This is a genomic window from Streptomyces sp. NPDC107517, assembly GCF_055582645.1.
Window position 1 is genome coordinate 713,439 of sequence record NZ_JBVJPM010000002.1, and the last position, 56,151, is coordinate 769,589.

The window sequence follows — 56,151 nt, forward strand, 5'->3', positions numbered from 1 at the left end:
TCTTCTATGTGGTCATCTACACGATGATCCTGAAGCGCCGCACCTCGCAGAACATCGTCTGGGGCGGCATCGCCGGCTGCCTGCCGGTCCTCATCGGCTGGTCCGCGGTCACGAACTCGATGTCGTGGGCCCCGGTCATCCTCTTCCTCGTCATGTTCTTCTGGACGCCGCCGCACTACTGGCCGCTGTCCATGAAGGTCAAGGACGACTACGCGCGCGTGGGCGTGCCGATGCTGCCCGTCGTCGCCTCGAACAAGGTGGTCGCGAAGCAGATCGTCATCTACAGCTGGGTGATGGTCGCCGTCTCCCTGCTCCTGACGCCGCTCGGCTACACCGGCTGGTTCTACACCGCGGTCGCCCTGCTGGCCGGCGGGTTCTGGCTGTGGGAGGCGCACGGGCTGCAGAACCGCGCCAACGCCGAGGTGTCGGGCGCGAAGCTCAAGGAGATGCGCCTCTTCCACTGGTCGATCACCTACGTCTCGATCCTCTTCGTGGCGGTCGCGGTGGACCCCTTCCTGCGCTGACCCACCCAGGAACTTCCCGACGTGCGGGGGGAGTGGCCAAGGCCACGCCCCCTGCACGTCGCCAGTTGATCTACCTGTCAGTAGCATCCTGTCCATGGCAGACACTCAAGCGGTTGACGACCCGAAGCAGGCGGCGAAGGACGAGCGCAGGGCCGCCCGGCTCGCCCGGGAGATCGGGACGTTCGCCAAGCAGCACGGCGGCGCCGAGGGACAACTCGCGTACCTCGGGGAGCGCGGCACCCGCATCGCGCTCGTCGGCGAGGACGGCGGCTGGGGCAACCTCGTGGCGCCTTCGGACGCCATCGCGCGCAAGGCCGTCGAGAAGGCCGGGATCACGATCCGCGAGGACTTCGACGGTGAGATGGCCGCCAAGGTGAAGACCGGACCGTACGAATGGACCCGCATGGCGGGCATCCAGGTCGGCGGCCCGAGCAACAAGTAGCCGGCCGTCCAATGCGTCAGGTGTACGAGACCAACACCTGACGCAGGTTTCACCCGTTAGGACCGTAGAAGCATGGTCCATCTACGGGAGCCCGGATGATCGATACGCCATCCCTCGTGGACCAGTACTGCCACGGGGTACTGCGGACGGAACTCGGCCTCGGCACGTTCGAGGCCCATCTCGGCCGGGGCGACCGACCGCCCGCCCCCGGCACGACCTTCTTCGACACCCAGACCGGCTTCGCCGTACGCCGCTGGTGTCCGCCGCTCCTCGGCCTCGAACCGCACTGCCCGCCCGCCCGCTACCTCGCGAGGCGCCGCGAACTGGGCGTCGTGGAGTCGGGCCGCAGACTGCTGCGGGGCAGCGGCATCACGACGTACCTGGTCGACACGGGACTGCCGGGCGACCTGACCGGGCCGCGCGAGATGGCCTCCGCCGGCGACGCGGACGCGCACGAGATCGTCCGCCTCGAACTCCTCGCCGAGCAGGTCGCCGACACCTCGGGCACCGTCGAGTCCCTGCTCGCCAACCTCGCCGAGTCCGTGCACGCCGCCGCCGCGAACGCCGTCGCGTTCACCTCGGTGGCGGGCGTGCGGCACGGCCTCGCGCTCGCGCCCGAGCCGCCCGGACCCGGCGAGGTGCGCGGAGCCGCGGGACGCTGGCTCGCCGCGCGCCGCGTCGGCGGAGCCCTCACCGACCCCGTGCTTCTGCGTCATCTCCTGTGGATCGCGGTGGCCTCGGGCCGGCCGCTGCAACTCCACGCGGGACTCGGCGAACCCGGCCTGCGCCTCGACCGCACCGACCCGGTCCTGCTCACCGACTTCGCCCGTGCCACGGCCGGACTCGGCACCGACCTGATCCTGCTGCACGGCTACCCGTACCACCGGCACGCGGCGCACCTCGCCGGCATGTTCCCGCATGTCTACGCCGACCTCGGTCCGGCGCTCGCCCGTACCGGGGCGCGCGCGGCGGCCGTGCTTGCGGAGATCCTGGAACTCGCCCCGTTCGGCAAGCTGCTGTTCTCCAGCGGCGCGCACGGCCTGCCGGAGCTGCATGTGGTGGGCGCGCGGCTGTTCCGCGAGGCGCTCGGGCGGGTGCTCGGCGGCTGGGTCTCGGAGGGCGCGTGGTCCCTGGCGGACGCGCAGCGGGTCGCCGGGATGATCGGGTCGGTGACGGCCCAGCGGGTCTACGGCCTCAGCGGCGCGGGCGCCGCGCGGGGCGGCTGACCCGGGCCGCGGGCCGTTCGGTTCAGACGGCGGAGAGGGCCGGGTCCGTCTGGGCCGGGACCTCGGCCGTGCCCAGCGGGCGCTCCCGCAGTGACAGCAGGACCCGCAGGACCGCGATCCACACCAGGGCCGAGCCCAGCATGTGCAGGCCGACGAGGGCCTCGGGCAGGTCGGTGAAGTACTGGACGTAGCCGATGACACCCTGCGCGAGCAGCACGAGGAACAGGTCGCGGGTGCGGTGCAGGGGGCCCTTGGGAGCGTCGACCGCCTTGAGGACGAACCACAGGGCGAACGTCAGCGTCACCACGATCCAGGCCAGAACCGCGTGCGCCTTGCTGATGGTCTCCCAGTCGAGCGGCATGCGCTCCACGTCGCTGGAGTCGCCGGCGTGCGGGCCCGAGCCCGTCACCACCGTGCCGACCATGATCAGCGCCACGGTGGCCGCCGTCAGGATCCAGACGAGCTGCCGCACGGCCTTGCCGACGAGGGGGCGCGGCGCGGCGTCACCCTCACGAGTGCGCTGCCACATCAGCGTGGCGACCGCGATCAGTGCGGTGGACAGCAGGAAGTGGGCCGCGACCGTGTACGGGTTGAGGCCGACGAGGACGACGATGCCGCCGAGGACGGCGTTACCCATGACGAGCCAGAACTGGGCCCAGCCGAGCCGGGTCAGGCCGCGCCGCCACGGCTTCTGCGAGCGGGCGGCGATGATCGCCCAGCCGACCGCGGCGCACAGGACGTACGTCAGCATGCGGTTGCCGAACTCGATGGCTCCGTGGAAGCCCATCGCGCTCGTCGCGGTGAGGGACTCGTCGGTGCACTTGGGCCACGTCGGGCAGCCGAGGCCCGAGCCCGTCAGGCGCACCGCGCCGCCGGTGACCACGATGACCACCGTCATGACGACGGCGGAGAGCGCGGCTCGCCGGACGGTCCGCTGCGCGGGGGTCCAGCGTTCGGCGATGAAGGCGAGCGGGTTGCGCGCGGCTCGGGCGGCGTCGGCGGGGGTCACGTTTGGCACGGCCCCATCGTAGGGCGCCGCTTGTGCATGTCTTCACGAGGGGGCCGATCCGGGACGATCGTGACGCCCCGCACGTGCCGCGCGGCCTACTCCCAGCGGAAGAAGCGCGCCGCGGCGCCCAGGCCGAGGACCGCCCAGACCGCGAGGATCCCGAGGTCGCCCCACGGCATCGCCGCGCCGTGCTGCAGGACGTCCCGCAGCCCGTCGGAGAGCGCCGAGATCGGCAGCAGCCCGAGGACGGACTGCGCCGCGTCCGGGAACTTGTCGAGTGGCACGATGACGCCGCCGCCGACGAGCAGGAGCAGGAAGACCAGGTTCGCGGCGGCCAGCGTCGCCTCCGCCTTGAGCGTGCCCGCCATGAGCAGGCCGAGCCCGGAGAACGCGGCCGTCCCGAGGACGAGCAGGAGCAGGACGGCGAGCGGGTTGCCGTGCGGGGACCAGCCGAGGGCGAACGCGATGACCGTGAGGAGGACCACCTGGAGGACCTCGGTGACCAGCACGGACAGCGTCTTCGCCGTCATCAGCGCCCAGCGCGGCAGCGGCGAGGCGGCGAGCCGCTTGAGGACGCCGTAGCGCCGCTCGAAGCCGGTCGCGATGGCCTGGCCCGTGAACGCCGTGGACATGACGGCCAGCGCGAGGATGCCGGGGGCGAGGAAGTCGACGGCCTCGCCCCTGCCCGTGTCGATGATGTCGACCGACGAGAACAGGACCAGGAGGAGGGTGGGGATGACCACGGTGAGGAGAAGCTGCTCGCCGTTGCGGAGCAGCATCTTCGTCTCGAACCCCGCCTGTGCCGCGATCATGCGCGTCAGCGGGGCGGCGCCCGGGCTCGGTGCGTACGTGCCGGCGGCCGTCCGCGTGATTTCCTGCTGGGCCGTGCTCATCCGCGCAGCTCCCGTCCGGTCGGTTCCAGGCTGTGTCATTCCGGCGGCGACCCCCGGACCCCCGGCCGGCGGGGTCGCATCGGTCCTGCTCATCCGCGCAGCTCCCGCCCGGTCAATTCCAGGAATACGTCTTCGAGGGTGTGGCGCTCGACGGAGATGCGGTCCGGCATCACGCCGTGCTGGGCGCACCAGGAGGTGACCGTCGCCAGGAGCTGGGGGTCGATCTTGCCGCTCACCCGGTACGAGCCCGGGGTGAGCTCGGCCGCGGCGGAGTCGGCGGGCAGCGCCTTGAGGAGGGAGGCCACGTCGAGGCCGGGGCGGCCGGAGAAGCGGAGCGTGTTCTCCGCGCCGCCGCGGCACAGCGCCTCCGGGGAGCCCTGCGCGATGACCCGGCCCGCGTCGACGATCGCCACGTCGTCGGCGAGCTGCTCCGCCTCGTCCATGTGGTGCGTGGTGAGGATCACGGAGACACCGTCCGCCCGCAGATCCCCGACCAGGTCCCAGGTGGCGCGGCGGGCCTGCGGGTCGAGGCCCGCGGTCGGCTCGTCGAGGAAGACCAGTTCGGGGCGGCCGACCACGGCCATGGCCAGCGCGAGGCGCTGCTGCTGGCCGCCGGACAGGCGCCGGTAGCCGGTGCGGCCGCAGCTGCCCAGGCCGAGGCGTTCGATCAGGGCGTCGACGTCCAGCGGGCGGGCGTGCAGCTTCGCGATGTGGCGGAGCATCTCGTCGGCGCGGGCGCCGGAGTAGACGCCGCCGGACTGCAGCATCACGCCGAGGCGTGGCCGCAGCCGCGCGGCCTGCTTGACCGGGTCGAGGCCGAGGACGCGGGCGGTGCCGGAGTCCGGCCTGCGGTAGCCCTCGCAGATCTCGACGGTGGTCGTCTTGCCGGCGCCGTTGGGGCCGAGGACGGCCGTGATGCCGGGGGCTGCCGTGAGGTCGAGGCCGTCGACCGCGGTCTTGGTTCCGTACCGCTTCACCAGACCGGTGAGGTGGACGACGGGCTCGCTTGTCATGGTGCGCAAGTCTAGGGACCGTCCGGCGGTGGCGGCCGGGCGGGGCGGAACGGGGCGGAAGGGGTGGCGAGGTTACGACATGGCGTGCTGTCGCCACGGGGCGGCGGGACGCTCGCGGCGTGGGGCCGCCGGACCCGGCCGGGCCAGTGCCGACGGGCCGAAACCGGTCCGGGGCGCGGGCCCGGCGGGGTGGTCGTGGCAAAAGCGGGCGGCCCGGAGACGCCGGGGATGGGTGAGACTGCCGCCCATGCCCGAGCTTCGACCACCGGTACCGGCCGCCGAGGAGGCCGACCACGTGTTCCCGTCCGCCCGCACGCCCGACGGAGAGGACTCCGAGGAGCGGCTGCGCGCGGTGTTCCGGCGGCTGGCGGATGACGTACGGCACGCCGAGTCGGCGGTGGCCCGGCTGGTGCGCGCGCGGTCCGGGGAGGCCGGTGCGGTCGGCGTCGAGATCGTCGACGGCCGCGCGGCACAGGGGCAGCGGATCCTGGAGGTGGAGAGCGGCGCGTGCCGCACCTTCCAGGCGTTCCTCACGGGCTTCAACGCGGTCACTCCGGTGCCGGACACCCTGACGTCGTCGGCCCCGGCGGGCGGCGACGGGGGAGTGCCGCGGTCCGCGAGCCGTCCGGCCGTCGCCTACCAGGTCCTGGTCGACCGCGACTTCCTGGCCGAGCCCGCGGCGGTGACCGCCCTCGACGAGCGGGTGAGCGCCGGGGAGCAGGTGCGGGTCGTGGACAGTCCGCTGATCAAGCTGGCCGTCGCCGACGGGAACCTCGCGATGGTCCAGGTGAGTCCGGAGCGTGCGCTGCTGCTGCGGTCTCCGCTGGTGATGCTCGCGGTCGAACTGTTCGACATGGCGTGGCGGCACTCGCGCCCGTATCTGCGTAAGGGCGGTGACCTCAGCCCCGAGGACCGGCGGATCCTGCAGTTGATGCTGTCGGGCCTGACCGACGCGGCGACCGCCAAACAGCTCGGCACGTCGCCGCGGACCGTGCAACGGCGGCTGCGCGCCCTCATGGACGTCGCGTCGGTGACCTCGCGGCTTCAGCTCGGCTGGTACGCGATGCGCAACAACTGGGTCTGACCGCAAGGCGGTTGGCCGCAGCCCCCGCAGCGTGGCGAAACCGCGTCAGCGGCGCCGCTGACGCACACTCGCCATCCGGATTCCTTGTACCGGAGAGCGGACATGGGTCAGGATCCGTCCGATCCCGCCCGCCTCCCCCGCCTCCCCCGCCTCTTCCGGTGCCGACGAGGAGTTCGCGTGTCCAGATCCAGACGGTCCCCTGTGCCGCTGCCGGCCGCCGCACTCACCTCAGGTCCGAGCCGGGGCCTACCGGTGATCATCTCGTACGTGGCCGGGTCCGTAGCCGTAGCCGTAGCCGAGTCCGGTCCGGGGACGGGGCGAAGCCCTGACGAGACGGCTCCCCGGCGCGCGGACCGCCCCACGGGATGTCGCCTGCCGGGGGCCTGCGTGGCGAGCGGTCGACATGTCGCCAACTCGCCATTCCGAGGCGCTTGTTGCGCTTGAAGTCGGCCGGATACTTCAGCGGTCGGCCCCGTTGTGCGAAGGAGCGTGTGCGTGGTGCGGCGAGTCCTGCCGAGACCGAATGCCGCCCCACGGCGGAGGAGATCCCTCGCCGCCGTGGTCTCCGGTGTCATGAGCCTGCCACTACGGGGCCTCGGTCGCGCCCCCGTCGTCGAGATTCCGGTGAGGTTCGCCGAGACCACCGAGACCGCGCCGGGCAGCGGCTGTTCGCCGGGCCGGCGGAGGGCGACGTGAAGCTGTCCGGCGTCGGCATCGCGGCCGGCACCTTCCGCGCCCTCGGCGAGCACCTCACCGTCCACGTCACCCACGGGCAGCTCACCCCGCGGTTCGCGAGCCCTGCCGGCAAGGCCTCGTCAACACCCTTGTCACGCACCGGTCCGACCTGACCTGAGTCCTCCCGCCCCACGCGCCTCCCCCCACCGCCCGAGTCCCGTGCCCCTCTTTTCGAAGGAGAGTTCTACGTGAGACCGTCCCAACCGCGGCGTCGGAGAGGCCTGTTCGCCGCCGCGCTCACCGTGGCGATGGGGGTGCCGCTGCTGCAGGCGGTGCCGGCCGCCGCAGGCCCGGCACCGTCCGCGGAGTCCGTACTGGAGTCCAAGGCCGAGACCAAGGTCGTCCAGCAGCTCGACAAGCTCGACAAGGACGACACCAGCACCTTCTGGGTCCGGCTCGACTCGGAGGCCGACACCTCGGCCGCCAGGAAGGCCAGGAAGAAGAACGACAAGGACCGGGCCGTCCTCAAGGCCAAGACCGAGCACGCCGACAAGGCCCAGGCGGGCCTCAAGGCGCTGCTGAAGAAGTCCGGCGCGCACTACGAGTCGTTCTGGATCAGCAACACGATCAAGGTGACGGGTGACAAGGCGCTCGCCCAGCAGATAGCCGCCCGGCCCGAGGTCGCCTCGATCGACGCCGACAAGGTCCTGAAGCTGCCCGCCACCCTCAAGGGCACCAAGGAGGCGCAGGTCGACGGCGTCGAGTGGAGCCTCGACGCCATCAACGTGCCCAAGGTCTGGAACGACCTGGGCGTGCGAGGCGAGGGCATCGTCATCGGCAGCATCGACACCGGTGTCGACTACCTGCACCCGACTCTGATGAGCAAGTACCGGGGCCTGAAGTCCGACGGCACGTACGACCACGACTACAACTGGTTCGACGCCACGGCGAGTTGCACCGGCGACGTGCCCTGCGACGACCACGGGCACGGCACCCACACCATGGGCACCATGGTCGGCGACGACGGCGACGGCGACCAGATCGGCGTCGCTCCCGGCGCCACGTGGATGGCCGCGAAGGCCTGTACGCCCGCCGGCTGCCCCGAGGAGGCACTGCTCGCCGCGGGCCAGTGGATCCTCGCACCCACCGACCACCTCGGCCAGAACCCGCGCCCCGAACTCGCCCCCGACGTGGTGAACAACTCGTGGGGCGCCGACGTCATCGACACCTGGTACAAGTCGATGGTCCAGGCGTGGCAGGACGCGGGCATCTTCCCGGCGTTCTCCAACGGCAACGCGGGCCCCAACTGCGCCACCGCCGGCTCGCCCGGCGCGTACACGAACTCCTACGCCTCCGGCGCCTTCGACAGCTCCGGCAAGATCGCGTACTTCTCCTCGCGCGGCTCCGGTGAGAACGGCGTGGTCAAGCCGGACATCGCGGCGCCCGGCGTCGACATCCGCTCGGCCGCGCCCGGCGGCGGCTACGCCGTCATGTCCGGTACGTCGATGGCCTCGCCGCACACCGCGGCCACCGTCGCCCTGATGTGGTCGGTGTCCCCGGCGATCCGCGGCGACGTCGCGGCCACCGAACGGCTCCTGGACGAGACGGCGATCGACACCGACGACCGGACCTGCGGTGGCACCGCGGGCAACAACAACGTCTGGGGCGAGGGCAGGCTCGACGCGTACGCGGCGGTCTCCGCCACCCCGCGCGGCCCGCTCGGCGGCCTGACCGGCACCGTCACGACCGGCGGCGACCCGCTGGCCGGCGCCACCGTCGAACTCCGTGGCCCGATGTTCGCCACCGCCACCACCGGTGACGACGGCACGTACAAGCTGCCGAAGCTGATGGTCGGCGACTACCAGGTGAAGGTCTCCAAGTACGGCTACACGCCCGGCTCCTCGACCGCCACCGTCACCGAGGGCGCGACCGCGACCCGCGACCTCTCCATCGACGTCGCGCCGACCGCCACCCTCAGCGGCACCCTGCGCACCGCGGACGACCGGGAGGCCGGGGCGAAGATCGAGGTGTCCGGGTCCCCGGTCACCGCGACCTCCGGCGCCGACGGCAGCTACTCGCTCGAACTTCCGGCGGGCAGCTACCAGTTGACGATCACGCCGGTCTCGCCGTGCGCCGACGTCGCCGCGTTCGCCGTCGAGCTCACGGGGGGTGCCAACACCAAGGACCTCACGCTGCCCAGTCGCAGCGACCACTTCGGTACGACCTGCCGTACGACGAAGGACACCGCCTTCCCGACCGGTGACACCAAGCTCAGCATGAGCAGCCCGTACCAGGGCAGCGCCACCGTCAAGTTCCCGTTCCCCGTAGCGCTGTACGGCAAGACGTACCGCTCGGCCCAGGCGGACGTCGAGGGCTATCTCTCCTTCGAGCAGAACGTCGGTGTCTCCGCGAACCGATCGCTGCCCTACACCGGACTCCCCAACGGCTCGCTGTACCCCTTCTGGGACGACCTCCAGCTCGCAACGACCGGCGGGGCCGTCTACTGGTCGACCCGCGGCACCGCCCCGCACCGCGAGGTCGTCGTGGAGTGGCGCAACGCGGTGACGAGCACCGCCCGCACCCAGAAGCTCGACTTCTCCGCCGTCATCGGTGAGGACGGCACGTACTCCTTCCACTACAAGAACCTGACGGGCCACACCTACGCGCGCGGCCTCGGCGCCACCATCGGCGCGGAGAACGCGGACGGCTCCGACGCCTTCCAGTACTCCCTCAACAAGGCCGCCGTCACCGACGGCATGGCCATCGAGTTCCGGCCCGGGCGCAGCGCCGCCCTCACCGGCACCGTGACCGACGCCAACGACAAGAAGGCCGTCGAGGGCGCCGCCGTCACCGTCACCCGCGACGGCGAGCAGGTCGCCACCGGCACCACCGGCGCCGACGGCAGCTATCTGGTCCAGGTCCCGGCCACGGAGAAGGCCAACTCCTCCGACTGCACCGTCGCGGTGTCCGCCGCGCACTACACGGCCGACACCCGCACCGTCACCCTCGCCGCCGGTGCCGCCGAGCGCGCGGACGCCGCACTCGCCACCGGTCTGGTCGCGGTCACCCCCAAGTCGGCGATGACGCTGGTCGTTCCGGCCGACCAGACGCGGCAGCGCACCGTCACCCTCGCCAACACCGGTGCGGCGGCCGACTACACGGTCGAGGAGGCGGGCGGCGCGGGCTGGTTCGGCGCCGACCCGGCCGCCGGGAACCTCGCCAAGAACGGCCAGCAGCAGGTGAAGCTGACCTTCGACACGGCGGGCGTCGCGCCCGGCACCGTCCTCAAGGGCAGTGTCGTCGTGGCGTCCGAGAGCGGCCGGGCCCCGGAGATCAAGGTGCCGGTGACCGTGATCGTGCCCACCTACCAGGCGGCGCTCGACACGGGCGCGGCCAAGGCGTTCGTCGACCACGACGGCGACACCTGGGGCCCCGACCTGAAGTACGTGGCCGGTTCGTACGGGTACGTCGGCCAGTCGGCGAAGCTGTCGACGACCAACGCCATCGAGAACACCGCCGACCAGAAGCTGTACCGCACCGCCCGCGAGGGTGCAGTCGAGTACCGCTTCGACGGCGTGCCGGACGGTGTCTACCAGGTCGACCTGGACCTCGCCGAACTCGGCAAGGTGGCGGCCGGCCAGCGGGTCGTCGACGTGATGGCCGAGGGCGCCGTGAAGCTGCCCGACGTCGACATCGTCAAGGAGACCGGCGGCAGCTACCGGGCCCTGGCGAAGACGTTCACGGTCCAGGTCACCGACGGGCAGCTGAACCTGCGCCTGGTCGCCGTCGGCGCCGAGAAGACGCTCGTGGGCGCCCTGCGCGTCACCCAGCGGCCGGATCTGAGCAGCTGACACCCCTGCACCGCCCGTCACCCATCTGCTTTCGCGCGCCGCGGCGCGCACCCGGGCGGCCGGTCACGGCCGCCCGGCGAGAAGAGGAGCTCGAAGTGATCCGACGCAGACCCCGATGGCGAGGTGTGCTCGCCACCGCGCTGGCCACCGCCGTCGGCGTGCCCTTCCTGGGCGCGCTGCCGGCCGCCGCGGCCGACCCCGCGCCGACCGCCGCCCTGCACAGCAAGGCGGACAGCGCCCTGCTCAAGGACTTCGCCCACGACGACCGTGTCTCGTTCTGGGTGCAGCTCGACTCGGAGGCCGACACCTCCGCGGCGAAGAAGGCCACCGGCAAGACCGCCAGGGACCGCGCCGTCCTCAAGGCGAAGACCGCACACGCCAAGAGCGCCCAGGCGGGCCTCAAGACGCTGCTGAAGCAGGCCGACGCGTCCTACGAGTCGTTCTGGATCAGCAACACCGTCAAGGTCACCGGCAGCAAGGCCCTCGCCGAGAAGATCGCCGCCCGTTCCGACGTCGCGTCGATCCAGTCCGACGACCCGATCAAGCTGCCGGAGCCGCTCAACGGCACCCAGGAGGCGAAGGTCGACGGCGTCGAATGGAACGTCGACCGGATCGGCGCCCCCAAGGTCTGGGACGAGTACGGGGTGCGCGGCGAGGGCGTCGTCATCGGCAGCATCGACACCGGCGTCGACTACCGGCACCCGGCGCTCGCCGCGAGCTACCGGGGCCTGAAGGCCGACGGCGCGTACGACCACGCCTACAACTGGTTCGACGCCACGGGGAGTTGCACCGGCAGCGCACCCTGCGACGACCAGGGACACGGCACCCACACCATGGGCACGATGGTCGGTGACGACGGCAGCGGCAACCGGATCGGCGTCGCGCCCGGGGCCACATGGATAGCGGCCAAGGCCTGCACCACCGAGAACTGCCCGCGCGACGCGCTGCTCGCCGCCGGTCAGTGGATGCTCGCCCCGACCGACGCCGACGGTGACAACCCGCGCCCCGATCTCGCGCCCGACGTCATCAACAACTCGTGGGGCTCCGACTCCCTCGACACCTGGTACCAGACGATGGTGCAGGCGTGGAGGGACGCGGGCATCTTCCCGGCGTTCTCCAACGGCAACAGCGGCCCGACCTGCGACACCGCGGGCTCGCCCGGCGCGTACACCAACACGTACGCCTCGGGTGCCTTCGACAGCAACGACAAGATCGCTGACTTCTCCTCGCGCGGCCCCGGCGTGAACGGCACCGTCAAGCCGAACATCTCCGCGCCCGGCGTGAACGTCCGCTCAGCGGCGCCCGGCGGCGGCTACGCGGCCAAGTCCGGTACGTCGATGGCCTCGCCGCACACCGCGGCCACCGTGGCCCTCGTGTGGTCGGCCGCGCCGTCGCTGCGCGGTGACGTCGCCGCCACCGAGGACCTCCTGAACAAGTCGGCGATCGATGTCGACGCCACCTCCTGCGGCGGTACCGCGGCGTTCAACAACATCTACGGCGAGGGCCGGCTCGACGCGTACGCCGCGGTCGGCGCCGCACCGCGCCAGAACGTCGGCACGCTCACCGGCACCGTCACCACCGACGGCGCCCCGGCCGCCGACGTCCAGGTCTCCGTCGACGGGCCCATGCACGCGTCGCTGACCACGAAGAAGGACGGCACGTACGCCTTCCCGCGCCTGGTCGCGGGCGACTACAAGGTGTCCGTCAGCAAGTTCGGGTACGTCGGTGACGAGGCGAGCGTCACGATCACCGACGGCGGCACCGCCACCCACGACGCCGCGCTCACCACCGCCCCCACCGGCACCCTCAGCGGCACCGTGAGCAGCGCCTCCGGCGCCGAGGCCGACGTCGCGATCAAGGTGATGGGCACTCCGGTCCGCGCCACCACCGGTGCCGGCGGCGGCTACACGCTGAGCCTGCCGGTCGGCAGCTACCAGCTCGACCTGACCCCGCTCAACCACTGCGCGGCCGCGGTCGGTGTGACCGTCGTCGTGGCCGAGGGATCCGCCACCAAGAACGTCAGCCTCACCAGCCGCCGGGACGCCTTCGGCACGACGTGCCGGCAGACCGGGGACGCGTTCCCGACCGGCGACACCAAGCTCGGCATCGGCGGACCGACCAGCGCGTACTCCGCCGTCACCCTGCCGTTCCCGGTCGCCCTGTACGGCCGTACGTACGACAAGGGCTGGGTCTCCCGCGACGGTGAGCTGATCTTCAGCACGCTCTGGCTCGGAGACAACGGCGCACTGCCGAGCACGGGCGCAGCCAACGGCGCGCTCTACCCGTTCTGGGACCAGCTCGCGATGGACGCCTCCTCCGGCGTGTACACCGCGGTGCGCGGCACGGCCCCGCACCGCGCGTACGTCGTGGAATGGCGCGACATGCTGCTCGCCCGGGACACTTCGCGGCGCGTCAGCTTCGCCGCCACCCTCAACGAGGATGGCACGTACTCGTTCCACTACAAGGGCCTGGAGGCGGGCGGCGACCGGGACTACGAGCTGGGCACCGGCGCCACCATCGGCGCCGAGAACCACGACGGCACCGACGCCCTGCTGTACTCCTTCAACGAGCGCTCACTGCGCGACGGCATGTCGCTGGAGTTCCGGCCCGAGGGCCACGCCGTCGTCTCCGGCACCGTGACCGACGCCAACGACACCCAGCCGGTGGCCGGCGCCACCGTCACCGTCGCCCGCGGCACCACGACCCTGGCCACCGTCACCACCCGGACCGACGGCGCGTACCTGACACAGATTCCGGTGGCCGCCGCGGCGAACCACACGGTCAAGGTCACGGCGCCGCACTACACGGCCGCCAGCCGCACCGCCGAGCTGGACAGTCTCACCGCACTGCGCACCGAGACGGCGCTGCGCACCGGAGCCGTCTCGGCCGACAACAGCGTCGGCTGGCAGCTCGTGCTGCCGGTGGGGGAGCAGCGCGAACGCACCCTCACCCTGACGAACACCGGGGCCCCGACCGCGTACACGGTCGCCGAGAAGAACGGTGCGTCCTGGCTGAAGGCCACCCCGGCCTCGGGCAGCCTCGGCACCGGCGGCCGGCAGCAGGTCACGCTGACGTTCGACACCGCGCAGGCCAAGCCCGGCACAGTGCTCACCGGCACGCTCGTGATCACGAGCGAGAGCGCCCGTACGCCGACGATCTCGCTGCCGCTGAAGGTGATCGTCCCGGCCTACCGGACCGGGGTCGACGTCGGCGCCGACACGACCTCCGTCGACGCCCTGGGCGACACCTGGTCCCAGGACCTGCCCTACGCGGCCGGCTCGTACGGCTACGTAGGTGACGGCACCGCCCTCACCTACACGCGCAAGGACATCGCGGGCTCCAGCACCTTCCAGGAGCAGCAGCTGCTGCGCTCGGGCCGCCAGGGCGCGGGCGAGTACCGCTTCGACGCCGTCCCGAACGGCACCTACCAGGTGGAGCTGGGCTTCGCCGAGCCCGCCGCGATGAAGCCGGGCCACCGGGTCTTCGACGTGACGGCGGAGGGCGCCGAGAAGGTCTCCGACGTGGACATCGCCCTGGAGTCGGGCGGTGTCCGCACGGCCCTGTCCAAGACCTTCACGGTCAAGGTGACCGACGGCCAGCTGAACGTGGGCCTGTCGTCGGTCACCGGCACCAGCCTGCTCAACTCGATCCGGGTGACCCAGCGGCCCGACCTGCCCTGATCATCCGCAGCTCACCACGGGCCCGCCCCGGCCGGGGGCGGGCCCGTCCGCGTTCACCCGGGCGGAGGCAGGCGGCGCGGCCGGTGAGGGTGACAGACGGGCCGGTGGGAGGGGGTGCGGGCAGGTCCGCGTTTTCCCTGGCCGGGCGTGGTGGTGCCCGCCGAACTGATCGATCAAAGATCGTTTCCGCAGGTCATCTTAGGTATGCCTAAGTGATGTAGGGCACCGGAGATCATCCAGGACCCCGCTTGTCAGGCCTTGACGAATTACGCAACAATGGCGTTGTGAAATACGTCGGCGAGGCTCAGGAGGCTCCCCAGGGGGCCCCGCAGGAGGAGATCGCGACCGGTGAGCGTTCGACGCGCAACCGGGTCGCCCGCTCCATCCTGGACCACGGCCCGTCCACCGTCGCCGATCTGGCCGGCCGCCTCGGTCTCACCCAGGCCGCCGTGCGCCGCCATCTCGACGCGCTGGCCGCCGACGAGGTCGTCGAAGCACGTGAACAGAAGATCTACGGAGCCCGTACGCGTGGCCGTCCCGCCAAGGTGTTCGCCCTGACGGACTGCGGCCGGGACGCCTTCGACCAGTCGTACGACAAGCTCGCCGCGGACGCCCTGCGCTGGATCGCGCAGCGCGAGGGCGGCGAGGACGCCGTCGTCGCCTTCGCCCGGGCCAGGATCGCCGAGCAGGCCGGCGCCTACCGGGCGGCCGTCGAGTCCGCAGCCCCCGAGGAGCGCACGGAAGCCCTTGCCAAGGCCCTGAGCGCCGACGGGTACGCTGCTACGGCGCGAAGCGCACCGGTCGGCGAGCAGCTGTGTCAGCACCACTGCCCGGTCGCACACGTCGCCGAGCAGTTTCCCCAGCTGTGCGAGGCGGAGACCGAGATCTTCTCCCAGCTGCTCGGCACACATGTGCAGCGGCTGGCCACCATCGCCCACGGCGACGGGGTGTGCACGACCTTCATCCCGAAGATCGCACCCAAGACCACCGCCCCAAAAAACGACACAAACGCATCTGCAAGCACCGCCGGGAGGAACCCCGCATGACGCTCCCTATCGAGGAGACTGCCCACCCCGAGCTCGAGGGTCTGGGCAAGTACGAATACGGCTGGGCCGACTCCGACGCCGCCGGTGCCTCTGCCAAGCGCGGCATCAACGAGGACGTCGTCCGCGACATCTCGGCCAAGAAGTCCGAGCCGGAGTGGATGACCAAGCTGCGCCTCAAGGGCCTGCGCCTCTTCGACAAGAAGCCCATGCCGAACTGGGGCTCGGACCTGTCGGGCATCGACTTCGACAACATCAAGTACTTCGTGCGGTCCACCGAGAAGCAGGCCCAGTCCTGGGAGGACCTGCCCGAGGACATCAAGAACACGTACGACAAGCTCGGCATCCCCGAGGCGGAGAAGCAGCGCCTCGTCGCCGGTGTCGCGGCGCAGTACGAGTCCGAGGTCGTCTACCACCAGATCCGTGAGGACCTGGAGGAGCAGGGCGTCATCTTCCTGGACACCGACACGGCCCTGAAGGAGCACCCGGAGCTCTTCAAGGAGTACTTCGGCACGGTCATCCCGGTCGGTGACAACAAGTTCGCGTCGCTGAACACGGCCGTCTGGTCCGGCGGATCCTTCATCTACGTCCCCAAGGGCGTGCACGTCGAGATCCCGCTCCAGGCCTACTTCCGTATCAACACGGAGAACATGGGCCAGTTCGAGCGGACGCTGATCATCGTCGACGAGGACGCCTACGTCCACTACGTCGAGGGCTGCACGGCGCCGATCTACCAGTCGGACTCCCTGCACTCCGCGGTGGTCGAGATCATCGTGAAGAAGGGCGCCCGCTGCCGTTACACGACCATCCAGAACTGGTCGAACAACGTCTACAACCTGGTCACCAAGCGCGCCGTGGCGTACGAGGGCGCGACCATGGAGTGGATCGACGGCAACATCGGCTCCAAGGTCACCATGAAGTACCCGGCCGTCTACCTGATGGGCGAGCACGCCAAGGGCGAGACCCTGTCCATCGCCTTCGCCGGCGAGGGGCAGCACCAGGACGCCGGCTCCAAGATGGTCCACATGGCGCCCAACACCTCCTCCAACATCGTGTCGAAGTCGGTGGCCCGTGGCGGCGGCCGTACCTCGTACCGCGGTCTGGTCGAGATCGGTGAGGGTGCCGCCGGCTCCAAGTCGAACGTGCTGTGCGACGCGCTGCTCGTCGACACGATCTCCCGCTCCGACACGTACCCGTACGTCGACGTCCGCGAGGACGACGTGTCCATGGGCCACGAGGCGACGGTCTCCAAGGTCTCCGACGACCAGCTCTTCTACCTGATGAGCCGCGGTATGACGGAGTTCGAGGCGATGGCGATGATCGTGCGCGGCTTCGTCGAGCCGATCGCCAAGGAGCTGCCGATGGAGTACGCCCTCGAGCTCAACCGGCTGATCGAGCTGCAGATGGAAGGCGCCGTCGGCTAACGCCGACAGCCCGTCCGTCAGCACACGTCTTGAACTGAGAAAGAGAGCACTACGACAGCCATGGCTGAGGCTCAGAACATCCCGGCGGCGGGATCCACGACCGCCGGCTCGATCGCGGTGGCCGCAGAGTCGACCGTCGCCACGCGCATGAGCGCGCCCCCGTCCTACGACGTCGCGGACTTCCCGGTCCCGCACGGCCGTGAGGAGGAGTGGCGGTTCACGCCGCTCGAGCGGCTGCGCGGCCTGCACGACGGGACGGCGGTCGCCCAGGGCGGTCTGCGCGTCGAGGTGAGCGCCCCCGCGGGCGTCACCCAGGAGACCGTCGGGCGCGAAGACGCCCGCGTCGGCAAGGCCGGCAAGCCGGTGGACCGGATCGCCGCCCAGGCGTTCTCGTCCTTCGAGAAGGCCTCGGTCGTGTCCGTCCCCAAGGAGATGGTGCTCGCCGAGCCCATCCGCATCGCCGTGCACGGCGAGGGCGGCACCGCCTTCGCGCACCAGGTGATCGAGCTCGGCGCGTTCGCCGAGGCCGTCGTGGTCATCGACCACACCGGTGACGCGGTGCTCGCCGCCAACGTCGACTACATCCTGGGCGACGGCGCCAAGCTGACCGTCGTCTCCGTCCAGGACTGGGACGAGAAGGCCGTCCACGTCGCGCAGCACAACGCGCTCATCGGCCGCGACGCCTCCTTCAAGTCCGTCGTCGTCACCTTCGGCGGTGACGTCGTCCGCCTGCACCCGCGCGTCAACTACGCGGGCACCGGCGGCGAGGCCGAGCTCCTCGGCCTGTACTTCACCGACAAGGGCCAGCACCAGGAGCACCGCCTCCTCGTCGACCACGACGCCCCGCACTGCAAGTCGAACGTGGTCTACAAGGGCGCGCTCCAGGGCCAGGACGCCCACGCCGTGTGGATCGGCGACGTCCTCATCGAGGCCACCGCCGAGGGCACCGACACGTACGAGATGAACCGCAACCTGGTTCTGACGGACGGCGCCCGCGTGGACTCGGTCCCGAACCTGGAGATCGAGACCGGCGAGATCGTCGGCGCGGGTCACGCCTCGGCGACCGGCCGCTTCGACGACGAGCAGCTCTTCTACCTGCGCTCGCGCGGTATCCCGGCCGACGAGGCCCGCCGCCTCGTGGTCCGCGGCTTCTTCGCCGAGCTCGTCCAGCAGATCGGTCTGCCGGACGTCCAGGAGCGCCTGCTCGCCAAGATCGAGGCCGAGCTGGAGGCTTCCGTCTGATGGCCTTCGACCGTGCCCGGTTCACCCGGGCCTGCGGATTGAGCGAGCTGGAGGAGGACACCCCGAAGCGGGTGGAACTCGACGGCACGCCGGTCTCGGTCGTCTACACCGAGGGCGAGGTGTTCGCGATCAACGACATCTGCTCGCACGCGAACGTGTCGCTCTCCGAGGGCGAGGTGGAGGACTGCCAGATCGAGTGCTGGCTGCACGGCTCCGCGTTCGACCTCCGCACCGGTAAGCCGTCCGGCCTTCCCGCGACGCGCCCCGTCCCCGTTTACCCCGTAAAGATCGAAGGGGACGACGTGCTCGTCTCCCTCTCCCAGGAGTCCTGAGGCACCCATGGCAACGCTTGAAATCAAGGACCTGCACGTCACCGTCGAGGCCGACAACTCCACCAAGGAGATCCTCAAGGGCGTCGACCTGACCGTGAAGCAGGGCGAGACGCACGCCATCATGGGCCCGAACGGCTCCGGCAAGTCGACCCTCGCCTACTCCATCGCGGGTCACCCCAAGTACACGATCACCCAGGGCACCGTCACCCTCGACGGCGAGGACGTCCTCGAGATGTCCGTCGACGAGCGCGCCCGCGCCGGCATGTTCCTCGCCATGCAGTACCCGGTCGAGGTCCCCGGCGTCTCGGTCTCCAACTTCCTGCGCACCTCGGCCACCGCGATCCGCGGCGAGGCCCCCAAGCTGCGCACGTGGGTCAAGGAGGTCAAGACCGCGATGGAGCAGCTCCAGATGGACCCTGCCTTCGCCGAGCGCAACGTGAACGAGGGCTTCTCCGGCGGTGAGAAGAAGCGCCACGAGATCCTCCAGATGGAGCTCCTCAAGCCGAAGATCGCGATCCTCGACGAGACCGACTCCGGCCTCGACGTCGACGCGCTGCGCCAGGTCTCCGAGGGCGTCAACCGCGTCCGCGAGACCGGCGAGGTCGGCACCCTGCTGATCACGCACTACACGCGCATCCTGCGCTACATCAAGCCGGACTTCGTCCACGTCTTCTCGCAGGGCAGGATCGTCGAGTCCGGCGGCCCCGAGCTCGCCGACAAGCTCGAGGCCGAGGGCTACGAGGCATACACGAAGGGCGGCGCATCCGCGTGACACAGCTGCCGGGCCTCCTCGACACCGAGGCGATCCGCAAGGACTTCCCGATCCTCGACCGGGTACTTCACGACGGCAAGAAGCTCGTGTACCTGGACAACGCGGCGACCTCGCAGACGCCGCGCCAGGTCATCGACACGCTCAGTGAGTACTACGAGCAGCACAACGCCAACGTCCACCGGGGCGTGCACGTGCTCGCCGAGGAGGCCACGGCGCTGTACGAAGGTGCGCGTGACAAGGTCGCGGCCTTCATCAACGCGCCGAGTCGCGACGAGGTCATCTTCACCAAGAACGCCTCCGAGTCGCTCAACCTCGTGGCGAACATGCTGGGCTGGGCCGATGAGCCCTACCGCGTGGACCACGAGACCGAGATCGTCATCACGGAGATGGAGCACCACTCCAACATCGTGCCGTGGCAGCTGCTCTCGCAGCGCACCGGCGCGAAGCTGCGGTGGTTCGGGCTGACCGACGACGGCCGCCTCGACCTCTCCAACATCGACGAGATCATCACCGAGAAGACGAAGATCGTCTCGTTCGTCCTCGTCTCGAACATCCTGGGCACGCTCAACCCGGTCGAGGCCATCGTGCGCCGCGCCCAGGAGGTCGGCGCGCTCGTCCTCATCGACGCGTCCCAGGCCGCCCCGCACATGACGCTCGACGTGCAGGCGCTGCAGGCCGACTTCGTGGCCTTCACCGGCCACAAGATGTGCGGCCCGACGGGCATCGGCGTCCTGTGGGGACGCCAGGAGCTCCTCGAGGACCTGCCGCCCTTCCTGGGCGGCGGCGAGATGATCGAGACCGTCTCCATGCACTCGTCGACGTACGCGCCGGCGCCGCACAAGTTCGAGGCGGGTACGCCCCCGATCGCCCAGGCCGTCGGCCTCGGCGCGGCCGTGGACTACCTGACCTCGATCGGCATGGACAAGATCGCCCAGCATGAGCACGCGATCACCGAGTACGCGGTGAAGCGTCTCCTCGAGGTCCCTGACCTGCGGATCATCGGCCCCACCACGGCCGAGGACCGCGGCGCCGCGATCTCGTTCACGCTCGGTGACATCCACCCGCACGACGTGGGCCAGGTTCTGGACGAGGAAGGCATCGCGGTCCGCGTGGGTCACCACTGCGCCCGCCCCGTCTGCCTCCGCTACGGAATTCCTGCGACCACGCGGGCGTCGTTCTATCTGTACTCCACGCCCGGCGAGATCGACGCGCTGATCGACGGCCTGGAGCACGTACGGAACTTCTTCGGCTGAGGGGCTGGCTGGGAACGTGAAGCTGGATTCGATGTACCAGGACGTCATCCTGGACCACTACAAGCACCCGCACGGGCGCGGTCTGCGCGATGGCGACGCCGAGGTGCACCACGTCAATCCGACGTGCGGCGACGAGATCACGCTGCGCGTGAAGTACGACGGCTCGACGATCAGTGACGTCTCGTACGAGGGCCAGGGCTGCTCGATCAGCCAGGCTTCGGCCTCTGTTCTGAACGAGCTGCTCGTCGGCAAGGACCTGGCCGAGGCGCAGAAGATCCAGGAGACCTTCCTGGAGCTGATGCAGTCGCGGGGCAGGATCGAGCCCGACGACGCGATGGAGGAGGTGCTGGAGGACGCGGTCGCGTTCGCCGGTGTCTCCAAGTACCCGGCCCGTGTGAAGTGCGCCCTCCTGAGCTGGATGGCGTGGAAGGACGCGACGGCCCAGGCGCTGGACGGCGCGGAGAGGAAGACGGCATGAGCGAGACTGTGACCACCAAGCCGGCGTCCGAGGAAGAGGTCCGCGAGGCCCTCTACGACGTCGTCGACCCCGAGCTGGGCATCGACGTCGTCAATCTGGGGCTGATCTACGGCATCCACATCGACGACGCCAACATCGCCACGATCGACATGACGCTCACGTCCGCGGCCTGTCCGCTGACCGACGTCATCGAGGACCAGGCGAAGTCGGCCACCGACGGCATCGTGAACGAGCTCCGGATCAACTGGGTCTGGATGCCGCCGTGGGGCCCGGACAAGATCACCGACGAGGGTCGCGAGCAGCTGCGCGCGCTCGGCTTCAACGTCTGATCGCTCCCGCCGGTTCGTCACGCCCGTACGGCCCCCTGTGCTCCCGGCACGGGGGGCCGTGCTGTTCGGTGTTCGCTCCCGAGTCGCGGGGCGTACGCCTGCAGTTGGCGAACGTGGCCGAAGGTTCTCGTCGACACCCGCCCCGATGAGAGGCCTTCATGCAGCACTTCCTTCCCACCTCCCGCCGCGGAGCCTTCGCCGTCACGGGCGGCGTGCTCACGCTGGCCCTCGCGGGGCTCAACAGCCCGGCGGGCGCGGTGAGTTACGGGACGCCGACGATCGCACTCTCCGCCTCGTACGTCTCCGGGGCGGTCGGCGCCACGGGCGACCCGGCCGTGACCGTCACCGTCGGCCAGAGCGGCGCCGACGCGTCGGCGCTGACCGTGGCCGCGTCCGCGAGCACCAAGTCGTCCGTCGCCGGCACGGGGAACGTCACCGTCACCGGGTCGGGCGCCACCCGGCAGGTGTCCGTGGCCGCGCAGGGCCGTGGCTACGCCGACCTCACCCTCAAGGTGACCGGCGTGGACGGCAAGACCGCCACCAAGACGCTGCACTACGCCGCCTCGGCCGCCGTGCAACAGGGTTCCGACACCCGCTACTTCACGGGTTCCAGCGACGCGTCCGCCGCCGTCGACGCGGGCGGCGGCTACGTCCTGGTCGCCGACGACGAGTCCAACGTCCTGCGTCTCTACAGCGGTTCGGTCTCCGGCGCGCCCGTCAAGACGTGGGACTTCAGCTCGCAGCTCGGGGTGACCAAGGAGGTCGACATCGAGGGCGCCACGCGCGTCGGCGACACGATCTACTGGACCGGGTCCCTCGGCAACAACAAGGACGGCGAGTACAAGTCGCCCCGGAACACGGTCTTCACGACCACCGTGAGCGGCAGCGGGGCCGCGACGCAGCTGTCGTACGGCAAGGCGTACAAGAAGCTGCGGGACGACCTGGTCGCGTGGGACGAGGCGAACGGGGACCGCTACGGGTTCGCCGCCGGCACCGCGGACGGGCAGGTGCCCAAGCAGGTCGACGGGTTCAACGTCGAGGGCCTCGAATTCGCGCCCGGGTCGACCAGCACCGCGTACATCGGGTTCCGTGCGCCGCTCGTGCCGCCGAAGGACGGGGGCAAGGCGCTCATCGTGCCCGTCACCAACTTCGACAAGGTCGTGTCGAGCGGGACGAAGCCCGTGTTCGGGACGCCCGTCGAGCTCGACCTCGGCGGGCTCTCGGTGCGCGACATCCGCAAGAACGCCGCGAACCAGTACCTGATCGTGGCCGGCAGCTGGGCCGCCGACGACAACTCCGACCCGTACGCCCTGTACCAGTGGGACGGCGTCGCGGGACACGCGCCGGTCAAGCGGATGGACCTGCCGACGAGTGACCCCGGCGGCTGGGAGGCCGTGGTGAGCGTGCCCGACCTGACGCAGTCGGGCGCCCGCGTGCAGCTCCTGACCGACAACGGTTCCGCCGACCTCTACGGCGACGGCACCGAGGCCAAGGACCTCACGCACCCGGAATGGAAGAAGTCCAGGGCGGCCTGGTTCGGCGTCACCGGCTGATCCGCGCGCACGGGGGCGCGTCGCGGGCCCGCGCGGCAGACTGGGCGTCATGACTTCTTCGCTGTACCAAGTCGTCGTGAACGCCCGGGATCTGCCCGCGCAGGCCCGCTTCTGGTGTCAGGTCCTCGACTGGAAGGTGCTGTTCGAGGACCGGGAGGAGATCGTCATCGGCGCCGACGCGACCACGCTGCCGGGGTTCTGCTTCGTGCCGGTGGGCGAGGGCAAGACGGTCCGGAACCGCCTGCACGTCGACCTCAGCCCCGACGACCGGGACGCCGAGGTCGAGCGCCTCATCGGGCTCGGGGCGCGGCGCGTGGACGTCGGGCAGGGCGAGGACGTGACGTGGGTCGTCCTCGCCGACCCCGAGGGGAACGAGTTCTGCGTCCTGCGGCCGAAGAAGACGCTCCTCGACTGAGACCGGGACCGTGACGGCCGGCGGTCAGACGTCGGACCGGGACGCGAGCTCCAGCGTGTGGGCGAGTCCCTCCCTGCGGATGCGCTGGTCGATGTAGAGCAGCGCGGTGACGAGCGGCAGGAACACCGAACCCACCAGCTGCACCAGCAGACTGCCGATCATGGACAGGACCATGACGAAGCCCAGCTGCGGCACCATCGCCTCGAACACGTCGGAGACGTCCTGACCCGGTTCGTACGCCTGCACAGTCGGGTCCGGCATCGCGAACTGGAGCGGCACGCGCACCGCGAGCGACACGGCCATCATGATCGCGCCGGCCAGCAGGGAGATGCCGAACGTGCGCCACCAGGCGCCCCGCACCAGGCGTGCCGAACGGCGCAGTGCCTGGATCGGCCCCGCCCCCTCGAGCGTGGCGGCCGCCGGGCCGAACAGGAACAGGACGTAGATCCAGACCACGAGCGGCACCGTCACCGCCAGGAGCAGAAAGAGCACGCCGACCGGGGCGACCGACTGCGTGATCAGGGTGACGAAGAGCGACACCATGAACGCCACGGCCAGGCCCGCCGGGATCAGCGCGATCAGGCCCATCAGCAGGCCCACGCCGAGCACGGAGGGCGTGCGGGACCAGGCGTGCCGCCACACCGCCCCGAAGCGTGCCGGCCGCCCGAGCACCGCCTCGCGCAGCACCACGGTGCACGCGGACTGGATGAACGCCGTGCCGACCGTGAGCACCACCATGCCGAAGGCCCACGCGATGCCGAACGCGACGAGCACCGGCCGCAGGTGGCTCCAGTCGGGCTCGGCGTGCCGGTCGATGAGCGCCCGTACGTCCTCCGAGACGGCCGCGTAACCGAGCGCCAGCGCGCCCGCCATGAGCACGCCGAGCACCAAGTACACGAGGAGGACCGTGCCGAACAGCGGCTTCGCGTGACGGCGCATCGTGGTGAAGGCGCCGCCGAGTATGCGGTCGACGCCGAGCGGCGCGAGCGGGATGACACCCGGCTGCGGCGGGGGCGGCGGGGGTGCCCAGGCACCGCCCCAGCCGTAGCCGCCCGGTCCGCCCGGGCCGTATCCGGGTCCCTGACCCGGTCCCCGTCCCCACATGTCCGTCATCTCGCCGCACTCCCGGGAGTAGGTCGTCCCTGTGGCCCCCCACAGTGATCGCGACACGATAGCCCGACCGTGCTATGTACGCTCGTACACAACGATGCGTACACTCGTACACATGGGATACGTACTGCTCTCCGGCGCCATCGCGGCGGAAGTGGCCGCCACCACGGCCATGAAGTACAGCGAGGGATTCAGCCGGCTCTGGCCCTCCCTGATCACCGTCTCCGGCTATCTGATCGCGTTCGCGCTGCTCGCCCAGACGCTGAAGACCGTGCAGGTCGGGACCGCGTACGCGATCTGGGCCGGCGTCGGCACGGCAGTCATCGCCGGGATAGGGATGCTCTTCCTCGGCGAGGCGATGACCGCGGCCCGGCTCGCGGGGATCGCCCTGGTCATCGGCGGCGTGGTGCTGCTCAACATGGGCGGCGCCCACTGATGGCGCGGCGCTACGACCCCGAGCGGCGGCAGCGCATCATCGACGCCGCGATCCGCGTGGTGGGCGAGAAGGGCATCGGCGGACTCAGCCACCGCAGCGTCGCCGCCGAGGCCGATGTGCCGCTCGGCTCGACGACGTACCACTTCAAGACCCTCGACGAACTCCTTGTCGCCGCGCTGCGCCAGGCCAACGAGGGGTTCGCGAAGGCCCTGGCCGGCAGCGCCGTCCTCGAGGCGCCGCGCGGACGGCTCGCCGCCGGGCTCGCCGCGGTCCTCGGCGAGTGGCTCGCCGGTGAGCGCACCGGCGTCGAGCTCGAGTACGAGCTGTATCTCGCCGCCCTGCGCAGGCCCGCGCTGCGGCCCGTCGCCGCCGAGTGGGGCGAGAGCGTCGCCGACGAGCTGTCGCGCGGCACCGACCCGGTCACGGCCCGCGCGCTGGTCGCCCTGATGGACGGAATCTGCCTCCAGGTCCTGCTCACGGACGCCGTCTACGAGGAGGAGTACGCGCGCGACATGCTCGCCCGGGTCATCGACGGGGCGCCCGGCCAGGACGCGGACGCTGTCGCGGCCGACCGGCCGGGGGAGCGCGGCGCGCCCGGTACCTGAGACACCGGCCGTACCGGTTCGCCCCCGCGGCGCACCTCCGGTTAGGTTTCACCCATGTCTGACTCTCCCGCCAGCACCACCGCTCAGCGCACCACCGGCGCCGTCGCCGCAGGCCTCGCCACGCTCACCGCCGACGGAACCGTCCTCGACACCTGGTTCCCCGCCCCGTCCCTCCAGGACGAGCCGGGCCCGGCCGGCACCGAGCGGCTCTCCGCCGAGCGCGCCGCCGAACTGCTCGGCGAGGGCGCCGCGAAGGCCATCGGAACCGACACCCGCCGCGGTGTGGAGACCGTCGCCGTGCGCACGGTCATCGCCTCGCTCGACGACAAGCCGCTCGATGCGCACGACGCCTACCTGCGCCTCCACCTGCTCTCCCACCGGCTGGTCAAGCCGCACGGGCAGAACCTGGACGGCGTCTTCGGCCTCCTCGCGAACGTCGCCTGGACCTCGCTCGGCCCGGTCGCCGTCGACGACGTCGAGAAGGTCCGCCTCAACGCACGCGCCGAGGGCCTGCACCTCTCCGTGACGTCCATCGACAAGTTCCCCCGCATGACGGACTACGTCGCGCCGAAGGGCGTCCGCATCGCCGACGCCGACCGCGTCCGGCTCGGCGCGCACCTCGCCGAGGGCACCACCGTCATGCACGAGGGCTTCGTCAACTTCAACGCCGGCACGCTCGGCACGTCGATGGTCGAGGGCCGCATCTCCGCCGGCGTCGTCGTCGGCAACGGCTCCGACATCGGCGGTGGCGCCTCCACCATGGGCACGCTCTCCGGCGGCGGCAACGTCCGCATCACGATCGGCGAGCGCTGCCTCGTCGGCGCGGAGGCGGGCGTCGGCATCGCCCTCGGCGACGAGTGCGTCGTCGAGGCCGGCCTGTACGTCACCGCCGGCACGCGCGTCACGATGCCCGACGGCGAGATCGTCAAGGCCCGCGACCTGTCCGGCGCCTCGAACATCCTCTTCCGCCGCAACTCGGTCACCGGCGCCGTCGAGGCCCGCCCGAACAACGCGGTGTGGGGCGGCCTGAACGAGATTCTCCACAGCCACAACTGACACACCCCGCAACCGAAGTGGCCCGCACCGGCATCCGGTGCGGGCCACTCGCGTCATCCCGGGCACAATGTCCCGCGCATTTCTTGCGCACGCAGGCATAGCGAGGGGGCGCCGCGCGCGTCACAAGGAACAGCAGGGGGGCAGCAGGGCCGCCCGACGGGGAAGAGAAGGTGAAGATGGATGCGGGCAGGGAAGCACCGGCGGGGTATGCCGGGCAGACGGCGGGCGAGGCGGGCGGGGATCGCTGGGACAGCTTCCGCGAGTTCGTGGCGGGCAGGTCATCCGCGCTCCTGAGGACCGCGGTGCTCCTCAGCGGGGGCGACCGGCACGCCGCCGAGGACCTGCTCCAGAACGCGCTGATCAAGGCGGCCGGACGCTGGCACCGGATCGACGAACCGGAGGCCTACGTACGGAAGATCCTCTACCGCCAGCAGATCAGCAGATGGCGCCTGAAGTGGCGCGGACGGGAACTGACCGTCGCCGAGCCGCCGGAGAGTCGTGCAGGGGTCGACTCTTCCCACGCCGCCGACCTGCGCATCGTGATGCGCACCGCGCTCGCCAGGCTCACCGCCCGGCAGCGCACCGTACTCGTCCTGCGCTACTTCGAGGACCTGCCCGAGGCGGACGTCGCCCGCCTGCTCGGCTGTTCGGTGGGCACCGTGCGCTCGACCACGCACCGCTCGCTCGCCAAGCTGCGCAGCCTCGCGCCCGAACTCGCCGCGCTCGGTCCGGCCGACGTCGAAGACCTGCCGTCCCGTGACTTCTCGCCCGTGGAGGTGCGTCCGTGAACGTCGATGAACTGCTCCGTGACGCACTGCGCGAACAGGCTGCCGACGGCGCGGCCGTGCCGTCCGGCTTCGCCGATCGGGTGCTCCGCGTGCGGCATCGCCGCCGGGTCCGCACCATCGCAGGCGCCGCGGTCGCCACGGCGGCGGTCGTCGCCACCGCGGTCGCCGTGCCCGTCCTGCACTCGGGCGGCCAGGACGTACGCCCCGCGAGCCGGATGAACCAGAGCGACATCATCGCCCACCCGGACCAGTCGCCGCCGCGGGACCTCATCGCGGCGGGGGACTCGGCCCTGGCCGCGTTCTCCACGTACAAGAAGGTCAAGCAGCCGCACCGCGACGCCGTCATGGAGCGCACCTACGGGCTGCTCAACCAGAAGACCGGCAAGTACGACAGGACCACCCGGTGGTCGTGGGTGGACGTGGCGCCCGGCATGCGGACGGCCGCCGTCCTGGAGAAGCGGCTGCCCGCGGACCGCATCGGCCTGCTCGACCTGATCACCGGCAAGGTGGAGCGCTGGATCGAGCTCGACAAGGGCGTGGGCGGGGTGAGCTTCTCACCGGACGGCAGGAAGCTCGTCGCCACGACGTACGCCAAGAACCCCGACCACCTCTACTGGGCGCACAAGATGATCGTGAACGGCAAGGGCCAGCCGGGGCCGGTCGCCAGCCGGACCGGGTTCGCCGTCGTCGACGTCGCGTCCGGCACGTCGGTCTGGCACGAACGGCCCTTCTGGAAGGACGAGATGGGCTGGTCGCCGAACGCGCGCGCCGACCTCCGCTTCAGCCACGACGGCAAGCTCGTCTACGAGCCGATCCCGACGCAGCCCGGCCGGATCTACTACGACCTGAACGGCCGCAAGGTGGCCACACCCGCCGCGGAGAAGCACGTGTCGTGGGTGGAGGCGGGGCTGTCGCCGGACGGCAAGCTCGTCGCGGGTGACTTCGCCGGCCAGAACGGCGAGATCGCCTCGGCGATCGTCGATCCGCTCAGCGGCAGGATGATCACGAAGGTGCCGGGGCAGCAGCTGCTCGCCTGGGCCGACAACAAGCGGCTCATCGCCTGGGGCTGCGACCCCAAGAAGTGCCGCGGCACGGGCGAGTTCCGCAACCAGCTGCTCCTGCTCACCATCGGCAGCGACAAGGTCGTCCAGCTCAGCGACTTCCGCAAGGCGTCCGCCGACTACCCGGGCCGCTGGACACCACAGTTCACGACGCGCTGACGAGTCTTTCGTACGCGGTCAGCAGCCCGTCGGTCACCTCGTGGCCGGCGGGCCGCAGCGGTGCGCGGACCGGGCCGGCAGGCAGGCCGAGCGCGCCGAGCAGCGCCTTCGCGGTGACCGTGCCCGGCAGACCTGACGCCATCATCAACTCGACCAGCGGCGCTGCCAGTTGCTGGAGCCGGGCCGCCTCCCGGGTGTCGCCCGCGTCGAAGGTGTCCAGGACGGCGCGCAGCGCGCGCGGCGCCACGTTCGCGACCGTCGACACGAAACCCGCACCGCCCACCGCGTACAGCGGGAGCGCGAACTCCTCGCAGCCCGCGTAGTACGCGAGACCGGTCGCGCCGAGCACCTTCTGCGTGCCGAGCATGTCGTACGCGCAGTCCTTGACGGCCACGATCCGGGGGTGGGACGCCAGCCGGATCAGGGTGTCCGGCTCGATGCGCGTGCCGGTGCGGCCCGGGATGTCGTACAGCATCACCGGCAGTCCCGACGCGTCCGCGATCTCGCCGAAGTGCGCCTCCAGGGCGTCCTGCGGCGGGCGGCTGTAGTACGGGCTGACGACCAACAGGCCGTCCGCGCCCGCCTTCTCGGCCCCGGCCGCCAGCTCCACGGTGTGCCGCGTGTCCGCCGTGCCGATGCCCGCGACGACCAGGACCCGCTCCCCGACCGCGTCCTTCACGGCCCGCACGAGCGCTGCCTTCTCCTCGTCCGACGTCGTCGGGGACTCGCCGGTGGTGCCGGACAGGACGAGACTCTCACAGCCCTCGGCCACCAGGTGGGCCGCCAGGCGCTGCGCGCCGTCCAGGTCCAGGGCGCCGTCGTCGGCGAACGGCGTGACCATGGCGCACAGGGCACGGCCGAAGGGCGGGTGCGGGGAGTTCGCGAGGCTCATAGGTGCAGTCTCGGCGCCCCGACCGTGCAGCTCCACTTAATTCTTCTACGAGGTAGTGACAACCCTTGCTAAGCAGTCGGGGGTGCGTGGCCGAGTTCCGACGGGATATTGGCCGAGGGGCGACTTCAGGAGATGCGGCCGGATTCCGAGTTATCAGGAAGAAGTTGCACGTATGCGTAGACATATAGAACGTATAAGGATCCCGTGGTGCGTGACATCGTCCTGGCCCTCGCCGTTCCCCTGCTGATCTGTGCGAGTGGCGTCTACGCCGCGTGCGACGGCTGGTGGCGCCGCAGGCACCCCGCGCCGGCCCCGCACTCACCTGCCGGGCGCCGCCTCGCCGTCGAACGGGCCGTGGCCGACGCGGAGGCGATCGTGGCCGACCGGTACGCGATCCTCGCCGAGGCGGAGCGCAGCGCCGCGCGGCTCGGGGGACAGCAGTAGGGCGGGGCGCTCACCCCCTGCCGGTGAGTGGGCGCCCCGCCCTTGCGTGTTCCGCTGCTCAGTGCTCAGCTCAGTGCTCAGCGCTTACCGATGCCGTTGAAGAGCGAGCGCGACCAGACGTAGCCGAGAACGGCCAGCGCCACGCACCAGGCCACGGCCAGCCACCCGTTGTTGCCGATCTCGGTGCCGAGGAGCAGTCCGCGCACCGTCTCGATGGCCGGGGTGAACGGCTGGTACTCGGCGATCGGCTGGAACCAGCCCGGCATCGCGTCGACCGGCACGAAGGCGCTGGACAGGAGCGGCAGGACCATCAGCGGCATGGCGTTGTTGCTGGCCGCCTCGGCGTTCGGGCTGGAGAGGCCCATCCCGACCGCGATCCACGTGAGCGCCAGGGAGACGAGCGCCAGCAGTCCGACCGCCAGGATCCACTCCAGGGCGGTGGCGTCAGTGGCGCGGAACCCGATCGCCACGGCGACGGCCCCGACGAGCACCACGCTCATCACGCATTGCAGCACGCTCCCGACGACGTGCCCGATGAGCACCGACCCGCGGTGGATCGACATCGTGCGGAAGCGGGCGATGATTCCCTCGGTCATGTCCATGGAGACGGAGACCGCGCTGCCGATCGTGGTGCCGCCGATGGTCAGCATCAGGATGCCCGGGACGAGATAGGCGATGTACGCGGAGCGGTCCGCACCGCCGCCGCTGATGCCCGCGCTCATCACGTCGCCGAAGATGTAGACGAAGAGCAGCAGCAGCACGACCGGCGTGAGCAGCAGATTCAGCGTCATGGAGGGGTAGCGCCGGGCGTGCAGGAGGTTGCGGCGCAGCATCGTGGACGAGTCGCGCACGGCGAGGGACAGGGAGCTCATCGGGCAGCCTCCTTCGGCTGGTTCGGCTGGTTCGGCTGGTTCGGCTGGTTCGGCTGGTTCGGCTGGGCGGGCACGCCGGCGCCGCCGGTCAGGGCGAAGAACACGTCGTCGAGGTCGGGCGTGTGCACGGTCAGCTCGTCGGCTTCGACGGCCGCGGCGTCCAGCCAGTCGAGGATGGAGCGCAGCTCGCGCTGGCTTCCGTCGCTGGGGATCTGCAACGCGAGGGCCTCGTCGTCGCGGTGGGCCTCGCGCAGGGAGAGGGCGGCGGCCTGGTAGGCGTCCGGGTCGGTGAAGCGGAGCCGGACGTGTCCGCCGGGGATGAGGCGCTTGAGCTCCTCGGCGGTGCCCTCGGCGGCGATCTTGCCGTTGTTGAGCACGGCGATGCGGTCGGCGAGCTCGTCGGCCTCGTCCAGGTACTGCGTGGTGAGGAAGACGGTGACCCCGTCGGAGACCAGCTCGCGGATGATGCCCCACATGTTGTGACGGGCGCGCGGGTCGAGGCCGGTGGTCGGTTCGTCGAGGAAGATGATCCGCGGGTTGCCGACCAGGGTCATGGCGATGTCCAGGCGGCGCTTCATGCCGCCGGAGTAGGTGGAGGCGGGCTTCTTCGCGGCGTCGGTCAGGTCGAACCGCTCGAGCAGCTCGGCGGCGACCCGCCGCCCCTCACGCTTGGACAGGTGGTGCAGGTCCGCCATGAGGAGCATGTTCTCCTCGCCGGTGATCAGCCCGTCGACGGCGGAGAACTGCCCGGTCACGCCGATCGCGGCACGTACGCCTTCCGGCGAGGTGGCGACGTCGTGGCCCGCGACCTGGGCCTGGCCGCCGTCGGCGGAGATGAGCGTGGACAGGATCTGCACGGCGGTGGTCTTGCCCGCGCCGTTCGGCCCGAGCAGGGCGAACACGGTGCCGGCCGGGATGTGCAGGTCGATGCCGTCGAGGACGGTCTTGTCGCCGTACGACTTGCGCAGATCGGCGGTGGAGACGGCGGCGGGCGGCTGCTGGCCGCCGGCCAACATGGGCGTGGGCATGACAGATGAAGGCATGGAGCCCTCCCGATCGAAGGCGTGGTGGTGGAGTGGTGAGCGGTGAAGTGGCCGGTGGCGTAAGGAACTCGGGGCGGGTCAGGCCCGGGCGCGGCGGATGTCGATGTTGCCGAACTTGGTCCGGGCGCGGACCTCGACCGTTTCCTCGCTCTTCTCCGGGCTGTCGGACGCGGTGAGCGTGTTGCGCACCTGTCCGTTGCCCGAGCCGGCGTCGAGCCAGGCGGCCGTGCCCTCGCGGATGCCGATGTCGATGGCGCCGTAGGAGGTCTCCAGCTGGACGGTGCCACGGGCCACGTCACCCACGCGCAGGGTGCCGTGGGCGGTGGTCGCGGTGACCGAGCTCTCGGCGCGCCGGATGTCGATGTCGCCGTTGGCGCCGCTCACCCGCAGATCACCGATCGCGGTGCCGACGCTCGTGGAGCCGTGCGAGTTCTTCAGGACGGCAGGGCCGTCCACGACACCGATGCGCAGGCTGCCGGAGCTGGTGGTGATCTCGGCCAGGCCCTCGACCTGGTCCACGGTGATCGAGCCGTGCGACGCGGTCAGCTGGAGCGGGCCCGTCGAGTCCAGGCGGACGTCACCCGACGACGTCTTCACGCGGACCTCGCCGAGCCGGCCCTCGCCGAGCACCTGGGTCCAGGAGCCGGTCGTGTCGATGCGGGAGCCGGTGGGCAGTTCGACCGTCACGTCGACGCTGCCGGTGGGCCCGACGAGGTAGCGCCCCTTGGGTGTCCTGATGGTCAGCACGCCGTTCGCGTAGGTGACCTCGGTCTGCTCGGCGACCCGCACGTCCTTGTCCTTCTTCGGGTCGCGGGGCCGCATCTCGACGACCGTGTCGAGGCGGTCGCTCGCGGAGAACTGGATGGAACCGGCGGCCACGTTGGCGATGACCGAGATCGGCTGGGGCGTGTCGAAAGAAGGCATGGCTGTCCCGTCCTCTTGGGTCTCAGGGTGAAGTTCCGGGTGAATTCGGGCGGGCGGAATGCGCGGCTAGCGCACCCAGCCCGTGAAGCTCTGTCCGACGGTGCGGGTGGTGCGGGTGGCCTGGGGGTTTCCCGGTGTACGTGACGGGGTGCCGCCGTCGACCGCGGCCGACACGGCTCGTACCAGCCACGCGTTGACCGACAGGCCCTCGCGGCTCGCGGCCTCCTCGGCGCGCGTCTTGAGGTGGGCGGGCAGGCGCAGATTGACGCGGGCGGTGCCGCCGTCGTCTCCGTCGGCGGGCGCCGGGGCCGGTGCCTTGAGCGGCTCGGCGGGCCCGCTCCTGTCCTCGTACGTCTCCTCGGGCGCCGGCCGCGTCACGACGAAGTCCGGGTCGAGCCCGCGCAGCCGTACGTCGACCGAGCCGGGGGCGAGTTCGCGGGTGATCTCGTCCATCGCGGCGGAGAGCACGTTGAGCATCGTCAGGCGGGTCGCCGACTCCAGGGGGGCGGTGAGCCGCTCGGCCAGCTCGCGGGCTTCTTCGCCGCCGGCTTCGGCGGCCACCGCGAGTTCGCGGCGGAGGTTGTCGACATACGGCGTGAGGTCCATGACGTCATAGTGGCACCACTTTGGCGCCATGCGCAAGCGTGTGAGGCGAGTGATTGTGGGGTGGAGTTAGCGAAGTAGTCCTGACCTGCGAAAATGTGGTGACGCCGAGTTGTGTCAATGCGACGCCATGTGGAGTCCCGTGGGTCCTCGCGCCTCGGATGGCGCCGCGTGGCACCGCGTGGCGCCGCGTGGCACCAGGCGGTGCCATGTAGTGCCACGTGACGTCACGCTGCTCCATGGGGCGTCATCGGAGCCCGCGCCGGGGCGAGCGGCTCACTTCTCGGCTTCGCCGACTCGCCGAACAATCGACTCGCCTGGACAAAAAAAGTTTTCGGTGAGACGGTGGGGTCATGTTGGACGTCACCGTGATCGAGGACCCGGCGGCAGCCGCGGTCTCCCTCGACCCGATCAGGGCCCGGCTGCTCGCGGAGCTGGCCGCCGGACCCGCATCCGCCGCGATGCTCGCCCCCAAGGTCGGCCTGCCGCGCCAGAAGGTGAACTACCACCTCAAGGCGCTGGAGAAGCACGGCCTGGTCGAGCTGGCGGGGGAGCGGCGCAAAGGGAATGTCACCGAGCGCCTCATGCGGGCCACGGCCGCCTCGTACGTGATCTCACCGGTCGCGCTCGGCGCCGTGCGGCCCGACCCGGACCGGGCCCGTGACCAGCTCTCCGCGCGCTGGCTGCTCGCCGTCGCGGCACGTCTCGTACAGGACGTCGGAGCGCTGCTCACCGGGGCCGCCAAGGCGAAGAAGCGCCTGGCCACCTACGCGCTCGACGGCGAGGTCAGGTTCGCGTCCGCCGCGGACCGGGCCGCGTTCATCGAGGAACTGACCCAAGGGGTCGGCGCGCTCGTCCGCAAGTACCACGACGGATCCGCCGAGGGCGGCCGTGACCACCGCGTGGTCATCGCCGTGCATCCCTCGCTGAAGGATCCGCAGCCCCGACCGTCCCTCGAAGACTGACCGCACTGAGCGCACTGACCGCACCAAGGAGTTACCACCATGACGAACGAACCCAGGGAATTCGAGATCGCCCGCGAGTTCGAGGTCGACGCCACCCCCGAGCAGGTCTGGGAGGCACTCACCTCGGGCACCGGCGGCTGGCTGTGGCCGATGGAGTACGAGCCGAAGGAGGGCGGCCGCGGCCCCCACGGCGCGACGATCACCGCGTGGGACCCGGAGCACCGGCTCACCGCCCGCTCGGACAACCCGGAAGCGCTGCCCCCGTTCCAGACCCTCAACCAGCTGGACCACGTCATCGAGGCCCGTGACGGCGGCAGCCGTGCCTGGGTCCGCTACGTCCACAGCGGGATCTTCGTCGACAACTGGGACGACTACTACGACGGCGCCGACAAGCACACCGACTTCTACCTGCACACGCTGCGCCAGTACCTGACGCACTTCGCGGGCCGACCCGTCGCCTTCACCATGTTCGACGGGCCCGCTGCCTCGGCGAACCCCGAGGCGCTCGCCGCCGTCGGCCGCGCCCTCGGCCTGCCCGACGACGCCACCGAGGGCACCAAGCTGCGCGTCCGGGGCCCCGGCGGCGAGACCCTGGAAGCCGTGCTCGACTACCGCAACCCGTACTTCATCGGCCTGCGCACCGACGACGCCCTGTACCGCATCTTCGGCCGCGGCCGCTGGGGCGCGCCCGTCGGCATCGTCGTCCACGACTTCGCGCCGGACGCCGACGCCGCGCAGGACGAGACGGCCTGGCGCGGCTGGCTGGACGGGGTCTTCGCCTGACGACCCCGCCCGCCGGACGGCCCGCAGGTGCTGCGTACAGACCTGCAGGTGCCGCGTACAGACCCGCAGGTGCTAGGGACGGAACCGCAGCACCTGCGGGTCGTGGTCGCTGATCTGGTCGTTGAACTCACTGTTGATGTGCACGCTGTCGTACGCGAAGTCGTCGTGCCGGATCGAGGGGCTGATCAGGATCTGGTCAAGAACCTGGCTGTTGCCCTGGTAGTCGTACGTGTAACGCTCGCTCCGCGGCAGGGACTTGATCGCGGACCACAGGGCGCCGCCGTCCTCCAGGCGCTGCGCGGTGCCGGAGAACTCGAAGTCGTTGATGTCGCCGAGGGTGACGACGTCGGCGTTCTTCTGCGCCTTGAGGATCTCCTTGACGAAGCCGTTCACCGCGTCCGCCTGCGCGTGGCGCTGGGTCTCCGAACTGCGCGCCGGCGGCTGGTACTGGGCCGTCAGGCCCTGGTCGCCGCCCTTCGACGCGAAGTGGTTGGCGATCACGAAGACGGTCTTGCCGCGGAAGACGAACTCGCCCGCGAGCGGCTTGCGGCTGTTCTTCCACGCCTCGTCGGCCGGGGCGATCCGGCCCGGCGACGCGGTCAGCGCGGCCCGCCCGTGCGTCCGCGTCACGCCCACCGGCGTCGTGGAGTCGCCGCCCGCGCGGTCGGTGAACGAGACGCGATCGGGGTTGAAGAGGAACACCTGGCGGATGTTGCCGCCGGGCTCGCCGCCGTCCTGGTCGTTGACCGGGTCGACGGAACGCCAGTCGTACTTCGGGCCGCCCGCGGCGACGATCGCGTCGATCAGCTTGTTCACGGTGACGTCCGCGGCGACCGTGCCGTCGTCCTTCGCGCCGTTGTTGTCCTGGATCTCCTCCAGGGACACGACGTCGGGCGACTGGAGGTGGTCGACGATCGCGGCCGCGTGCGCGGCGAACGTGCCGTCGCCCGGGTCCAGGTTCTCGACGTTGTACGTGGCCACGGCCAGCTCGCCGCGCTGCTGCCTGCGCGTCGTCTCCCGCTCCAGGCCCCCCTTGTCCAGGGTGCCGAGCTCCCGCGCGACCAGCGTGTAACCGCCGAACTGGGTGTAGTCCAGGGGGCCTTCGGTCCGGCCCGCCAGGGTGTCCCCGACGTTCGCCGCGGGGAAGTCGGCGACCGTGCCGAGCGACTGGATCTGGAGGCGGCCCGTGTTCTGGGACCCGTACGAGCCGTAGACGGTGCCGCCGCGGCGCGTGGGGTTCTCGTGCGGCTTGACCGTCACCCACAGCTCGGCGTACGCGTCGGAGGCGGTGACGACGCGGGAGGAGCCGACGCGTACGTTCATGCCCTCCAGGGACTCGTAGAGGTCCAGGGCGTACGCCGACGGGCGCAGCGGCAGCGCGTTGACCGAGCCGTTCGCCGCCGGGTCGCCGGCCGGGGCGTACGCGGCGGGGACCGACTTCGCGTCGATGACCGTGGCGGCCGGGAGCGCGTTGCCCGACGAGACGACCGTGACCGTCGGCTTGGTGATCTCCGTGACGGACTGGTTTCCCGACGAGGCGCCGCCGGGGACGTACTCCGAGACCGTGCCCGAGACCGTCACCGCGTCGCCGGTGACGGCCTTCGGGGCCGAGCTGGTGAAGACGAAGACGCCCTCGCTCGTGGCGGGGTCGGCGTCGGGGGCCGTGTCTTGCATCCAGAAGCCCTTGGACGAGCCGTAGCTCCTGACGCCCGTGACCACGCCGGCCACGTCTGTGACCTGCTTCCCGGCCAGCGGGGACATCCGGGTCGTGCCCTGGATGTCATGGATGCGTATCGCGTCCGCGTGCGCGGGTGAGGTGAGGACGACGGCGGAGACGGTGGAGCAGACGGCGGCGACGGTCAGCGCGGCGAGGCGCGACGAGTGCGTGCTCGGCAAGGGGTCCCTCCGGGGACGTGTGTGAGGCGCCGGGACGAGGGTGGAGCGAGTGGCCGCTCCGCGCTCTTCTACGCGCGTAAATGTCTTGTGGAGCAAGGGGAGTTGTCAAGGTTCCACCGGTGTACGGTTTCTGACGGGTACATGAACCGGGCGGCATGCTGCCAAATCCGTCTAGGCTGAGCGGTCGCACAACACGTCCGGAGGAGAACAAGGCGATGTCAGACAGCTCCCCCCTGCCGCCGGCGAGGCTGCGCCCCGAAGCGGAACTCGCGCGCGACGCCCTCGCCACCCCGCTGCTCTCCCGCGCGGTGCGGCTCGCCCGCTGGGCGGGACCCGCGACCCGGGTCGGCGCGGGCGGCGAACTCGTCGAGGAACAGCTGCCCGCCGCGGCGCTCGAACTCGGGCTCGGCGCCGATGCCGACGGGGCCGCCGAAGCCAGCGAGGCATGGCGGGTCGCGGTCGACACCGGGCTCGTGGAGGTCGTGGACGAGGAGGAGGGCACCGTCGCCGCGGGCGAGGACCTCGCCGTCGTCGCCTCCGGCAGCCCGCAGGACATCCTCGGCCTCTGGCTCGGCGCCCTGGACACCGCCCTCGCCGACGCGAGCATCCCGGACCTGGACGACCTCGTCGACGTCCTGGAGGAGACCGGTGAGGTCGACTTCTCGCAGCTCGACTGGGACCCCGACGCGGAGGCCGAGTTCCTCGAAGGCGTCCTCGGCAACCTCTATCTCCTGACCGTCACCGAGGGCGGCGCCGGCGACGAACCCGTCCCGCTGCCCGCCCTCGCCGCGTCGATGATCGTGCCCGACGACATGGGTGAACCCACGGACGACGTCCTGGAGCAGGTGTCGGACGCGATGCTGAAGCTGGACGACCAGTTCCGGCTGCTCGTCCCGGTGGGGCTCGTCGAGTTCCAGCCGGTCGACGAGGCCCTGATGGCGGAGATCGGGGACGGCGAGGGGGTCGACGAGCCCGACGCCTTCGACGACTCGGACGTCACGCGGTACGGCATGGTGCGCCTCACCCCGCTCGGGCTGTACGGCGTCCGCGCGCGCATGATCGACGCGGGCCTCGACGCGCCCGTCGTCGGCGACCTCGTGGACAAGGGCGCCGACACGCTGCTCGACGGCACGTCGTCGTTCCCGCAGGCCGCCGCGCAGGCCGAGATCGAGCAGTGGCTCGCACGGCGCCAACCGCTCGTGGCGGCACGGGAGTTGCTGGCCGCGGCGCGCGGTACGGACACCGGGGCGCCGCTGCGGCGGCTGCGCTGCCAGCAGGCGCTGTCCCTCGTGGGCGGCGAGGCGGAGCCGGCGCTCAGGGAGGTGCTCGACGACGCGGAGCTGGGCGGCCTCGCGCGGGTCTGGCTCGCCGAGCAGGGGACGAGCGACGTGCCTCCGCCGCCGGAGTCCCTGATCTTCTGGCTCACCGTCGACACGATCGCGGCGCAGCTCGCCCTGGAGGGCAATTCCGACGAGCTCCAGGGCCTGGTCGAGGGGCTCGCGGCGCAGCACCGCGGGTTCTTCGCGGCGGCGTGGAAGGTGGACCACCCGGCGACGGCGGACGTCCTGGAGGCGATGGGGCGCCTGCATCCCGACAAGAAGGTGGCCAAGGAGGCCCGCAAGGCGGCGTTCAAGGCGCGGTCCGCGCAGGGCGGATGACGACGGCGGGGCACTGACGGGGGCGGGGCGCGAGGACGCGCTCCGCCCCTTTCGCGTACGGCCCTTCGCACCCGTCCCGACACCGGGCCCGCCGACGACCGTGAACGTGTTCGCTCTGCCGGCGTCGTACGGAGTTCAACCCGCGTTCAGGCATGACGGGGAACGTGTGGCCGAAACGGCATCAGCGCCCGCTCCACCGCCACAGCCACCCGGTAACAGGAGACACCATGTCGCTCACCCGCAGGGACTTCACGAGACGCTCCGCCGCCACCGGCGCGGGAATCGCCCTGGCCGGCACCGTCGGCGCGCTCGCCACCGCTCCCGGTGCGCTGGCGGCCGAAGGAGAGTACGAGGACATCGCGCACACCGAGGGCCACGAGGACCACCACCACGGTGTCGGCTACGGCCCGCTCGTGGACGACCCCGAGGGCCTGCTCGCGCTGCCCGCCGGATTCTCGTACCGCGTCATCACGTACACGGGCAGGACGACGCTGGAGTCGGGCGAGTCGACGCCGTCGAACCACGACGGCACCGCCACCTTCGACGGTCCCCGCGGCGCCACGCTGCTCGTCAACAACCACGAGATCGGCGGCGCCCGCACCAAGGCGAAGTACCCGGTGCCGCTCGCCGAGGGTCTCGTCTACGACCCGGCCGCCGCCGGTGGCTGCACGGTCGTCGAGGTCCGCCGCGACGGACACGTCGCCGAGTGGGTCGGCATCGCCGGCACCGCCACCAACTGCGCCGGCGGGCGCACTCCTTGGGACACCTGGCTGACCTGCGAGGAGACCGAGGACAAGGCCGGCGCCAACGGCATGACCAAGGACCACGGCTACGTCTTCGAGGTCGACCCCGCGGACAGGCGGGCGAATCGCGAGCCCAAGCCGATCAAGGCCTTCGGCCGGTACGCCCACGAAGCCGTCGTGATCGACCCCAAGCGCGGCCACGCCTACCTCACCGAGGACGCGGCCGGCCCCAACGGCCTGCTCTACCGCTGGACCCCGCCGAAGGGCTTCCACCACGGCCGCGGCAAGCTGCGCACGCTCGCCGACGACGCGGGCGTCCTCCAGGCCACCAAGTGCTTCGACTCCGGCGGCCGCTTCGTCGACGACCTGTCGCGCGCCACGCAGATCGGCACCGTCTACGGCGTCGACTGGATCGACGTGCCCGACCGCGACGCCAAGACGGTCTCCGTGCGCAAGCAGTTCGCCGCCGGCGAGGTCACCCGCGCCCGCAAGCTCGAAGGCATGTGGTGGGCCGACGGCGGCACGTACATCGTCTCCTCGTTCGCCCGTGAGGAGAGCCCCGTCCAGCACGACGGACAGGTCTGGTTCTACGACCCCAAGCGCCGGACCCTGACGCTCAAGGTCCTGCTCGGTGTGAACGCGGACCCCTCCAAGGACGGCGCCTTCGACGGCCCGGACAACATCACGGTCTCCCCGTACGGCGGCCTCGTCATCGCCGAGGACGGCAACGGCATCCAGCACCTGTTCGGCGCGACCGACAGCGGACGCACGTACCCGATCGCGCGCAACGAGCTGAACATCGGCACCGAACAGGAGCCGGAGTACAGCGAGTTCACCGGCGTCACGTTCTCGCCCGACGGACGGACCCTCTACGCGAACATCCAGACCCCGGGCATCATGCTCGCCATCACGGGGCCGTGGAAGCGCCAGCGCTCGAACTGATCACGCTCCACCCGAAGTGGCTGACGGCTGACCTCCGGCCGGCACCCGACCTCCGGCCGACGCGCACGCACCTGCCGTGCGCGTCGGCCGCGGTCGTCCCCCGATCAGTCCTGCTCCTCCGCCGACAGCCTCTCCGCGAGCGACTCCTCGTGCACGTGGATGAGCGCCGCGACCTCCTCCTGCTCCCACCAGGGGTACGGGGTCGCCCGGGCCACGCACCAGGCCAGGACCTCGGGGACCGTCGGCCGGGCGTAAGGGGACTTGGCCAGGCAGCCGCCGAGGAACGCCTCCCACTCCTGGTCCGGGACCCCGACCAGGTCGGGCTCCTCGTGCAGCGTGCGGTGGATGACGTGCGGGGCGTTGCCCGCGCCGTGCGGATTGCGGCCCGTCGCGCAGAGGCCGAGCAGCGCGCCGAGCGCGAACACGTCCGCGGGGGCGCCGGCCGGGACGGCGTGGGTGATCTGCTCGGGCGCCATGAACCCGGGGGAGCCGACCGGTTCGCCGATGCCGGGCGTCCCGCCGCCCGGGACCGCCGCCTTCGCGACCCCGAAGTCGATGACCTTGGGCCCGGCGGCCGTCACGACGACGTTCGCCGGCTTGAGATCGCCGTGCACGAGCCCCGTCGCATGGATCGCCGTGAGCGCCCCGGCGAGCGAGGCGCCGATCGCGGCGAGAGCACCCGGGTCCGGCAGGCCGAGCGCGGCCACGGCCTCGGACAGCGAGGGCCCCACGCAGAACTCCGCCGCGGTCCAGGGCACCGACGCCTCGGGGTCGGCGTCGAGCACGGCCGCGGTGAACGGCCCCCGCACGGCCCGCGCCGCCTCGGTCTCCCACCGGTACCGCGCCCTGAACAGCGGCTCGGCGGCGAGAGGCTCCCGCACCGTCCTGACCACCACGACCTGGCCCGCCGGTGAGCGCGCGAGGTGCGCGGTCCCCGTGCCGCCGTCGCCGAGCTGACTGACGAGGCGGTAACCCGCGAGACGCACCATGGAACGCCATCCTCCTGTACGGCTTCGAACAGCGGTACCGCGGCTCGCCGCCGGCGGGCAGGGACTCCCGGAAGACCCGGGCCGCCGAGTACCGCCGACGATCACTGCGACGCCGGGCGGGCACCGGGGGGTTCCCGCGAGCGGCATCGGTATCTCACACCTCAGTTCATGGAGCGCGCCCACCTCGGCGGCCGGCCCGCCCTGAACGCCTGCAGCGCGTTGTTCCAGTGATCTGCGTCGCTGCAAAAGCTCATGCCGGAGGGCTCAGGCGCAGGTGAGCGCAGGTCGAGAGGGGTGTGTCACGGACATCGTCACCGAAGTGTGAGGACGTAGGCGTAGTGTCCGTGGGTGCGCGGGGCGCATACTCGTTGAATGACAAGGCCCCCCAGTACGCGCCGCCACCTTCCGGGCAGCCCCTTCAACGTTCCGGCAAAGCCCGCTCCGCCGGTAGAGCAGTTCGCCGTGGGCGACCGCGTTTCCCATGATCAGTACGGCCTCGGCAGGATCATCGGGGTCGAGGGCGAAGAAGCCGTGCTCATCGACTTCGCCGGGCAGCAGGGCCGGTTCCTGAGCCCGTTCTCCAAGCTGTCCAAGCTCTGACGTATCCGACGCTTCGGACCCGGCGCCCTGGATTCGGGGGTCGTGTCCACGGCTTCGGCGGCTGACGCCAAGAGGCGGTCTGCGGCACGGATTTTCGTGCCGCGGGCCGCCTCTGTCGTGTCCGCCCGTCACCCCTCGTGACGTCCCGGATCCCGGCGGCAACCCCTCGCTCGCATGAGCGAGGGACTGCCGTCCTCGGCGCGCCTGTGCCGCCGGCCGTTCTCAGAGCGCCTGTGCCGCCGGCTTGACCATGCCACGCACCGTCCGCGACTTCACGAAGTCGCCCATGGCCGTCATGTCCCACTCGCCGGAGAACTGACGGATCAGCTTCGCCATCATCACGCCCGTCTGCGCCTCCGCGTTCGTCAGGTCGAAGCGGACCAGCTCCTCGCCCGTCGCCGCGTCGATGAGCCGGCAGTACGCCTTGGCGACCTCGGTGAACTTCTGGCCCGAGAACGAGTTCACCGTGAACACCAGGCCCGTCACCTCCTGCGGGAGCCGGCCCAGGTCGACGACGATGACCTCGTCGTCCCCGCCGCCCTCGCCCGTGAGGTTGTCGCCGGAGTGCTTGATCGCGCCGTTCACGATCGAGAGCTTGCCGAAGTAGCAGCTGTCCACGTGGTTGCGCTGGGGGCCGAAGGCGATGACCGACGCGTCCAGGTCGATGTCCTTGCCGCGGAACGCGGGCTCCCATCCGAGGCCCATCTTGACCTGCGAGAGCAGCGGCTGTCCGCCCTTGACCAGGGACACCGTCTGGTTCTTCTGGAGGCTGACGCGGCCCTTGTCCAGATTGATCTTCCCGGCGCCGGGAGCGGGAGCGGCGGGCGGGGCGGCCGGGGCTGCGGTGGGCGCGGGCGGTGCCACACGCGGGTCGACCGGGGGAGTGGTCGGCGCGGGCATGGCCTGTACGGGCTGCGCCGGCGTGGGGGCCGGGGCCGGCGCCGCGGGCTCCTCGACGCTCACGCCGAAGTCCGTGGCGATGCCCGCCAGGCCGTTCGCATAGCCCTGGCCCACCGCGCGCGCCTTCCACGCGCCGTTACGGAGGTAGATCTCGATGATCACGAGAGCCGTCTCGGTGCCGAGCCGCGGCGGTGTGAACGTGGCCAGCACGGAGCCGTCGTCGCCCTTGATCGTGGCCGTGGGCTCGATGCCCTGGAAGGTCTGGCCGGCCGCGTCCGGGCTCGCGGTGACGACGATCTTCTCGATGCCCGGCGGCACGGCGGACGTGTCCACCACGATCGCGTCCGGTGCCGTGCCGCCGCCCGAGCGGTAGGTCACGCCCGGGCCCGAGGGCTGGTTGTAGAAGATGAAGTCGTCGTCGGAACGCACCTTGCCGTCGGCGGTGAGCAGCAGGCCCGAGACGTCGAGCCGCACCGGGGCGGCGACGTCCACCGCCACGCGGGCGGTGGACAGCGGGATGTTCGAGCCGGGGGTCATAGCGGTCATGCCGGGGTAACGAGCGATACGGCTTTGCCGTTCCCTTACCTGCCGATGACTTCGCACCGATGGCTCACGGCACCACCACGATCTTGCGCCCCACCCCGGACGCGAACTGGTCGAGCGCCCGCGGATACGCGTCGAGCGGCAGCCGGTCGCTGATGAACACGTCCGGGTCGAGGACACCGCCCGCGAACAGTTCGGCGGCCCGCTCGTAGCTGTGCAGGACGGCCATCGAGCCGGTGATGGTGATCTCCTGGTTGTAGATCCGGTACGGGTCGATGGACACGCGCGTCGCGTAGTCCGCGACGCCGAACTGGAGGAAGGTCCCCGCCTTCGCGACGCGTTCGAGACCGTCCTGGATCGCGCCCGCGTTGCCCGTCGCGTCGATGACGACGTCCCAGCCCTGCGGCCGGTCGAGCTCGTCCGCGTTCGCCCCGGACCCCGACACGCCCAGCGTGCGGGCGGTGGCGAGCCGGTCCGCGTTGAGGTCCACGACATCGACGCCGGCGGCGCCGGTGCGCTTGGCGAGCTCCAGCATCATCAGGCCCATCGTCCCGGAGCCGTAGATCAGCACATGGGCGCCGAGGCGCGAGTTCAGCACGTCGTAGCCGCGCACGGCGCACGACAGGGGCTCGATGAGGGCCGCGTCCTCGGTGCGGACGTGGTCGGGGAGGCGTACGCAGTTGGCCACGGGCGCGACGGCGTACTGGGCGGCGCCGCCCGCGGTGGTGACGCCGATCGCGGCCCACCGCTCGCACAGGTTGTTGTGGCCCGAGCGGCAGTAGCGGCACTCGTAGCAGTACAGCGACGGGTCGACGGCGACGCGGTCGCCGACCGACACCTCGCGCACGTCACGCCCGAGGCCGACGACCAGGCCCGCGAACTCATGACCGGGCACCACCGGCAGCGTCGGCGCGAACTCGCCCTGGAGGATGTGCAGATCGGTGCCGCACAGCCCGCACGCCGCGACCTCCACGACGACGTCACGCGGCCCCGGCGTGGGGTCGGGGACCTGGGTGACCACTGCCTTGCCGGCGGACTCGATGACGGCGGCCTTCATTTCACAGCTCCCAACGACAGGCCCTGGACCAGTTTGTCCTGGGCGGCGAATCCCGCGGCGAGTACCGGCAGGGAGACAACGAGGGACGCGGCGCACACCTTCGCCAGGAACAGGCCCTGGCTCGTGATGAAGCCGGTCAGGAAGACGGGCGCGGTCTGGGCGACGACACCGCTGAGCACGCGCGCGAAGAGGAGTTCGTTCCAGCTGAAGATGAAGCAGATCAGCGCGGTCGCGGCGATGCCCGGCATGGCGATGGGGGCCACCACACGCGCGAGGAGGGTCGGCAGGCGCGCCCCGTCGATCCGCGCGGCCTCGATGACCGCGATCGGCACCTCGGCGAGGAACGACTGCATCATCCACACGGCGATCGGCAGGTTCATCGACGTGTAGAGGATGACCAGGAGCCAGATGTTGTCGAGCATCCCGGCGTTCTTGGCGAACAGGTAGATCGGCAGGAGGCCCGCCACGACGGGGAGCATCTTCGTCGACAGGAAGAAGAACAGGACGTCGGTCCACTTCTTCACGGGCCGGATCGACAGCGCGTACGCGGCAGGCAGGGCCAGGACCAGGACGAACAGGGTCGAGGCGAGTGACGCCACCGTCGAGTTGACGAGCGCGGGCCACGGGCTGGCGCCGCCCGCCGTGCCGAAGAAGTCGCGGTACCCGTCGAGGGTGAGGGAGGCCGCGAACGAGGGCGGGTTGGTGGCGGCGCTCTCCTCCGAGTGGAAGGACGTCAGCACCATCCAGGCGATGGGCAGGAAGAACAGGATGCCGGTGAGCCAGGCGACGAGCCCCAGCTGCCCTTTCAGGCGCGGGATGCGGAGATTCATGCGCGGGACGCCTCCTCACGGAACAGCGACGACACCACGCGCAGCGCGAACGTCGCGATGATGATCGAGCCGATGACGACCAGGACGCCGGCGGCCGACGCGAGGCCGTTCTCGTGGGCCTGGTAGAAGCTCTGGTAGACGGTGTACGGCAGGTTGGCGGTGCCGAGGCCGCCCGAGGTGATCGTGAAGACGGCGTCGAAGTTCTGCACGATGTACACCGAGCCGAGCAGGGCGCCCAGTTCGAGGTAGCGGCGCAGATGGGGCAGCGTCAGATACCGGAAGACCTGCCAGTTGCCCGCGCCGTCCATCCGGGCCGCCTCGATCAGTTCGGGGGAGCGCGACTGCAGGCCCGCGAGCAAGATCAGCATCATGAACGGAGTCCACTGCCACACCAGGGCCGTCTCGACGGCGAGCAGCGGGGTGTTGGAGATCCAGTCGGGCTGGGGGCCGCCGACGTAGTGCAGCAGGCCGTTGAGGAGCCCGTACTCGGGGTTGTACAGGACGTGCTTCCACAGCAGCGCGGCGGCGACGGGGACCAGCAGGAACGGCGCGATGAGGAGCGTGCGCACGAGGCCGCGGCCGCGGAACTTCCGGTCGAGGAGCAGCGCGAGGCCGAGCCCGACGACCAGGCTCACGATGACGACGGTCGCCGTCAGCAGGATCGTCGTCAGGACGGACCTGCGCAGGTCCGCGTCGGTGAGCACCTCGCTGTAGTTGGCGAACCAGGTGAAGCGGCGGGCGTCCGGATACAGGGCGTTCCAGTCGAAGAACGAGATCACCAGCGTCGCCACGAAGGGCAGCTGGGTCACCACGATCATGAACACGAGGGCGGGCAGGAGGGGGGCCCTGGTGGCCCAGGCGCGCAGCCGGCCCGGGGACTTGGCGGTGCCCACGCGCGCGTGGGCGACGGGAACGGTCGTGGTCGCGGTCATCGTCCCTCGTACTCCTTCGCGATCTCGTCGGCGAGCTTCTGGGACTTGTTCAGGGCGGTGCCGACCGACTGACGTCCGGCGATGGCCGCGCTGATCTCCTGCGAGACCTTGGTGCCGAGGTCGGTGAACTCGGGGATGCCGACGAACTGGATGCCGGGCGCGGGCCGCGGCTGGACGCCGGGGTCGCGGGGGCGCGCCCCTTCGATGGCCGCGCGCGTCACGTCCTGGAAGGCGGCGGCCTCCTTGCGGTACTCCGGGTTGGTGTACGTCGAGGCGCGCTTGCCGGCCGGCACGTTCGACCAGCCGATCTCCTTGCCGACCAGGTTCTCGTAGCCCTTGCCCGACGCCCAGGAGACGAACTTCCACGCCTTGTCGGGGTTGCGCGAGGCGTTCTGCACGCCCCAGGCCCAGGTGTAGAGCCAGCCGGAGCTCTCCGTCTTCTCGACCGGCGCGGACACGTAGCCGATCTTGCCCTTGACCGGGGACTTCGCCGATTCGAGCGAACCGGCGGCGGCCGTGGCGTCGTACCACATGGCCGTCTTGCCCTGGGTGAGGTTGTTGAGGCACTCCGCGTAGCCGGACTGGGCCGCTCCGGACTCGCCGTGCTCACGGACGAGGTCCACGTAGAAACGGGTCGCCCTCTCGAATCCGGGCGAGGTGAGCTGCGCCTTCCAGTTCTTGTCGAACCAGGTGCCCCCGAAGGTGTTCACCACCGTCGTCAGCGGCGCCATGAGCTCGCCCCAGCCGGGCAGGCCGCGCAGGCAGATGCCCTTCATCCCGGGCTCGGCGCCGTCCGCCTTCGCGGCGAGGTCGGCGACCTGCCGCCAGGTGGGGTGCGCGGGCATGCGCAGGCCCTTCCTCGCGAAGACGTCCTTGCGGTACATGAGGAAGGACGACTCGCCGTAGAACGGCTGGCCGTAGAGCTTCCCGTCGTCCCCCGTCAGCGACTCGCGCATCGGCTTCAGGATGTCCCGCTCGTCGTACGCGCTGTCCTTGCGCGCGTACGAACCCAGCTCGTGCAGCCAGCCGTTGCGGGCGTAGATGGGGATCTCGTAGTTGCTCAGCGTCGCGACGTCGTACTGGCCCGCCTGGTTGGCGAAGTCCTGGCTGATCTTGTCGCGGACGTCGTTCTCCGGCAGGACGGTGAAGTTGACCTTGATGCCGGTCTCCTTGGTGAAGTGCGCGGCGGTCAGCTTCTGCAACTCGGTCATCTGCGGGTTGTTCACCATCAGGACATTGATGGAGTCACCGCCCGAGCCGGTCCCGCCGGCCCCGGCCCAGCAGCCGGAGAGCAGCGGGGCGAGCAGCGTCCCTGCGGCGGCCGCGGCGCACAGCGCGCGCGGCCTCCGTCGGCTCTGGGTTCGCATGAATGCTCCTGAACGTATGAGGCAATGGTGGAGAAAGGCGGAGGAAAGGGGTACGCCGGGGTGTGCGGAACCCGTCGGCGTACGCAGGCGGGGGCGTCAGACCCGGATGACCTGGGGCCCCTGCAGCGCATAGCGGTGAGCCTCGGACGCGGGCAGCTGCGTGCTGGTCACGATCGCCTCCAGCGAGGAGACCGGCGCGAACCTGCAGAAGCTGACCGCCCCGAACTTGGTGTGCACACCCGCGAACACGGTGCGCCGGGAGGCCCGCACGGCCTGCGCCTTCACCTCGCTGACCGCGGGGTCGGGCGTGGTCAGGCCGTGCTCGCGCGAGATGCCGTTGGCGCCGATGAACGCCAGGTCGATCACGAATCCGGCGAGCATCTTCGTCGTCCAGTGGTCGACCGTGGCCAGCGTGCCGGAGCGCACCCTGCCGCCGAGCAGCAGCACCGTCGTGTTCTCCGCCTCGGCGAGTGCGCCCGCCGTGGCCAGAGACGCGGTGACCACGGTCAGCGGCCGGTCCCGCGGCAGGGCCTCGGCGATGAGCTGGGGCGTGAACCCCTCGTCGACGAAGACGGTCTCCGCGTCCCCGATCAGCTCGGCCGCCGCGGCGGCGATCCGGCGCTTCTCCGGGACGTGCATGGTGGTGCGGAAGGCGAGCGTCGTCTCGAAACCCGCGCTCTCCACGGGATAGGCGCCGCCGTGCGTGCGCCGCACCAGGCCGTGGTCCTCCAGGGCCCGCAGGTCGCGCCGCACGGTCTCCTTCGCGACGCCGAGTTCGGCCGCGAGCACGGTGACGTCGACGGAACCGCTGCGGCGTGCGGCGCGCACGATCTCCCGCTGGCGTTCCTCCGCGCTCATGCTGTGCACCTCTCTGTGCGGTCCTGGCTGTACGGTCCGGGCGGGGGTCCTGCCCGCTGCCCGGGTCCGCCGCCCGTTCGGGCCCGTGCGGTGACTCTGGAAAATTTGTACAGCGGGCCCGCGGCCCTGACCAGGTTCGTTACCGGTCCGATGCTGCCCGTCTGTGCCCGTTCGCGACGGCACCTGCCCGCCACGGACCTGGGGCGGTACGCGGAAGCGGGCACGGCGATGCCCGTTCGGGGGACCGGGACCGCCCGTTCGCTGCCCGCCTGCCCCGTTCGCTTTGCGTCAAGGAGCGCCGGGAAGGCGTCAACAGTGCGTCATCGGCGGGGCCGCGGAGGGGGCCCACGGGCATAACGTCACTGCCGAAGCGCTCTTCCGTGAGCACGCTCGCGGCATCACGCTTCCGTCAGCACTCCTTCGTCACCCCCAGGAGCAGACATGAACGACCGCATCGAAGCCGACGACGCCGAACCCTGCGAACCCACCCCGGCCGGACCCCTGTTCGTCCCCGTCCGGCCGGGACCCGGGACCTGCGCGACCCGCCTCTTCCGCACCGCGCGCGGCGGCCGCACCGCCGTCGGCTTCACCAGCGAGCGCCTCCTCGTCGACGTGCTCGGCCCCGGGCAGCCGTGGATCAGGCTCGCCGAACCCGCCCTGCGCGCCCTCACGGGACCGGTGGGCGTCACCGAGCTCACCGTCGACCCGCGCCCGGCAGCCGCACACGCGGGCCGGCGTGGCTGAGAGGCCCGTCCACATGGCCGTCACGACCGTAACCGCCGCCGTCCCGGCGCAGTCGCCCGACGATCTCTCCGTCTGGCCCGCGACCACCGTCCGGGGCCCGCACGGCGACCCGACCGTCTCCGGAGTCGAACTCCGAGACGTGGCCGAGCAGTTCGGCACCCCCGTCTACGTACTCGACGAGACGGACGTGCGCGCACGCTGCCGCGCCTACCGCAGCGCCTTCCCCGGCGCCGACGTCCTCTACGCGGCCAAGGCCTTCCTGTGCCGCGCGATGGTCCACTGGGTCCACGAGGAGGGCCTCGGGCTCGACGTGTGCTCGGCGGGCGAGCTGGAGCTCGCCGTCATCGCCGGCCTGCCGCCCGAGCGGATCGTCTTCCACGGCAACGCCAAGAGCCCCGACGACCTGCGCGCGGCCCTGCGGCACGGCGTGGGGCGCATCGTCGTCGACTCGACCTCCGAGATCGCCCGCCTGGCCGCCTGCGTCCCCCGGGGCAGCCGGCAGCGCGTCATGGCGCGCGTCGTGCCGGGCGTCGCCGCGGGCGGGCACGCCGCGATCCGCACCGGGACGGACGACCAGAAGTTCGGCCTGTCCATCGCGGACGGCTCCGCGATGCACGCCGTGACCCGCCTCGTCGAGCAGCCGGGGCTCGAACTGACCGGACTGCACTGCCACATCGGCTCGCAGATCGACACCGTGAAGCCGTACGTCGTCGCCGTGCGCCACCTCGTCGGCCTGATGGCCCGCATCCGGGACCGGCACGGGATCACGCTGCCCGAGCTCGACATCGGCGGCGGCCACGCGGTCGCCCACCGGCCCGGCGAGCACCCCCTCGACGTGCCGGAGCTCGCCCGCCGCGTGCGCCGCGAACTGGCCGAGGCCTGCGCCCAGTCGGACCTTCCCGTGCCGCGCCTCGCCGTCGAGCCGGGCCGGGCCGTCGTGGCCCGCGCGGGTGTCGCCCTGTACCGGGTGCTCGCCGTGAAGCGCACCGGCGCCCATGTCTTCGTCGCCGTCGACGGCGGCATGAGCGACAACCCGCGGCCCGCGCTCTACGGCGTCCGCTACGTACCCCGTCTCGTCGGCAGGCGCTCCACGGCGGCCGTGCGCCCCGTCACGGTCGTCGGCCGGCACTGCGAGGCGGGCGACGTCCTCGCCTCGGACGCGCCGCTGCCGGACGACGTACGGCCCGGAGACCTCCTCGCCGTACCCGTGGCGGGTGCCTACCACCTGTCGATGGCGTCCGGCTACAACCTCGTGGGACGGCCGCCCGTCGTCGCCGTGGCGGACGGGCGCGCCAGGCTCCTGGTGCGCCGCGAGTCGGCCGAGGACCTCATGAGCCGCGACACAGGACTCTGAACCACCGCCTCAGTACGGCCAGATGGGCGGGTTCGTCACGAAGTGACCGCCCATCCGCGTGTGGTCGGGGTTGGCCGGGTCCAGCTCGCCGAACTCGGCGATCAGCTTCTCGGCGTACTGCTCCGAGTCGTCCTGCGGCTCGTAACCGAGTGCCCGCGCGGAGGACAGGTCCCACCAGACGCGCGTGTTGTCGGACGAGCCGTAGACGACCGTGTGCCCGACACCCTCGGCCCTGATCGCCGCGTCGAAGAGCCTCGCGCCGTCGCCCGGGCTCAGCCACACCGACATCATGCGTACGTTCGTCGGCTCCATGAAGCACGAGCCGATGCGCACGGACACGGTCTCCTGGCCGAACTTGTCCCAGTAGAACTGCGCGAGGTCCTCGCCGAACGACTTGGACAGGCCGTAGTAGGTGTCGGGGCGGCGGGGCGTGCCGACGGGAACGCGGGGGTCGCCGTCCGCGGGGCGGGGCGTGTAGCCGATCGCGTGGTTCGACGACGCGAACACGATGCGGCGCACGCCTTCCTCGCGCGCGGCCTCGTAGAGGTTGTAGAGCCCTTCGATGTTCGCCTTGAGGATCTTGTCGAAGCTGGACTCCAGGGAGATGCCCGCGAGATGGACGATCGCGTCCACGCCCCGCACGGCCTCGCGCAGGGCGTCCCGGTCCGCGAGGTCGGCCGTGATCGCGTCCGGCTCGCCCTCGATCGGGCGGGCGTCGAGGAGGCGCAGCTCGTAGCCGTAGGCCGGAAGCAGCCCGCGCATCAGGGTGCCGAGGCCGCCGGCGGCTCCGGTGAGCAGGACGGTGCGGGGAGCGGGCATGCGGGAGTCTCCTCGATTAGTCAGCCAGATGGCCGCATTCATGCACGGCATTCACATCCGTGGACACGCTAAAGATTGCCGCCGTGGGTAGTCAAGTCTCCCGCGGAGGCTCGAAATCCGCTGCCAGGATGCGAGTTGGCGCGCTTGACCCGCGCCCGGGGGCGGATTAGCGTGAGCGCGTTCAGAAATATAGACGCAAATCAGAACCGTGCACGCTAAGGGAGAGCCCGTGACGTCAGCCCCTCTCGCCGCTCGACTCAGCATCCCCAGCGGGCCGCTGTTCTTCCCGGTCACCGCCTTCGGCTCCGACGGCACGCTCGACCTCGACACGTTCCGCGTCCATGTGCGCCAGGGCGTCGAGGCCGGGGCCGCCGCGGTCTTCGCGTGCTGCGGAACGGGCGAGTTCCACGCCCTGACCCCCGAGGAGTTCCAGGCGTGCGTGGCCGCGGCCGTGGAGGAGACCGCGGGGCGGGTGCCGGTCGTCGCGGGGGCCGGGTACGGCACGGCCCTCGCCGTGCGCTACGCACGCCTCGCCGAGGAAGCCGGCGCCGACGGGCTCCTCGCGATGCCGCCCTACCTCGTGGTGGCCGGCCAGGAAGGACTGCTGCGCCACTACTCGGAGCTGGCCGACGCGACCTCCCTGGAAATCATCGTCTACCAGCGCGACAACGCCGTGTTCACCCCCGAGACCGTCGTCGCCCTCGCCCGCCACCCCAAGATCCTCGGCCTCAAGGACGGCCTCGGTGACCTCGACCTCCTCCAGCGCACCATCAGCGCCGTACGCGCCGAGGGGCTCAGCGACTTCCTCTACTTCAACGGCCTGCCCACCGCCGAGCTCACCGGCCTCGCCTACCGCGGCATCGGTGTCGGCCTCTACTCGTCCGCCGTGTTCTGCTTCGCGCCCGACATCGCCCTCGCCTTCCACACGGCCCTGCGCACCGGCGACGACTCCACGGCCAACCGCCTTCTCGACGGCTTCTACCGGCCGCTGGTCGAACTCCGCAACGAGGGCCGCGGTTACGCCGTCTCCCTCGTCAAGGCCGGGGTCCGGCTCACCGGCCTCGACGTCGGCGAGGTCCGCCCGCCCCTGCACGAGCCCACCGACGACCACGTCAAGCGGCTCGCCGGCATCGTCGAGCGCGGCCGCGTGCTCCTGGCCGGGACGGGGGACCGGGCGTGAGGGCGTCGGCCTTCGTCTACCCCTGGGACGTCAACGGCGACCCCGAAGCCGCCGGCCGCATCGCCGGCCTCGGCGTCCAGCAGGTCACCCTGGCCTCCGCCTATCACTCCACCCGCGCCCTGACGCCCCGTCACCCGCGTCATCGCGTCGTCACGGCGGAACACGCCGCGGTCCTCTACCCGCCGGGCGAGCGCTGGCAGGGCCGGGACCTGCGGCCGTACGAGGCGGGGGACTGGGCTCCCGGCGACGCCTTCGGGGAGGCCGCCGAGGCGCTCGCGGGCGCCGGGCTCGACGTCCACACCTGGGTCGTCCTCGCGCACAACTCCCGTCTGGGCGCGGAACGTCCGGACACCTCCGTCGTGAACGCCTACGGCGACCGCTACCCGTGGGCCCCCTGCATCGCACAGCCCGCCACGCGCGCGTACCTCGTCGACCTGGCGGCGGAGGCGGCCGTGCGGCCCGGCGCGCAGGGCACCGAACTCGAATCCCTCGGCTGGTACGGGCTCGCGCATCTGCACGCCCATGACAAGACCGCGGGCGTCGGCCTCGGCGACGCGGGCCAGTACCTGATGTCGCTCTGCTTCTGCCCGGCGTGCCGTGACGGATACGGCCGACAAGGGCTGGACGCGGCGGAGCTGGCAGGCGACGTCCGGCGCGCACTGGAGCCTCTCTGGCGCGGGGAGGGCAACCCGGACGGCGACTGGGAGGCGGTGGAGAAGCTGCTCGGGGCGCGCACGGCGACGGGCACGCGCGCGTGGCGTGACAGCGTCGCCCGTGGCCTCCAGGAGGAAGCCGTCGCCGCGGTCCGCGCGCAGGCCCCGGACGGATTCCGGATCCTGCTGCACGCCGACCCGGTGTCGTACCACTGCGGGGCGAACGCGGGCGTGGACCCGGCGCACATTCTCGCCGTCGCGGACGGCGTGGTCGTGCCGTGCACCGGCGGCGCACAGCTGATAGCCCCCTTTGCCGCTCGGGGCAGGGGGGTCGTGGCCGCCAACCTCACCGTGGTCGCCGGGATGGGCGGGAGCCCCGCCACGCTCGCCGCCGACGCCCGGCACGCGGCCGAGCTGGGTGCGGACGAACTGCGTCTCTATCATGCGGGGTTGGCGTCGGACAGTGATCTGGAGCTGATCGCGGAGGGCCTGTCCGACCTCGCCTGAAAGCGGTTACCATCCGCGCACCACAATCGACGCTTCCTACGGAGGGACACGAGGTGCGCGTGCGTAACCAGGGGCGGAACCAGGGGCGTGGACGGGGTCACAGCCAGGGCCGTGGCCGGGGGCCGGCCGCGCTGTTGTGCGCGGGGATGATGGCGGGTGCGGCGGTGCTCGGCGGGACGGTCCCCGCGGGGGCGGCGCAGGGGAGCGTCACCGGTGTCGCCGCCCCACAGGAGGACATTCAGGCGCAGCTGGCGGCCATCCCCGGCATGACGGTCGTCTCGGTGACCGACAAGGAGGGCCACCCCTTCTACACGCTCACGTACGCGCAGCCGGTCGACCACAGCAACCCCGAGGCCGGCACGTTCACGCAGCGCCTCACGCTCTGGCACAAGGCGGCCGCCAAGCCCACCGTCTTCTACACCGGCGGCTACACCCTGTCCTCCAGCACGCGCGAGATCACCAAGCTGCTCGACGCCAACCAGGTCTCCGTCGAACACCGCTACTTCGCGGAGTCCCGCCCCAAGGGCGCGGCCGGTGACGACTGGTCCAAGCTCACGGTCTGGCAGGAGTCCAGTGACGAGCACCGCATCACGCAGGCCCTGCGCACCGTCGAGAAGGGCAAGTGGCTCGGCACGGGCGGCAGCAAGGGCGGCATGACCGCCACCTATCACGAGCGCTTCTACCCGCAGGACCTCGACGCCGTCGTCGCGTTCGTCGCCCCGAACGACGCCGTCAACAAGGACGACAGCGGCTACGAGGACTTCTTCCGGACGGTCGGCACACCCGAGTGCCGGGCCGCCCTGAACGCCGTGCAGCGCGAGATGCTGGTGCGCCGCGACGCCCTCATCCCGAAGTTCGAGGCGGACGCGGCAGCGGCCGGTGACACGTTCGAGGAGACCCTCGGAACCACCGACAGGGCCTACGGGTTCGCCGTGCTCGACCAGGTGTGGAACTTCTGGCAGAGCGGCACGATCGACGACTGCCCGACCGTGCCCGACGCCGGGAAGGCCACCGACGACGAGCTCTACGCCTGGTCGAAGGGGCACGGCTTCAGCGTCTACCAGGACGAGACCCTCGGCACGAACGGCACCGGGCCCTACTACCGGCAGGCCGCCACCCAGCTCGGCTGGGCCGACCTCAAGTTCAAGCACCTCAAGGACGTCCGCCACTACCCGGACATCTACCAGCCCAACTCGGTCCTGCCCGCCGCGATGCGCGGCACGTACGACGGCTCCGCGATCTCCGGCGTCGACAAGTGGGTCAGGACACGCGGCGAGCGGATGATGTTCGTGTACGGGCAGAACGACCCGTGGAGCGCCGAGAAGTTCACCCCGAGCCGGCACGACTCGTACCGGTACGTGGTGCCCGGCTCGAACCACGGCGCGACCATCGCCAAGCTGCCCGCGGACGAGCAGGCCGAGGCCGTCGCCACGGTCAAGCGCTGGGCCGGCGTGCAGTAACGGACGCGAGCGCGAGTCCGGCCGCGCCGATGAGCGGCAGCAGGACGCGGTGGTCCAGGACCGCGATGAGGCCCGCGCCCATCGCGAGGGCCACCGCGTTCGGCGCGAACATCAGCGTGTTCGCGGTCGCCACGGCGCGACCGGCGAGCGCGTCCGGGGTCTCGCGCTGGACCGCGGTGAGCGCCGCGATCAGGACGCACGGCAGGCCCATGCCGATCGCGACACTGCACCCGAGTGCCACGGCGTCGTACGGGAGCGCGCGCAGGCCCGCGCCCGCCGCGAACAGGGCGATCCCCGCCCCGGCGAACCGGCGCTCGCCGAGCCGCCGCAGCAGCCCTCCCGCGGCGAGCCCGGCCACGACCGAACCGGCGCCCTGCACGGCGTACAGGACCCCCGCGTACGAGGGGGAGCGGCCGAGGCCGCCGTCGACGACCGCGTAGAGCGCGGCGCCGTTCAGGCCCGCCAGCAGCATGGTGGCCGCGGCGGCCAGGACGAGGCGACGCAGCCTCTCCTGCCGCCACAGCGCGCGTACGCCCTCCGCGGTGCGGTCCCACACGCCCGTGGTCCGGCGTGCGGGCGCGGGCTCCCGGACCCGGAGCCGCGCGTACAGACCGGCAGCGGCGGCGAACGTCGCGGCGTCGAGCAGGGCCACGCCCCCGCCTCCGTACGCTGCGAAGAGGCCCGCGCCCGCGAGCGGGGCGACCAGCTTCATGCCCTCGTTGGCCGTCATCCGCAGCCCGTTGAAGTGACCGAGCGCGTCACTGCCGACGACGGCCGGTACGAGGGCGGCCTCGGCCGCGTCGGTGACGACGCCGCACGCCCCGTACGCCACGAGGACCGCGAACAGGATCCACAGCCGGCCCGCCGAGCCGACGGCGAGCAGCGACAGGAGCAGCAGGCCGAGCCCCAGGTTCGCGGCGACGAGGAGGGGCCGTCGCCGGGTGCGGTCGGCGACCGTGCCGAGCAGGGGCCCGGCGAGCGTGGGCGCCCACAGCGCGAAGGCGCACAGCGCGGCGAGGCTGTTGGAGCCGGTCAGGTCCTTCACCCAGATCCCGGCGGCCAGCCACATGGCGGAGGTCCCGAACCCGGACACGACGATGCCGGTCAGGAGGAGCCGGGAATCGCCCCGTGTGGCGGTAG

General features: G+C 71.2%; 52 protein-coding genes (2 of these 52 running past the window's edge). 33 read left to right on the top strand and 19 right to left on the bottom strand.

The features are described from left to right. The 3 genes from ACZ67T_RS06985 to ACZ67T_RS06995 form a co-directional block, all read left to right on the top strand. Positions 1–524 carry the 3' portion of a heme o synthase gene (locus ACZ67T_RS06985; protein ID WP_469982029.1) on the top strand. It extends 430 nt beyond the left edge of the window, so 524 of the gene's 954 nt are visible here — the last part of the coding sequence; its start codon lies beyond the left edge, outside the window; the stop codon is at positions 522–524. 94 nt (positions 525–618) lie between these two features. Then, positions 619–966 (top strand): hypothetical protein, encoded by a 348-nt coding sequence (locus tag ACZ67T_RS06990; protein ID WP_100592399.1) that lies wholly within the window; start codon positions 619–621, stop codon positions 964–966. A 95-nt stretch (positions 967–1,061) separates the two neighbouring features. Then, positions 1,062–2,192, top strand: coding sequence for an amidohydrolase family protein (locus ACZ67T_RS06995; protein WP_469982030.1), 1,131 nt, complete (start codon positions 1,062–1,064; stop codon positions 2,190–2,192). Between the two features lie 22 nt (positions 2,193–2,214). Here ACZ67T_RS06995 and ACZ67T_RS07000 read toward each other — a convergent pair whose 3' ends face one another. The 3 genes from ACZ67T_RS07000 to ACZ67T_RS07010 all read right to left on the bottom strand — a co-directional run bounded on the left by ACZ67T_RS07000 (position 2,215) and on the right by ACZ67T_RS07010 (position 5,107). Then, on the bottom strand, positions 2,215–3,210 hold the full coding sequence (locus tag ACZ67T_RS07000; protein ID WP_469982031.1) for a COX15/CtaA family protein: 996 nt from the start codon (positions 3,208–3,210) through the stop codon (positions 2,215–2,217). A gap of 86 nt (positions 3,211–3,296) precedes the next feature. Next, a complete protein-coding gene (locus ACZ67T_RS07005; RefSeq protein ID WP_469982032.1) occupies positions 3,297–4,094 on the bottom strand; it encodes an ABC transporter permease in 798 nt (265 codons plus the stop codon). An 89-nt stretch (positions 4,095–4,183) separates the two neighbouring features. After that, positions 4,184–5,107, bottom strand: coding sequence for an ABC transporter ATP-binding protein (locus tag ACZ67T_RS07010; RefSeq protein ID WP_469982033.1), 924 nt, complete (start codon positions 5,105–5,107; stop codon positions 4,184–4,186). Positions 5,108–5,354: 247 nt separating this feature from the next. Here ACZ67T_RS07010 and ACZ67T_RS07015 point away from each other — a divergent pair, with 247 nt between their 5' ends. From ACZ67T_RS07015 to ACZ67T_RS07080, 14 genes are all read left to right on the top strand, one after another. Further along, complete coding sequence (locus tag ACZ67T_RS07015; RefSeq protein ID WP_469982034.1) at positions 5,355–6,191, top strand: sigma factor-like helix-turn-helix DNA-binding protein; 837 nt, start codon at positions 5,355–5,357, stop codon at positions 6,189–6,191. Between the two features lie 692 nt (positions 6,192–6,883). Then, positions 6,884–7,039: a hypothetical protein gene (locus ACZ67T_RS07020; protein ID WP_469982035.1), complete on the top strand. Its 156-nt coding sequence runs from the start codon at positions 6,884–6,886 to the stop codon at positions 7,037–7,039. 75 nt (positions 7,040–7,114) lie between these two features. Further along, a complete protein-coding gene (locus ACZ67T_RS07025; RefSeq protein ID WP_469982036.1) occupies positions 7,115–10,717 on the top strand; it encodes a S8 family serine peptidase in 3,603 nt (1,200 codons plus the stop codon). 95 nt (positions 10,718–10,812) lie between these two features. Beyond that, the gene (locus ACZ67T_RS07030; protein WP_469982037.1) at positions 10,813–14,397 is read left to right on the top strand and encodes a S8 family serine peptidase; all 3,585 of its coding nucleotides are present in this window, start codon (positions 10,813–10,815) and stop codon (positions 14,395–14,397) included. 284 nt (positions 14,398–14,681) lie between these two features. Further along, positions 14,682–15,443 carry a helix-turn-helix transcriptional regulator gene (locus tag ACZ67T_RS07035; protein WP_469982039.1) on the top strand — a complete coding sequence of 254 codons (762 nt, stop codon included), beginning with the start codon at positions 14,682–14,684 and terminating at the stop codon, positions 15,441–15,443. Continuing rightward, entirely contained in the window at positions 15,440–16,864 is a 1,425-nt protein-coding gene (gene sufB, locus ACZ67T_RS07040; RefSeq protein WP_227294060.1) for a Fe-S cluster assembly protein SufB, read from the top strand. The genes ACZ67T_RS07035 and sufB overlap by 4 nt, the downstream gene beginning before the upstream one ends. A 60-nt stretch (positions 16,865–16,924) precedes the next feature. Next, positions 16,925–18,106: a Fe-S cluster assembly protein SufD gene (gene sufD / locus ACZ67T_RS07045; protein WP_469982041.1), complete on the top strand. Its 1,182-nt coding sequence runs from the start codon at positions 16,925–16,927 to the stop codon at positions 18,104–18,106. Next, positions 18,106–18,438 carry a non-heme iron oxygenase ferredoxin subunit gene (locus tag ACZ67T_RS07050; RefSeq protein ID WP_116502749.1) on the top strand — a complete coding sequence of 111 codons (333 nt, stop codon included), beginning with the start codon at positions 18,106–18,108 and terminating at the stop codon, positions 18,436–18,438. The genes sufD and ACZ67T_RS07050 overlap by 1 nt, the downstream gene beginning before the upstream one ends. A gap of 7 nt (positions 18,439–18,445) precedes the next feature. Then, positions 18,446–19,210: a Fe-S cluster assembly ATPase SufC gene (gene sufC / locus ACZ67T_RS07055; RefSeq protein WP_100592409.1), complete on the top strand. Its 765-nt coding sequence runs from the start codon at positions 18,446–18,448 to the stop codon at positions 19,208–19,210. Continuing rightward, positions 19,207–20,463 (top strand): cysteine desulfurase, encoded by a 1,257-nt coding sequence (locus tag ACZ67T_RS07060; protein WP_469982042.1) that lies wholly within the window; start codon positions 19,207–19,209, stop codon positions 20,461–20,463. Before sufC ends, ACZ67T_RS07060 begins: the two co-directional genes overlap by 4 nt. A gap of 16 nt (positions 20,464–20,479) precedes the next feature. Further along, on the top strand, positions 20,480–20,941 hold the full coding sequence (gene sufU / locus ACZ67T_RS07065; protein WP_100592411.1) for a Fe-S cluster assembly sulfur transfer protein SufU: 462 nt from the start codon (positions 20,480–20,482) through the stop codon (positions 20,939–20,941). Beyond that, a complete protein-coding gene (locus ACZ67T_RS07070) occupies positions 20,938–21,270 on the top strand; it encodes a metal-sulfur cluster assembly factor (protein ID WP_100592412.1) in 333 nt (110 codons plus the stop codon). Before sufU ends, ACZ67T_RS07070 begins: the two co-directional genes overlap by 4 nt. Before the next feature lie 158 nt (positions 21,271–21,428). Beyond that, positions 21,429–22,823: a hypothetical protein gene (locus tag ACZ67T_RS07075; protein WP_469982043.1), complete on the top strand. Its 1,395-nt coding sequence runs from the start codon at positions 21,429–21,431 to the stop codon at positions 22,821–22,823. A 49-nt stretch (positions 22,824–22,872) separates the two neighbouring features. Next, complete coding sequence (locus ACZ67T_RS07080; protein WP_469982044.1) at positions 22,873–23,238, top strand: VOC family protein; 366 nt, start codon at positions 22,873–22,875, stop codon at positions 23,236–23,238. Between the two features lie 24 nt (positions 23,239–23,262). Here ACZ67T_RS07080 and ACZ67T_RS07085 read toward each other — a convergent pair whose 3' ends face one another. Then, positions 23,263–24,351 (bottom strand): DUF7847 domain-containing protein, encoded by a 1,089-nt coding sequence (locus ACZ67T_RS07085; RefSeq protein WP_469982045.1) that lies wholly within the window; start codon positions 24,349–24,351, stop codon positions 23,263–23,265. Between the two features lie 112 nt (positions 24,352–24,463). Here ACZ67T_RS07085 and ACZ67T_RS07090 point away from each other — a divergent pair, with 112 nt between their 5' ends. From ACZ67T_RS07090 to ACZ67T_RS07110, 5 genes are all read left to right on the top strand, one after another. Next, entirely contained in the window at positions 24,464–24,784 is a 321-nt protein-coding gene (locus ACZ67T_RS07090) for a DMT family transporter (RefSeq protein WP_266669279.1), read from the top strand. Continuing rightward, the gene (locus ACZ67T_RS07095) at positions 24,784–25,389 is read left to right on the top strand and encodes a TetR/AcrR family transcriptional regulator (protein ID WP_469982047.1); all 606 of its coding nucleotides are present in this window, start codon (positions 24,784–24,786) and stop codon (positions 25,387–25,389) included. The genes ACZ67T_RS07090 and ACZ67T_RS07095 overlap by 1 nt, the downstream gene beginning before the upstream one ends. A 54-nt stretch (positions 25,390–25,443) precedes the next feature. Then, on the top strand, positions 25,444–26,445 hold the full coding sequence (gene dapD, locus ACZ67T_RS07100; protein ID WP_469982048.1) for a 2,3,4,5-tetrahydropyridine-2,6-dicarboxylate N-succinyltransferase: 1,002 nt from the start codon (positions 25,444–25,446) through the stop codon (positions 26,443–26,445). A gap of 176 nt (positions 26,446–26,621) precedes the next feature. Next, a complete protein-coding gene (locus ACZ67T_RS07105) occupies positions 26,622–27,233 on the top strand; it encodes a SigE family RNA polymerase sigma factor (RefSeq protein WP_469982299.1) in 612 nt (203 codons plus the stop codon). Continuing rightward, a complete protein-coding gene (locus ACZ67T_RS07110) occupies positions 27,230–28,453 on the top strand; it encodes an SMP-30/gluconolactonase/LRE family protein (RefSeq protein WP_469982050.1) in 1,224 nt (407 codons plus the stop codon). Before ACZ67T_RS07105 ends, ACZ67T_RS07110 begins: the two co-directional genes overlap by 4 nt. On the opposite strand, the gene dapA is transcribed toward ACZ67T_RS07110, so the two are convergent. Next, entirely contained in the window at positions 28,440–29,345 is a 906-nt protein-coding gene (dapA, locus tag ACZ67T_RS07115) for a 4-hydroxy-tetrahydrodipicolinate synthase (protein ID WP_469982052.1), read from the bottom strand. The genes ACZ67T_RS07110 and dapA overlap by 14 nt on opposite strands. Positions 29,346–29,552: 207 nt before the next feature. On the opposite strand from dapA, the gene ACZ67T_RS07120 reads away from it, so the two are divergent. Then, positions 29,553–29,789 carry a hypothetical protein gene (locus ACZ67T_RS07120; protein WP_469982054.1) on the top strand — a complete coding sequence of 79 codons (237 nt, stop codon included), beginning with the start codon at positions 29,553–29,555 and terminating at the stop codon, positions 29,787–29,789. Positions 29,790–29,866: 77 nt separating this feature from the next. Here ACZ67T_RS07120 and ACZ67T_RS07125 read toward each other — a convergent pair whose 3' ends face one another. The 4 genes from ACZ67T_RS07125 to ACZ67T_RS07140 form a co-directional block, all read right to left on the bottom strand. Then, entirely contained in the window at positions 29,867–30,661 is a 795-nt protein-coding gene (locus ACZ67T_RS07125; RefSeq protein ID WP_469982056.1) for an ABC transporter permease, read from the bottom strand. Then, positions 30,658–31,704, bottom strand: coding sequence for an ATP-binding cassette domain-containing protein (locus tag ACZ67T_RS07130; RefSeq protein WP_469982058.1), 1,047 nt, complete (start codon positions 31,702–31,704; stop codon positions 30,658–30,660). Before ACZ67T_RS07130 ends, ACZ67T_RS07125 begins: the two co-directional genes overlap by 4 nt. 78 nt (positions 31,705–31,782) lie before the next feature. Further along, on the bottom strand, positions 31,783–32,628 hold the full coding sequence (locus tag ACZ67T_RS07135; RefSeq protein WP_469982060.1) for a DUF4097 family beta strand repeat-containing protein: 846 nt from the start codon (positions 32,626–32,628) through the stop codon (positions 31,783–31,785). Between the two features lie 66 nt (positions 32,629–32,694). After that, positions 32,695–33,234, bottom strand: coding sequence for a hypothetical protein (locus tag ACZ67T_RS07140; RefSeq protein ID WP_469982061.1), 540 nt, complete (start codon positions 33,232–33,234; stop codon positions 32,695–32,697). Between the two features lie 350 nt (positions 33,235–33,584). Between ACZ67T_RS07140 and ACZ67T_RS07145 the strand changes: the two genes are divergently transcribed. Together ACZ67T_RS07145 and ACZ67T_RS07150 are read left to right on the top strand one after the other, a co-directional pair. Next, positions 33,585–34,196 (top strand): ArsR/SmtB family transcription factor, encoded by a 612-nt coding sequence (locus ACZ67T_RS07145; protein WP_469982062.1) that lies wholly within the window; start codon positions 33,585–33,587, stop codon positions 34,194–34,196. Positions 34,197–34,235: 39 nt separating this feature from the next. Next, positions 34,236–34,979 (top strand): SRPBCC family protein, encoded by a 744-nt coding sequence (locus ACZ67T_RS07150; protein ID WP_469982063.1) that lies wholly within the window; start codon positions 34,236–34,238, stop codon positions 34,977–34,979. A 72-nt stretch (positions 34,980–35,051) separates the two neighbouring features. Here ACZ67T_RS07150 and ACZ67T_RS07155 read toward each other — a convergent pair whose 3' ends face one another. Further along, the gene (locus ACZ67T_RS07155; RefSeq protein ID WP_469982065.1) at positions 35,052–36,875 is read right to left on the bottom strand and encodes an endonuclease/exonuclease/phosphatase family protein; all 1,824 of its coding nucleotides are present in this window, start codon (positions 36,873–36,875) and stop codon (positions 35,052–35,054) included. A 215-nt stretch (positions 36,876–37,090) separates the two neighbouring features. Here ACZ67T_RS07155 and ACZ67T_RS07160 point away from each other — a divergent pair, with 215 nt between their 5' ends. Next, positions 37,091–38,533: a hypothetical protein gene (locus ACZ67T_RS07160; RefSeq protein WP_469982067.1), complete on the top strand. Its 1,443-nt coding sequence runs from the start codon at positions 37,091–37,093 to the stop codon at positions 38,531–38,533. A gap of 227 nt (positions 38,534–38,760) precedes the next feature. Then, positions 38,761–40,218 (top strand): alkaline phosphatase PhoX, encoded by a 1,458-nt coding sequence (locus tag ACZ67T_RS07165; protein ID WP_469982068.1) that lies wholly within the window; start codon positions 38,761–38,763, stop codon positions 40,216–40,218. Between the two features lie 104 nt (positions 40,219–40,322). Here the strand turns inward: ACZ67T_RS07165 and ACZ67T_RS07170 are convergent, their stop codons facing one another. Next, complete coding sequence (locus tag ACZ67T_RS07170) at positions 40,323–41,207, bottom strand: serine/threonine-protein kinase (protein ID WP_469982069.1); 885 nt, start codon at positions 41,205–41,207, stop codon at positions 40,323–40,325. Positions 41,208–41,579: 372 nt separating this feature from the next. Between ACZ67T_RS07170 and ACZ67T_RS07175 the strand changes: the two genes are divergently transcribed. Continuing rightward, positions 41,580–41,807: a CarD family transcriptional regulator gene (locus ACZ67T_RS07175; protein ID WP_453773324.1), complete on the top strand. Its 228-nt coding sequence runs from the start codon at positions 41,580–41,582 to the stop codon at positions 41,805–41,807. 222 nt (positions 41,808–42,029) lie between these two features. On the opposite strand, the gene ACZ67T_RS07180 is transcribed toward ACZ67T_RS07175, so the two are convergent. The 6 genes from ACZ67T_RS07180 to ACZ67T_RS07205 all read right to left on the bottom strand — a co-directional run bounded on the left by ACZ67T_RS07180 (position 42,030) and on the right by ACZ67T_RS07205 (position 48,294). Continuing rightward, complete coding sequence (locus ACZ67T_RS07180) at positions 42,030–43,244, bottom strand: TerD family protein (RefSeq protein WP_469982300.1); 1,215 nt, start codon at positions 43,242–43,244, stop codon at positions 42,030–42,032. A gap of 73 nt (positions 43,245–43,317) precedes the next feature. Next, complete coding sequence (locus tag ACZ67T_RS07185) at positions 43,318–44,307, bottom strand: zinc-dependent alcohol dehydrogenase family protein (protein WP_469982071.1); 990 nt, start codon at positions 44,305–44,307, stop codon at positions 43,318–43,320. Then, the gene (locus ACZ67T_RS07190) at positions 44,304–45,137 is read right to left on the bottom strand and encodes a carbohydrate ABC transporter permease (RefSeq protein WP_469982072.1); all 834 of its coding nucleotides are present in this window, start codon (positions 45,135–45,137) and stop codon (positions 44,304–44,306) included. Before ACZ67T_RS07190 ends, ACZ67T_RS07185 begins: the two co-directional genes overlap by 4 nt. Beyond that, complete coding sequence (locus tag ACZ67T_RS07195; RefSeq protein WP_469982074.1) at positions 45,134–46,069, bottom strand: carbohydrate ABC transporter permease; 936 nt, start codon at positions 46,067–46,069, stop codon at positions 45,134–45,136. Before ACZ67T_RS07195 ends, ACZ67T_RS07190 begins: the two co-directional genes overlap by 4 nt. Then, positions 46,066–47,436 (bottom strand): ABC transporter substrate-binding protein, encoded by a 1,371-nt coding sequence (locus tag ACZ67T_RS07200; protein ID WP_469982076.1) that lies wholly within the window; start codon positions 47,434–47,436, stop codon positions 46,066–46,068. The genes ACZ67T_RS07195 and ACZ67T_RS07200 overlap by 4 nt, the downstream gene beginning before the upstream one ends. Positions 47,437–47,532: 96 nt before the next feature. After that, positions 47,533–48,294, bottom strand: a complete 762-nt coding sequence (locus tag ACZ67T_RS07205; RefSeq protein ID WP_469982077.1) for a DeoR/GlpR family DNA-binding transcription regulator — start codon at positions 48,292–48,294, stop codon at positions 47,533–47,535. Positions 48,295–48,735: 441 nt separating this feature from the next. On the opposite strand from ACZ67T_RS07205, the gene ACZ67T_RS07210 reads away from it, so the two are divergent. Beyond that, positions 48,736–49,038, top strand: coding sequence for an SAV_915 family protein (locus ACZ67T_RS07210; protein ID WP_469982078.1), 303 nt, complete (start codon positions 48,736–48,738; stop codon positions 49,036–49,038). 13 nt (positions 49,039–49,051) lie between these two features. Beyond that, the gene (gene lysA / locus ACZ67T_RS07215; protein WP_469982080.1) at positions 49,052–50,392 is read left to right on the top strand and encodes a diaminopimelate decarboxylase; all 1,341 of its coding nucleotides are present in this window, start codon (positions 49,052–49,054) and stop codon (positions 50,390–50,392) included. A gap of 9 nt (positions 50,393–50,401) precedes the next feature. Here the strand turns inward: lysA and ACZ67T_RS07220 are convergent, their stop codons facing one another. Continuing rightward, a complete protein-coding gene (locus ACZ67T_RS07220; protein WP_469982082.1) occupies positions 50,402–51,211 on the bottom strand; it encodes an NAD-dependent epimerase/dehydratase family protein in 810 nt (269 codons plus the stop codon). A gap of 229 nt (positions 51,212–51,440) precedes the next feature. Here ACZ67T_RS07220 and ACZ67T_RS07225 point away from each other — a divergent pair, with 229 nt between their 5' ends. From ACZ67T_RS07225 to ACZ67T_RS07235, 3 genes are read left to right on the top strand one after another with little or no spacing between them, the layout of a single operon-like run. Beyond that, positions 51,441–52,391, top strand: coding sequence for a 5-dehydro-4-deoxyglucarate dehydratase (locus tag ACZ67T_RS07225; RefSeq protein WP_469982083.1), 951 nt, complete (start codon positions 51,441–51,443; stop codon positions 52,389–52,391). Then, positions 52,388–53,551 carry a hypothetical protein gene (locus ACZ67T_RS07230; RefSeq protein WP_469982085.1) on the top strand — a complete coding sequence of 388 codons (1,164 nt, stop codon included), beginning with the start codon at positions 52,388–52,390 and terminating at the stop codon, positions 53,549–53,551. The genes ACZ67T_RS07225 and ACZ67T_RS07230 overlap by 4 nt, the downstream gene beginning before the upstream one ends. Positions 53,552–53,604: 53 nt before the next feature. Further along, on the top strand, positions 53,605–55,011 hold the full coding sequence (locus tag ACZ67T_RS07235; protein WP_469982087.1) for a S28 family serine protease: 1,407 nt from the start codon (positions 53,605–53,607) through the stop codon (positions 55,009–55,011). Here ACZ67T_RS07235 and ACZ67T_RS07240 read toward each other — a convergent pair. Next, a protein-coding gene (locus ACZ67T_RS07240; RefSeq protein ID WP_469982089.1) for an MFS transporter crosses the window boundary here: on the bottom strand, positions 54,986–56,151 show its 3' portion. Its footprint extends 13 nt past the window's final position; only the last 1,166 of its 1,179 coding nucleotides appear in the window; its start codon lies off the right edge, out of view; its stop codon occupies positions 54,986–54,988. The two genes, ACZ67T_RS07235 and ACZ67T_RS07240, sit on opposite strands and share 26 nt — an antisense overlap.

Bases quoted from the DNA above. Each gene is read 5' to 3' on its own strand.
- sufC (WP_100592409.1), top strand. From the start codon at position 18,446: ATGGCAACGCTTGAAATCAAGGACCTGCACGTCACCGTCGAGGCCGAC.
- ACZ67T_RS07170 (WP_469982069.1), bottom strand. From the start codon at position 41,207: ATGGTGCGTCTCGCGGGTTACCGCCTCGTCAGTCAGCTCGGCGACGGC.
- ACZ67T_RS07180 (WP_469982300.1), bottom strand. From the start codon at position 43,244: ATGACCCCCGGCTCGAACATCCCGCTGTCCACCGCCCGCGTGGCGGTG.
- ACZ67T_RS07070 (WP_100592412.1), top strand. From the start codon at position 20,938: ATGAGCGAGACTGTGACCACCAAGCCGGCGTCCGAGGAAGAGGTCCGC.
- ACZ67T_RS07105 (WP_469982299.1), top strand. From the start codon at position 26,622: ATGGATGCGGGCAGGGAAGCACCGGCGGGGTATGCCGGGCAGACGGCG.
- ACZ67T_RS07075 (WP_469982043.1), top strand. From the start codon at position 21,429: ATGCAGCACTTCCTTCCCACCTCCCGCCGCGGAGCCTTCGCCGTCACG.
- sufB (WP_227294060.1), top strand. From the start codon at position 15,440: ATGACGCTCCCTATCGAGGAGACTGCCCACCCCGAGCTCGAGGGTCTG.
- lysA (WP_469982080.1), top strand. From the start codon at position 49,052: ATGGCCGTCACGACCGTAACCGCCGCCGTCCCGGCGCAGTCGCCCGAC.
- ACZ67T_RS07160 (WP_469982067.1), top strand. From the start codon at position 37,091: ATGTCAGACAGCTCCCCCCTGCCGCCGGCGAGGCTGCGCCCCGAAGCG.
- ACZ67T_RS07165 (WP_469982068.1), top strand. From the start codon at position 38,761: ATGTCGCTCACCCGCAGGGACTTCACGAGACGCTCCGCCGCCACCGGC.
- ACZ67T_RS07140 (WP_469982061.1), bottom strand. From the start codon at position 33,234: ATGGACCTCACGCCGTATGTCGACAACCTCCGCCGCGAACTCGCGGTG.
- ACZ67T_RS07005 (WP_469982032.1), bottom strand. From the start codon at position 4,094: ATGAGCACGGCCCAGCAGGAAATCACGCGGACGGCCGCCGGCACGTAC.
- ACZ67T_RS07220 (WP_469982082.1), bottom strand. From the start codon at position 51,211: ATGCCCGCTCCCCGCACCGTCCTGCTCACCGGAGCCGCCGGCGGCCTC.
- ACZ67T_RS07130 (WP_469982058.1), bottom strand. From the start codon at position 31,704: ATGCCTTCATCTGTCATGCCCACGCCCATGTTGGCCGGCGGCCAGCAG.
- ACZ67T_RS07010 (WP_469982033.1), bottom strand. From the start codon at position 5,107: ATGACAAGCGAGCCCGTCGTCCACCTCACCGGTCTGGTGAAGCGGTAC.
- ACZ67T_RS07175 (WP_453773324.1), top strand. From the start codon at position 41,580: ATGACAAGGCCCCCCAGTACGCGCCGCCACCTTCCGGGCAGCCCCTTC.
- ACZ67T_RS07135 (WP_469982060.1), bottom strand. From the start codon at position 32,628: ATGCCTTCTTTCGACACGCCCCAGCCGATCTCGGTCATCGCCAACGTG.
- ACZ67T_RS06990 (WP_100592399.1), top strand. From the start codon at position 619: ATGGCAGACACTCAAGCGGTTGACGACCCGAAGCAGGCGGCGAAGGAC.
- ACZ67T_RS07090 (WP_266669279.1), top strand. From the start codon at position 24,464: ATGGGATACGTACTGCTCTCCGGCGCCATCGCGGCGGAAGTGGCCGCC.
- ACZ67T_RS07145 (WP_469982062.1), top strand. From the start codon at position 33,585: ATGTTGGACGTCACCGTGATCGAGGACCCGGCGGCAGCCGCGGTCTCC.
- ACZ67T_RS07205 (WP_469982077.1), bottom strand. From the start codon at position 48,294: ATGAGCGCGGAGGAACGCCAGCGGGAGATCGTGCGCGCCGCACGCCGC.
- ACZ67T_RS07050 (WP_116502749.1), top strand. From the start codon at position 18,106: ATGGCCTTCGACCGTGCCCGGTTCACCCGGGCCTGCGGATTGAGCGAG.
- ACZ67T_RS07015 (WP_469982034.1), top strand. From the start codon at position 5,355: ATGCCCGAGCTTCGACCACCGGTACCGGCCGCCGAGGAGGCCGACCAC.
- ACZ67T_RS07190 (WP_469982072.1), bottom strand. From the start codon at position 45,137: ATGAATCTCCGCATCCCGCGCCTGAAAGGGCAGCTGGGGCTCGTCGCC.
- ACZ67T_RS07200 (WP_469982076.1), bottom strand. From the start codon at position 47,436: ATGCGAACCCAGAGCCGACGGAGGCCGCGCGCGCTGTGCGCCGCGGCC.
- dapA (WP_469982052.1), bottom strand. From the start codon at position 29,345: ATGAGCCTCGCGAACTCCCCGCACCCGCCCTTCGGCCGTGCCCTGTGC.
- ACZ67T_RS07080 (WP_469982044.1), top strand. From the start codon at position 22,873: ATGACTTCTTCGCTGTACCAAGTCGTCGTGAACGCCCGGGATCTGCCC.
- ACZ67T_RS07150 (WP_469982063.1), top strand. From the start codon at position 34,236: ATGACGAACGAACCCAGGGAATTCGAGATCGCCCGCGAGTTCGAGGTC.
- ACZ67T_RS07125 (WP_469982056.1), bottom strand. From the start codon at position 30,661: ATGAGCTCCCTGTCCCTCGCCGTGCGCGACTCGTCCACGATGCTGCGC.
- ACZ67T_RS06995 (WP_469982030.1), top strand. From the start codon at position 1,062: ATGATCGATACGCCATCCCTCGTGGACCAGTACTGCCACGGGGTACTG.
- ACZ67T_RS07095 (WP_469982047.1), top strand. From the start codon at position 24,784: ATGGCGCGGCGCTACGACCCCGAGCGGCGGCAGCGCATCATCGACGCC.
- ACZ67T_RS07210 (WP_469982078.1), top strand. From the start codon at position 48,736: ATGAACGACCGCATCGAAGCCGACGACGCCGAACCCTGCGAACCCACC.
- ACZ67T_RS07195 (WP_469982074.1), bottom strand. From the start codon at position 46,069: ATGACCGCGACCACGACCGTTCCCGTCGCCCACGCGCGCGTGGGCACC.
- sufD (WP_469982041.1), top strand. From the start codon at position 16,925: ATGGCTGAGGCTCAGAACATCCCGGCGGCGGGATCCACGACCGCCGGC.
- ACZ67T_RS07085 (WP_469982045.1), bottom strand. From the start codon at position 24,351: ATGACGGACATGTGGGGACGGGGACCGGGTCAGGGACCCGGATACGGC.
- dapD (WP_469982048.1), top strand. From the start codon at position 25,444: ATGTCTGACTCTCCCGCCAGCACCACCGCTCAGCGCACCACCGGCGCC.
- ACZ67T_RS07185 (WP_469982071.1), bottom strand. From the start codon at position 44,307: ATGAAGGCCGCCGTCATCGAGTCCGCCGGCAAGGCAGTGGTCACCCAG.